We start from the raw sequence: 56,653 nt of genomic DNA on the forward strand, positions 1-56,653 counted from the left end.
GGAGGGGGCGCCGCGGCAGCCGCGGCGCCCCCTCCGGCTCTTCGCCGGGCGTGCCCGGTCAGTCGACCTCGGCCACCGCCTCGGAGAACTGCGCCTTGTACAGCCGCGCGTACGCGCCGTCGACGGCGATCAGCTCGTCGTGCGTGCCCTGTTCGACGATCGAGCCGTTCTCCATCACCAGGATCACGTCGGCGTCCCGGATGGTGGAGAGCCGGTGGGCGATCACGAAGCTGGTGCGGCCGGTGCGCAGCCGGGCCATGGCGCGCTGGATCAGTACCTCGGTGCGGGTGTCGACCGAGCTGGTCGCCTCGTCCAGGACGAGGATCGACGGCTGCGCGAGGAACGCCCGGGCGATGGTGATGAGCTGCTTCTCGCCGGCGCTGACGCCGGTGCCCTCGTCGTCGATCCGGGTGTCGTAGCCGTCCGGCAGGGTGCGGACGAAGCGGTCGACGTGCGCGGCCTTGGCCGCCTCGACGACCTGCTCGCGGGTGGCGCCGTCGGCGCCGTACGCGATGTTCTCGGCGATGGTGCCGCCGAACAGCCAGGTGTCCTGGAGGACCATGCCGATGCCGGAGCGCAGGTCCTCGCGGGACATGGCGGCGATGTCCACCCCGTCGAGGGTGATCCGGCCGCCGCTGACCTCGTAGAACCGCATCAGCAGGTTGACCATGGTGGTCTTGCCGGCGCCGGTGGGGCCGACGATGGCGACGGTCTGCCCCGGTTCGACCTTGAGCGAGAGGTCCTCGATGAGGGGCTTGCCGGGGTCGTAGCGGAAGGAGACGTCCTGGAAGGCGACCCGGCCGCGGACGGCGTCGGGGCGTTCCGGCATGGCCGGCTCGGGGGTCTGCTCGGGCGCGTCCAGCAGTTCGAAGACGCGTTCGGCGGAGGCGACGCCGGACTGCACGAGGTTGGCCATGCTGGCGACCTGGGTGAGCGGCTGGCTGAACTGCCGCGAGTACTGGATGAAGGCCTGCACGTCGCCGATGGACAGCGCGCCGCTGGCCACCCGGAGCCCGCCGACCACGGCGACCAGCACGTACTGGAGGTTGCCGATCAGCATCATCGAGGGCTGGATGATCCCGGAGATGAACTGGGCCCGGAAGCTGGACTCGAAGAGCGAATCGTTGTGCTCGCGGAAGGTCTCGGCGGACTCCTTCTGCCGGCCGAAGACCTTGACCAGGGCGTGCCCGGTGTACATCTCCTCGATGTGCGCGTTCAGCTGGCCGGTGGACTTCCACTGCTGGACGAACTGCGGCTGTGCCCGCTTGCCGACCTTGGTCGCCACGACCACCGAGAGCGGCACCGAGACCAGCGCGATCACGGCGAGCAGCGGCGAGATCCAGAACATCATGGCCAGCACGCCGACCACGGTGAGCAGCGAGTTCACCACCTGGCCCATGGTCTGCTGCATGGACTGGCCGATGTTGTCGATATCGTTGGTGACCCGGCTGAGCACCTCGCCGCGCGGCTGCTTGTCGAAGTAGCTGAGCGGCAGCCGGGCGAGCTTGGCCTCGACGTCCTGGCGCAGCCGGTAGCCGGCCCGCTGGATGGCGGTGGTGGCCAGCCGGCCCTGGACGATGCCGAAGACGGCGGAGGCGACGTAGATCGCCAGCACCCAGAGCAGCACCGCGCCGATCGCCCCGAAGTCCATCGTCTGGCCGGGGGTGAAGTCGATCGAGGAGAGGAGGTCGGCGACGCTGCCGTCGCCGCCGGCGCGCAGGCCGTCGACGACCTGCTCCTTGGAGGTGCCGGCCGGGAACTTGCCGCCGACCACGCCGGCGAAGATCAGGTCGGTGGCGTTGCCGAGGATCTTGGGGCCGGTGACGGCGCAGCCGATGCTGAGCACGCCGAGCGTGAGGACGCCGGAGAGCAGGGCGCGTTCCGGGCGCAGCAGCTTGAGGACGCGCTTGCCGGAGCCCTTGAAGTCCATCGACTTCTCGGCGCCCTGGCCGCCCATGAACCGGCCGGGGCCGGCCGGGCCGCGGCGGGCGGCGGCGGACTGCGAGTCGCTGCGCGGCTCGCCGGGGTTCGCCGCGGCGGGGCCCGGGTCCTGTTGCTCCGGGCTCTTCGTCAGCGGCGTCTTCTTCTGCGGGGTGGTCACGCCGCCTCCTGCTCGGTGAGCTGGGAGAGCACGATCTCCCGGTACGTCGGGTTTCCGGCCATCAGCTCGCCGTGGGTGCCGCTGCCGACGACGGCGCCCTCGTCCAGGACGATGATCCGGTCGGCGTCGCGGATGGTGGAGACGCGCTGGGCGACGATCAGCACGGTGGCGTCGGAGGTCTCCCGGGCGAGCGCCTTGCGGAGCCTGGCGTCGGTGGCGTAGTCGAGTGCCGAGAAGGAGTCGTCGAACAGGTAGATGCCGGGCTTGCGGACCAGGGCGCGGGCGATCGCGAGGCGCTGGCGCTGGCCGCCGGAGAGGTTGCTGCCGCCCTGGGCGATGGGCGCGTCCAGGCCTTCGGGGAGGCGTTCGACGAACTCCCTGGCCTGGGCGACGCCGAGGGCGTGCCAGAGCTCCTCGTCCGTGGCGTCGGGCCGACCGTAGCGCAGATTGCTGGCGACGGTGCCGGTGAACAGGTAGGGCTTCTGCGGGACGAGGCCGACGGTCTCGGCGATGGCCTCGGGGGCGAGGTCGCGCACGTTGACGCCGTCCAGCAGGACCTGACCGGCGGTGGAGTCGAAGAGCCGGGGGACGAGGCCGAGCAGGGTGGACTTGCCGCTGCCGGTGGAGCCGATGACGGCGGTGGTCTCGCCGGGGCGGGCGGTGATGTCGATGCCGCGCAGCACGGAGGCCTCGGCGCCCGGGTAGCGGAACTCGACGTCGCGCAGCTCCAGGTTGCCGCGGGCCAGCACCTCGGTGACCGGGGCGGACGGCGGGACGACGCTGGAGCGGGTGTCCAGCACCTCCTGGATGCGCTCGGCGCAGACCTCGGCGCGCGGCACCATCATGAACATGAAGGTGGCCATCATGACGCTCATCAGGATCTGCATCAGGTAGGACAGGAAGGCCGTCAGTGCGCCGATCTCCATGCCGCCGCTGTCGATCCGGTAGGCGCCGAACCAGAGCACGGCGATGCTGGAGACGTTCACGACCAGCATCACGAGGGGGAACATCAGCGACATCAACCGGCCGACCCGGAGCGAGACGTCGGTCAGCTCCCCGTTGGCGCCGGCGAACCGGGCCTGCTCGTGGTCGTCCTTGACGAAGGCACGGATGACCCGGATGCCGGTGATCTGCTCGCGCAGGACCCGGTTCACGGTGTCGATCTTCGTCTGCATGCTGCGGAACTTCGGGCGCAGCGAGCGGACCAGCAGGACGACGATGGTGCCGAGCACCGGGACGACGGCGAGCAGCAGCGCGGAGAGCGGGACGTCCTGGTTGAGCGCCATGATGATGCCGCCGACGCACATGATCGGCGCGGCGACCATCAGCGTGAAGGACATCAGGACCAGCATCTGGACCTGCTGGACGTCGTTGGTGGTGCGGGTGATCAGCGAGGGGGCGCCGAACTGGCCGAGTTCGCGGGCGGAGAAGCTCTGCACCCGGTCGAAGACGGCGGCCCGGACGTCCCGGCCGACGGCCATCGCGGTGCGCGCGCTGTAGTAGACGGCGCCGATCGAGCAGAGCGCCTGGACCACGGTGACGGCGATCATCACGCCGCCCAGCTGCAGGATGGTGCCGGTGTCACCCTTCACCACGCCGTCGTCGATGATGTCGGCGTTGAGTGTGGGCAGGTACAGCAGGGCGAGCGTCGAGACCAGCTGGAGCAGTACCAGCAAGGTGATCGGTTGGGAGTAGGGGCGCAGGTAGGCCCTGAGCAGTCTGATCAGCACTGGCACACTCTTGTCGTCGGCGGTGGGATTCGCATCCCAATTCTCGTTCTTTGGTGGACTCGTACAGGCGATTCTGGGTACGCCGCCCGGATGTTTGTCCAGTCCTTTGCCCGGCGTTGCGGCGGGCCGGTTGCGGGGTGCTCCGGCGGGCTGCACCCGGCACCCGGAGGTGTGCCAGGCTGCCCCGCCCTCTTACGGAATGACCGGTTTCCCCCTAGGCTGCTGGTTGCCCCCTTGTTACTCGCCGGTACCCGTCCGGTCGGCCGGGGGACCGGCGACCGCCCCCACGGGAGCCGCGACAATCCCTCAGACGGCCACCCGCCCCCGGAGGTCCTCGTTGAGTTCCGCGCAGTCCCTGATCGACTCCGGCCGTGCCGACATCGTTGCCGCGCGTCCCGCCTCCGTCGCCCACCTGTTCCAGGAGCGGGTCGCCGCCACCCCGGCCGGTGAGGCGTACCGCTTTCCCGTCCCGGTGGACGAGCACGCGGCGGACAGCGCCCCCGGCGCCGAGCAGTGGCGCTCGCTGACCTGGGCGCAGACCGCCACCCGGGTGTACGCGGTGGCCGCAGGCCTGCTGTCGCTGGGCATCCAGCCCGAGGACCGGGTCGCGCTGGCCTCCTCCACCCGGCTGGAGTGGGTCATCGCCGACCTCGGCAACATGTGCGCGGGCGCGGCCACCACCGCGGTCTACCCGAGCACCAACGCCGACGAGACGGCGTTCATCCTCTCCGACTCCGGCTCCAGGGCCCTGTTCGCCGAGAACGCCGCCCAGCTCGCCAAGGCCGTCGCCGAGGCCGACCGGCTGCCCGAGCTGCGCACCGTCGTCCTCTTCGACGCGCCCGCCGAGGCCCCCGAGACCGGCGGGCTGAACGTGCTCACCCTGGCCGAGCTGGAGCAGCTCGGCGCCGAGTACCTGGTGCAGCACCCGGACGCCGTCGAGAAGACCATCGCCGCGCTCGACAAGGAGCAGCTGGCCACCCTCATCTACACCTCCGGCACGACCGGGCGCCCCAAGGGCGTGCGTCTGGTGCACGACTGCTGGGCGTACGAGGGACGGGCCCAGGAGGCCAGCGGGCTGCTGGCCGCCGACGACGTGCAGTTCATGTGGCTGCCGCTGTCGCACGTCTTCGGCAAGACGCTGATCTCGGGCCAGATCGCCACCGGCCACGTGATGGCCGTGGACGGCAGGGTCGACCGGATCATCCACAACCTGCCGGTCATCCGGCCGACCGTCATGGCCTCGGCGCCGCGCATCTTCGAGAAGGTCTACAACGGCATCGCCGGCAAGGCCCGGGCCGAGGGCGGCGCCAAGTACAAGATCTTCATGTGGGCGGCGCAGACCGCCCGGGAGTACGCCCGGGTCGTCCAGGAGAACCGGATCGCCACCGGTGTCGGCAGCGCCCCGCTGGGCCTGCGGCTGCAGCACGCGCTCGCCGACAGGCTGGTGTTCGCCAAGATCCGGGCCGCCTTCGGCGGGCGGCTGCGCGGCGCGGTCTCCGGCAGTGCCGCGCTCGCCCCCGAGATCGGCTACTTCTTCGTCGGCGCCGGGGTGCCGATCCTGGAGGGCTACGGCCTGAGCGAGACCAGCGCCGGCTCGTCCGTCAACCGTGCGGAGGACGTCCGGGTCGGCACGGTCGGCCGTCCGCTGCCCGGCACCGAGGTCCGGATCGCCGAGGACGGCGAGATCCTGCTGCGCGGCCCGGGCATCATGCGCGGCTACCACAACCTGCCGGAGAAGACCGCCGAGGTGCTGGAGGCCGACGGCTGGTTCCACACCGAGGACATCGGCGAACTGTCCGCGGACGGCTTCCTGCGGATCACCGACCGCAAGAAGGACATGTTCAAGACCTCCGGCGGCAAGTACGTCGCGCCCAGCGAGGTCGAGGGCAAGTTCAAGGCGGTCTGCCCGTTCGTCAGCAACATCCTGGTGATCGGCAACGGCCGCAACTTCTGCACCGCGCTGATCGGCCTGGACGAGACGGTGATCATGCCGTGGGCCGCCGAGCACGGCCTGGCCGGCAAGTCCTACGCCGAGGTGGTCGCCGACCCGCAGGTGCACAAGCTGATCGACGGCTTCGTGCAGCGGCTCAACTCCGGCCTCCAGCGCTGGCAGACGATCAAGAAGTTCACCCTGCTCCCGCGGGACCTGGACATCGAGCACGGCGAGCTCACCCCGAGTCTGAAGATCAAGCGCCCGGTGGTCGAGCGGACGTACGCCGACGCCGTCACCGAGATGTACGCGGGCGCCAACGAGGCCTGACCGGCTCCCCGCCCCCTACGGCCCCGGGCCGCCCGCCCGTTTCGGGCAGGCCCGGGCCGTACGGGACACTGGGGTCATGCCCTCCGCACTCCCCGACGGCGAACCCGTGCCGTCCGACGGTTCCCTGCCCGCACACGCCCTCGCCGGGCTCGGGTCGCGGCCGTTCGGCTTCTACCTGCACGTGCCGTACTGCGCGAGCCGCTGCGGCTACTGCGACTTCAACACCTACACCGCCACCGAGCTGCGGTCCTCCGGGGCCGTCGCCTCCCAGGAGACGTACGCCGACAACGTCGTCGCGGAGATCCGGCTGGCCCGCAGGGTGCTGGGCGACGCCGACCTGCCCGTCCGGACGGTCTTCCTCGGCGGCGGCACGCCCACCCTGCTGCCCGCCCGCGACCTCGTGAAGATGCTCGCCGCCATCCGCGACGAGTTCGGGCTCGCCGAGGGCGCCGAGGTCACCACCGAGGCCAACCCCGAGTCCGTCGACCCGGCCTACCTCGCCGAGCTGCGCGCGGGCGGCTACAACCGGGTCTCCTTCGGCATGCAGAGCGCCCGCCCGCACGTGCTCCGGCTGCTCGACCGCCACCACACCCCCGGCCGCCCCGAGGCCTGCGTCGCCGAAGCCCGCGCGGCGGGCTTCGAGCACGTCAACCTGGACCTCATCTACGGCACCCCCGGCGAGTCCGACGACGACTGGCGGGCCTCCCTGGACGCCGCCATCGGCGCCGGCCCCGACCACGTCTCGGCCTACTCGCTGATCGTCGAGGACGGCACCAAGCTGGCCGCCCGGGTCAAGCGCGGCGAGCTCCCGATGATCGACGACGACGTGCACGCCGACCGCTACCTGATCGCCGAGCAGGCGCTCGCCGCCGCCGGCTACTCCTGGTACGAGGTCTCCAACTGGGCCACCACCCCGGAGGGCCGCTGCCGCCACAACGAGCTGTACTGGACCGGCGCCGACTGGTGGGGCGCCGGCCCCGGCGCACACAGCCACGTCGGCGGCGTCCGCTGGTGGAACGCCAAGCACCCCGCCGCCTACGCCCGCTCCCTCGCCGAGCAGCGCACCCCCGCCCAGGGCCGCGAACTGCTCACCGACGAGGACCGCCGGGTCGAGCGCATCCTCCTCGAACTCCGCCTCGCCGAGGGCATCCCGCTCGGCCTGCTCACCGGCACCGGCCTCAAGGCCGCCGCCCGCCACCACGAGGACGGACTCCTCGCCGCCGGGCCGTACGCCGCCGGCCGCGCCGTGCTGACCCTGCAGGGCCGTCTGCTGGCCGACGCGGTCGTCCGCGACCTGGTGGACTGACGTCCGCCGACGCGGTCCCGGCCGTCGCCCCGCCGTTCCGGACCGACGCCCGAACGCTCAGTCCGGCAGCGTCACGAAGTCGATCAGCTCCTCGACCTTCGCCAGCAGTGCCGGCTCCAGGTCCCGGTAGGAATCCACCGAGGCGAGGATGCGCTTCCAGGCGGCGGGGGTGTCCACCGGCCAGCCGAGGCGGCGGCAGATGCCCTCCTTCCACTCCTCCTCGTACGGCACGTCCGGCCAGCCGGGGATGCCGACGCTGGACGGCTTCACGGCCTGCCAGACGTCGATGTAGGGGTGGCCGACGACCAGGACGGCGTCGCCGGTGACCCGGGCGGCGATGCGGTGCTCCTTGGTGCCGGGGAGCAGGTGGTCGACCAGGACGCCGAGGCGCCGGCCCGGGCCGGGGGCGAAGTCGGCGACGACCGCGGGCAGGTCGTCGATGCCCTCCAGGTACTCGACCACCACGCCCTCGATCCGCAGGTCGTCGCCCCAGACCCGCTCGACCAGCTCGGCGTCGTGCCGGCCCTCGACGTAGATCCGGGACTCCCGGGCCACCCGGGCGCGGGCGCCGGGGACGGCCACCGACCCGGAGGCGGTCCGGCCGGGGGTGCGCGCGGGCGCCGGGCCGGCGGGGCGGACCAGGGTGACCGTCCGGCCCTCCAGCAGGAAGCCGCGCGGCACCAGGGGGAAGACCCGGTGCCTGCCGAAGCGGTCCTCCAGGGTGACGGTGAAGCCCTCGGCGGTCTTCTCGCAGCGCACCACCGCCCCGCAGAAGCCGGTCGCCGCCTCCTCCACCACGAGGTCGCGCTCGGCGGGCACCTCCGGGGCGGGCTGCTGCTTCTTCCACGGCGGGGTCAGGTCGGGTCCGTACTGGCGGCTGCGCATTCCCCGGAGTCTAGGAGGCGTCAGCCCGTGAACGGTGAGCCGACCGCCGGGACACCCGCGATCCGTGCCCGCAGGGCGACGGCGCGTCCGGGGCGGTGGTCCTCAGGGGCGTCCGGGACGTGGCCGGTGGGGGCGGCGGCCGGCGGATTCCGGCCGGCCGGGGTCACAGACCCGGCGCGCCCCAGACCGGGAACCAGCGGGTGAGGTCCTTCTCCAGCCGCAGGTCGTTCCCGAGCATGGCGTTGACCTGCAGCTCCAGCGGGCTGTTCCGCTTCTCCCCGCCGCCCGGCACCGGCGCGAACGGGTAGAAGGTGCCGCGCTTGTACAGGTAGACCAGCGCCAGCGGCTGCCCCTCGGCGTCGCGGAAGGCGACCAGCGAGCAGAGCAGCTGCGGCCCGAAGCCGTTCGCCTCCAGCTCGCTGTTGACCGCGTGCAGGTCGTTGACCAGCTCCGGCAGCTCCTCGGGCGTGTGCCGGGCGAGCAGCCAGGAGTACCCGTACGCGTCCTTGGAGGCCTCCACCGGGACGCCGCCGCGTTCGGTGTCGGCGTCCAGCAGCGCCCGTACCTGCCGCTCGACCTCGCCGAACGCCCCGCCCTCGACGGAGGCGAAGCAGACCGACCCGACGCCGGTGGGCCGGAAGCCGGAGGCCGCCTCCAGGGTCAGCGCGGCGGACGGTACGCCGAACAGCTGGTCGAGGTCGGGCCTGACCGGCTTGGTGCGGCCGAACAGCGTGTCCAGGAATCCCACGGCGGTCCCTTCCGGAGGTGGTCCGGCTCGCCGGAGCGGCCCGGCGGCCGGAGGCGGTTCAGCGGCCGAGCTGGGCCGAGATCTTCGCCAGCTGCGCCAGCCGCTGCTCCAGCGACGGGTGGGTGGAGAGCAGCTGCGAGGCGGCGTCCCGGGCGCTCAGCGCCGGGGCGAAGTAGAAGGCGTTGTACGCCTGCGCCTGGCGCAGGTCCTTGGTCGGGATCGCGGCGATCTGGCCGGTCACCTTGGTCAGTGCCGAGGCGAGCGCGCTGGGCCGGCCGGTGAGCTGGGCGGCCGCCCGGTCGGCGGCCAGCTCCCGGTAGCGGGAGAGCAGCCGGGTCAGCAGGAAGCTGATCGCGTAGACCACGACCGAGACCAGCGGGATGACCAGCGCGGCGATCGCGGCGTTGGAGTCGTTGCTGTTCCGGGCGCCGCCCATGAAGCCGCCGTACATCGCGATCCGGGTCATCGCCCCGGCCAGCACCCCGAGGAACCCGGCGATGGTCATCACCGCGACGTCCCGGTGGGCGACGTGCGACAGCTCGTGCGCGAGCACGCCCTCCAGCTCCTCCGGATCCAGCCGCCGCAGCAGCCCGGTGGTGACGCAGACCACGGCGTTCTGGGGGTTGCGGCCGGTCGCGAAGGCGTTCGGCATGTCGTTGTCGGCGACCGCCACCCGGGGTTTGGGCATGTCGGCGAGTGCGCAGAGCCGGTCGACGGTGCCGTGCAGCTGGGGGTACTGCTCCGGGGTGACCCGGCGGGCGCCCATCGCCCGTTCGGTGATCTTGTCGCTGAACCAGAACTGCGCGACGAACAGCCCGCCCGAGATCAGCACGATCAGCGGCCAGGCCCCGCGCAGCAGTGCGATCAGCAGACCGGTGAAACCGACGTACAACAGCCCGATCACGAACATCGTCCCGACCATCCGGCCGGTCAGGCCGCGGTCCGGTGCGAAGCGGGTGTGCTGGCCCGAGGTCGACATCTCTGCTCCTCTGTTCGCCGTCCGCTATCGATGCTGCCACCCGGACGGGCGCGGGGCATCACCCGCGCGCCGCGGACTGCAAGCAGGATCACTGTGGCCGGGCCGTTCCTGCCGTCGGACCCGGGCCTTACACTGGCAGGTACGGTTCTGGCACTCGTGTGTTCAGAGTGCCAAAGCCGGGGCCCGCCAGTGGGGTCCGCAGCGAGACACACGGACACATGTCACATCGGACAACGTGCGAAGACGGAGGTGCGTGCCCCATGGCCGGTGAGGTCCGCCAGCTCGACGACCGCAAGCTCGCGGTCCTTCGCGCCATCGTCCAGGACTACGTGGGCACCGAGGAGCCGGTCGGTTCCAAGGCTCTCGTGGAGCGGCACAGCCTGGGCGTGTCCCCGGCCACCGTCCGCAACGACATGGCGGCGCTGGAGGAGGACGGCTACATCCACCAGCCGCACACCAGCGCCGGGCGGATCCCCACCGACAAGGGGTACCGCCTGTTCGTCGACCGGCTGGCCGAGGTCAAGCCGATGAGCGCGCCCGAGCGGCGGGCGATCCGGCACTTCCTGGACGGCGCGGTCGACCTGGACGACGTGGTCGCCCGGACGGTCCGGCTGCTCGCCCAGCTCACCCGGCAGGTCGCGGTGGTCCAGTACCCCTCGCTCTCCCGGTCCACCGTGCGCCACATCGAACTGGTGGCGCTGGCCCCGGCCAAGGTGATGCTCGTCCTGATCACCAACACCGGCCGGGTCGAGCAGCGGCTCGTGGACTGCCCGGGCACGGTCGGCGAGACCGTCCTGGCGGACCTGCGCGCCAAGATCAACACCAGGGCCGTCGGGCAGCGCCTGCCCGAGGTCCCGGAGCTGCTGGACGAGCTGCCGTCCCAGTTCGAGGCGGCCGACCGGCCGGCCGTCACCACCGTCCTGGCGACGCTCTTCGAGGCGCTCGCCGAGCAGAACGAGGAGCGGATCATGCTGGCCGGCACGGCCAACCTGACCCGCTTCGGGCACGACTTCCCGCTCACCATCCAGCCGGTGCTGGAGGCGCTGGAGGAGCAGGTCGTCCTGCTCCGCCTCCTGGGTGAGACGGCCGACGCCGGGATGACGGTCCGGATCGGCCGGGAGAACGCGTACGAAGGGCTCAATTCCACCTCGATCGTCTCCGTGGGCTACGGTTCGGGCGACGAGAGCGTGGCCAAGCTGGGTGTGATCGGTCCGACCCGGATGGACTACCCGGGCACAATGGGGGCGGTGCGAGCGGTGGCACGGTACGTGGGCCAGATCCTGGCCGAGTCGTAGGAACGGCCACCATCGGACATCCGATGGTGGTACCAGTCGCAAGCACTTCAACAGGCGGAACAAGCGGAGCATTTGGTGGCCACGGACTACTACGCGGTACTCGGCGTCCGACGGGATGCGGGGCAGGACGAGATCAAGAAGGCGTTCCGGCGCCTGGCACGCGAACTGCACCCGGACGTCAACCCGGACCCGAAGACGCAGGAGCGGTTCAAGGAGATCAACGCCGCCTACGAGGTGCTCTCCGATCCGCAGAAGCGTCAGGTCTACGACCTCGGCGGCGACCCCCTGTCGCCCAACGGCGGCGGTGCGGGCGGCTTCGGCGCGGGCGCGGCGGGCTTCGGCTTCTCCGACATCATGGACGCCTTCTTCGGCGCCGCCTCCGGCCAGCGCGGCCCGCGCTCCCGGACCAGGCGCGGCCAGGACGCCATGATCCGGCTGGAGATCACCCTGGAGGAGGCCGCCTTCGGCACCACCAAGGAACTCCAGGTCGACACGGCCGTCACCTGCACCACCTGCAGCGGCGAGGGCGCGGCCCCCGGTACCTCCGCGCAGACCTGTGACATGTGCCGCGGCAAGGGCGAGGTCTCCCAGGTCACCCGGTCCTTCCTGGGCCAGGTCATGACCTCCCGCCCCTGCCCGCAGTGCCAGGGCTTCGGCACCGTCGTGCCGACCCCGTGCCCGGAGTGCGCCGGCGACGGCCGCGTCCGCGCCCGCCGCACGCTGACCGTCAAGATCCCGGCCGGTGTCGACAACGGCACCCGGATCCAGCTGGCCGGCGAGGGCGAGGTCGGCCCCGGCGGAGGCCCCGCCGGCGACCTCTACGTCGAGATCGCCGAGACCAGCCACACGGTGTTCCAGCGGCGCGGCGACGACCTGCACTGCACCGTCACCATCCCGATGACGGCCGCCTCGCTCGGCACCCAGGTGCCGCTGCAGACTCTGGACGGGCTGGAGGAGGTCGACATCCGGCCCGGCACCCAGTCGGGCCAGTCGATCCCGCTGCACGGCCGCGGCATCACCCACCTGCGCGGCGGCGGCCGGGGCGACCTGATAGTGCATGTCGAGGTGCAGACGCCCACCAAGCTCGACGCCGAGCAGGAGGAGCTGCTGCGCCGCCTCGCGGTGCTGCGCGGCGAGGAACGGCCCTCGGGCCAGTTCGCGCCGGGCCAGCAGGGGCTGTTCTCCCGCCTGAAGGACGCCTTCAACGGCCGCTGACCGCACCGGCGCCCGGTGACCCGGACGGGGTCACCGGGCGCCGTCGTTCCACCGCACAGAGACCTCAGGGAACCCCCATGACCGCGCCCGTGTTCGTCGTCGAGACCACGCAGCTCGCCACCGCCGCCCCCGGCGCGGTGGTCCGGCTGGACGGTCCGGAGGGGCGGCACGCCGCCGCCGTGAAGCGGCTGGAGCCCGGCGAGGCGGTGACCCTCGCGGACGGGCTGGGCCTCGGCGTGGACGGCACGGTGGCGGCGGTGCACGGCAAGGACGCCGTCGACGTGACGGTGGCCGCCGTCCGGCGGGAGCCCGAGCCGTCGCCGCGGATCGTCGTCGTCCAGGCGCTGCCCAAGGGCGACCGCGGCGAGCTGGCCGTGGAGACCATGACCGAGGTCGGCGTGGACGTGGTGATCCCCTGGGCCGCCTCGCGCTGCATCACCCAGTGGAAGGGCGAGCGCGGCGCCAAGGCGCTCGCCAAGTGGCGGGCCACCGCCCGCGAGGCGGGCAAGCAGTCCCGCCGGCTGCGCTTCCCCGAGGTCCGCGAGCCGGTGACCACCCGGCAGCTGGCGCCCGTCCTGGCCGGTGCCGCGCTCGCCGCGGTGCTGCACGAGGAGGGCGCCGAGCCGCTGGCCGGTGCCGCCCTGCCGACGGGCGGGGACATCGTGCTGGTGGTCGGCCCCGAGGGCGGGGTCTCCCCGGACGAGCTGGCCGCCTTCGCCGAGGCCGGCGCCAGGCCGTACCGGCTCGGCCCGTCGGTGCTGCGCACCTCGACGGCGGGCGTGGCCGCCGGCGCCCTGCTGCTGGGCCGCACCGGCCGCTGGAGCTGAGCCGCCGGGCGCCGGGGCGCCCGCCCACGGGCCCGGCGGCGTGGAGGGGTGTCCCCCACACGGGTCGGCTGTTGCGGAAAACCCGGGTGCATCGTGTGCGGACCTGCCTAGGCTGACCGTGTGAGCGAATCTCCGAGCACCCCTGCCGGCGCCTACCTGCGCCACCCGCATCTGCACGGTGACCTGGTCACCTTCGTGGCCGAGAACGACGTCTGGCTCGCCCCGCTGGACGGCGGCCGGGCCTGGCGGCTGACGGCCGATCACGTCCCGGTCCGAAGGCCGCGGTTCTCCCCGGACGGGCGGTACATCGCCTTCACCTCCACCCGGGACGGCGCGCCCGAGGTGCACCTCGCGCCGGTGGACGGCGGCCCGTCCCGGCGGTTGACGTACTGGGGCAGCGACCAGACCCAGGTGCAGGGCTGGACGGCCGACGGCCGCCCGATCGCCACCACCACCGCCGGTCAGGCCACCCTGCGCCGCACCTGGGCGCACGCCGTGCCGCTGGACGGCGGCGAGCCGGTCCGGCTGCCGTACGGGCCGGTCGGGGGCCTGGCGTTCGAGCCGGACGGCACGGGGGCGTCCCCGGCCGGAGGCGGGGGGAGGGTGCTGCTGGTCTCAGCGAACAACCGGGACCCGGCCTGGTGGAAGCGGTACCGGGGCGGCCAGGCCGGCAAGCTCTGGATCGGCCGCGACGAGTTCGTCCGCGTCCACGAGGAGCTGGACGGACAGCTCGACTCCCCGCTCTGGGTCGGCGTGCCGGGCGCGTCCAGGATCGCCTTCCTCTCGGACCACGAGGGCGTCGGCGAGCTGTACTCCAGCCTCCCGGACGGCACCGACCTGCGCCGTCACACCACCTCCCCGGAGGGCTTCTACGCCCGCAACGCCGCCACCGACGGCACCCGGGTGGTCTGGCACCGGGCCGGTGACCTCTGGCTGCTGGACAACCTGGACGGCCCGGACAGTCCGGACGGCACGGGCGGGCCCGACGGCGCCGGGCCGCGCCGGCTGGACGTCCGGCTGGCGGGGCCGCGGGCCGGGCGACGGCCGCGCCCGGTCCCGGCCGCGCACTGGCTGGAGAGCGCCGCGCCCGACCGCACCGGCCGGGCCGGCGCCGTCGTGGTCCGCGGCACCGTGCACTGGCTGACCCACCGGGAGGGCCCCGCCCGGGTGCTGGACGAGACGCCCGGCGTGCGCGGCCGGCTGGCCCGGGTGGTGCCGGGCGAGGACGGCGGGCAGGGCGTGCTCTGGGTGACCGACGCCGAGGGCGACGACGCGCTGGAGTACGCGCCGGCCGTGCTGGGCGCCGAGCGCCGCCGGCTGGCCGCCGGGCAGCTCGGCCGGGTCCGCGCCCTGGTGGTCTCGCCGGACGGCAAGCAGGCGGCGGTCGGCTCGCACGACGGCCGGGTGCTGCTGGTCACGCTCGCCGACGGTGTCGTGCACGAGCTGGCCCTCAGCACGGACGGCGAGGTCAGCGGGCTGACGTTCAGCCCGGACTCGGCCTGGCTGGCCTGGTCGCAGCCGGCGGCGGGCCTGGGCGCCTTCTCGTTGCGGCAGATCGCGCTGGCCAACCTGGCCACCCGGACGGTCGGCGAGGTCACCCCGGCACGGTTCTTCGACAGCTCGCCGGCGTTCACCGCCGACGGCAAGCACCTGGCGTTCCTCTCGGTGCGCAACTTCGACCCGGTCTACGACTCGCACGTCTTCGACCTGTCGTTCCCCAACGGCTGCCGCCCCTACCTGGTCACGCTGGCCGCCGACACGCCGTCCCCGTTCGGGCCGCAGCGGGCCGGTCGCCCGGTCGGCGGCGAGGAGGACGAGCCGAGGGGAAAGAAGGCGGACGGCGAGGAGGGCACCGCCGACGCTCCGCCGGCCACCCGGGTCGACCTGGACGGCATCGCCGACCGGATCATCCCCTTCCCGGTCGAGGGCGGCCGGTTCGGCTCGCTGAAGGCGGCCAAGGACGGCGTGCTCTGGACGAGGATCCCGCTGATCGGCGAACTCGGCGACGAGGCGGCCTCGCTGGAGGACGAGCGACCGCGCCCGGCGCTGGAGCGGTTCGACTTCCGCAAGCGCCGCGCCGAGCAACTGGTCGACGGCCTGGACGGGTTCGCGGTCAGCGGCGACGGCTCCCGGCTGGCCGTCCTGGACGAGGGCGAGCTGCGGATCGTCCCCGCCGACCACAAGGCGGCCGGTGAGGACGACGAGATCGACGTCGACCTCGCCCGGCTGCGGGTCACCGTCGACCCGGAGGCCGAGTGGCGGCAGATGTACGACGAGAACGGCCGCCTGATGCGCGACAACTTCTGGCGCCCGGACCTCGCCGGTGTCGACTGGGCCGGCGTGCTGGCGCGCTACCGGCCGCTGGTGGAGCGGCTCGGCTCCAAGGACGACCTGGTGGACCTCCTCTGGGAGGTGCACGGCGAGCTGGGCACCTCGCACGCCTACGTCATCGCGCACGGCGTCCACACCGAGGCGGCCCGCCGCCAGGGGAAGCTCGGCGCCGACCTGGTCAAGGACGGCGACGTCTGGCGGATCGCCCGGATCCTGCCCGGAGAGTCCTCCGACCCGCGGGCCCGCTCGCCGCTGGCCGCGCCGGGCGCCGCGGTCCGACCGGGCGACGCGATCCTCGCCGTCAACGGCCGCCCGGTCGACCCGGTCACCGGCCCGGCGCCGCTGCTGGCCGGCACCGCCGGGCAGCCGGTCGAGCTGACCGTGGCCGGCAAGGACGGCACCGACCAGCGCCACCCGGTGGTCGTCCCGCTCGCCGACGACGAGCCGCTGCGCTACCACGACTGGGTGGCCGGCCGCCGGTCCGCCGTCCGCGAGCTGTCCGGCGGCCGGCTCGGCTACCTGCACGTCCCCGACATGCAGGTGGCCGGCTGGGCACAGATCCACCGCGACCTGCGGTCGGAGATGGCCAAGGAGGGCGTGATCGTCGACATCCGGGAGAACCGCGGCGGCCACACCTCGCAGCTGGTGATCGAGAAGCTGGCCCGCCGGATCGTCGGCTGGGACGTCGCCCGGGACATCGCCAGCCCGGTGCCGTACCCCGCGGACGCCCCGCGCGGGCCGGTGGTGGCGCTGGCCGACGAGTACTCCGGCTCGGACGGCGACATCGTCAACGCCGCGATCCAGGCACTGAAGATCGGCCCGGTGGTCGGCACCCGGACGTGGGGCGGGGTGATCGGCATCGACAGCCGGTACAGCCTGGTCGACGGCACCCTGGTCACCCAGCCCAAGTACGCCTTCTGGCTGGAGGGCTACGGCTGGGGCGTGGAGAACCACGGCGTCGACCCGGACGTCGAGGTGCCGATCGCGCCGCACCAGCACGCGGCCGGGGAGGACCCGCAGCTCGCCGAGGGCGTCCGGATCGCCCTGGCCGCGCTGGCCGGGAGCCCGGCCAGGACGGCGCCTCCGCTGCCCTGGGCGTAGCGGCCGGAGGCCGCGCGCAGCGCTGCGGAGTGGGAGGCCGTCCGGACGGCATCCCACTCCGGGGCTGGGTAGGATGCGGGGCTGTTCTTGATCAAGTCCGATCGTCGGCCGATCGACAGCTCACGGGGGAGCACATGGCACAGGGCTATCCGCAGCCGCAGTACGGCGGGCAACAGCCGTACGGGCAACAGCAGTACGGGCAGCAGCCGGGGTACGGGCAGCCGCCGTACGGCCAGCCACAGCCGTACGGGCAGCAGCCGGGGTACGGCCAGCAGCAGTACGGGCAGCAATCGCCATACGGCCAGCAGCCGCAGCAGTACGGGCAGCCGCAGCAGTACGGCCGGCCGCCGGCCCACGGGAACCCCTACGGCGGGCAGCCCCAAGGGCAGCAGCACCCCTACGCCGGGCGCGTGCCCAGGCCGAAGGAGGCGAGCGGCTTCCGGCGCTTCCCCGCCATCGTCATCGACTGCCTGCTCGCGGTCGTCCTGGGCTTCGTCGCGGCCAAGGCCGCCGGCGGCCCGAAGACCGTCCACACCGGTGCCTACCTCGGCGCCCTGCTCGGCGTCGGCTTCGGCGTCTCCTACGTCAACCAGGTGCTGCTCGCCCGGCTCACCGGCTTCAGCGTGGGCAAGGGGGTCATGGCCCTCCGGGTGATCCGCAAGAAGGACGTCAGCCGGCCGCACACCTGGCGGCTCACCAAACGCTGGATGATCGGCTTCGTCATCCTCGCGATCTCGCTGCTCACCGAGGACTTCGAGGACGAGGGCGAGGTCCTCGCGGTCCGCGTGGTCCGCTGGAAGCACCTGCGCGAGTACCAGCAGGCGACCGGCCGGCTCGGCTAGCATGCGGCCGTACGCCCCGACCGACACCGTGCGACACGACACCGTGAGACACCGCGAGGAGACCCCGATGGCCGGCGAGCCGCAGCCCGACTGCCTGTTCTGCAAGATCGTGGCCGGCGAGATCCCGGCCACCGTGGTGCGCAAGACCGAGCGCATCCTCGCCTTCCGGGACATCGCCCCGAAGGCCCCGACCCACGTCCTGGTCATCCCGCACGTCCACTACCCGAACGCCGCCGAACTGGCCGCCGCCGAGCCGCAGATCGCCGGCGAGCTGCTGGCCGAGGCCGGCCGGGTCGCCGAGGACGAGGGCATCAAGGACTACCGGCTGATCTTCAACACCGGCGCCGGCGCGGGCCAGACCGTCTTCCACGCCCACGTCCACGTGCTCGGCGGGATCCCGATGACCGAGCGCATGGTCTGACCGGCGTGTCCCAGCGCGAACTCGTCGTCCTCGGCACCGCCAGCCAGGTGCCGACCCGGCACCGCAACCACAACGGTTACCTGCTGCGCTGGGACGGCGAGGGCCTGCTGTTCGACCCCGGCGAGGGCACCCAGCGGCAGATGCTGCACGCCGGGGTCTCCGCCACCCAGATCACCCGGATCGCCGTCACGCACTTCCACGGAGACCACAGCCTGGGGCTCGCCGGGGTGATCCAGCGGATCAACCTGGACCGCGTCCCGCAGCCGGTGGACGTCTACTTCCCGGCGTCCGGGGAGGTCTACTTCGAGCGGCTGCGGTACGCCACCGCCTACCACGAGACGGCCGTGCTGCGCCCCCGCCCGATCGAGGAGCGCGGCCCGCTGCCCGTCCCCGGTGCCCGTTTCGCGCTGGACGCCGTCCGGCTCTCGCACCCGGTCGAGTCCTTCGGCTACCGGCTCACCGAGCCGGACGGCCGCCGGCTGGTGCCCGAGCGCCTCGCCGCCCTCGGCATCGCCGGGCCGGACGTCGGCCGCCTCCAGCACCGGGGCGCGATCGAGGTGGACGGCGTGCGCGTCACCCTGGACCAGGTCAGCGAGCCCCGGCTCGGCCAGAAGTTCGCCTTCGTGATGGACACCCGGCTCTGCGAGGGCGTCCACGAACTCGCCGAGGGCGCCGACCTGCTGGTCATCGAGTCGACGTTCACCGACGCCGACGTCCGGCTCGCCGAGGACCACGGTCACCTGACCGCCGGCCAGGCCGCCAAGGTCGCCGCCGAGGCCGGCGCGCAGACCCTGGTGCTGACCCACTTCTCGCAGCGCTACCCGGACCTCGGCCAGCACCTCGCCGACGCCCGCAAGCACTTCGACGGCACCATCGTGCTCGCCGAGGACCTCGCCAGGGTGCCCGTCCCGCCCCGGCGCCGGCCGTGACCGGACGGGGCGGAGCCGTGGGCGGCCCGTGAACGGTGCGGAAAACCGCTCGCGCCGCCCCGCGATCTGCCGGAGCATCGTCGGGTGCGGCCCCGCCGCCCGCCGCAGCGATCACGTGCGCGGCGTACCCTGGTGCCCCGGAGAGACCGAGCGGCCCACGAGACACGGATGGGATGAGGCAGGCCCAGCGCCGACCTATGAGTGACACATCGCAGACCCGTACGAACGGACAGTCGCGCCCCGAACCGGCGGACGACGGCCGCACCAGCGCCCGGATCGTCATCCCCGAGAAGCACCCGATGGTCACCCTGCTCGGCACCGCGGACTCGCTGCTCCGGGTGATCGAGCGGGGCTTCCCCGCCGCCGACATCCACGTCCGCGGCAACGAGGTGACCGCCACCGGAGAGCGCGCCGAGGTCACCCTCGTCCAGCAGCTCTTCAACGAGATGATGCTGGTGCTGCGCACCGGCCAACCCCTGACGGAGGACTCCGTGGAGCGCTCCATCGCCATGCTCCGGAGCGCCGTGGACGACCCGGACAGCCCGGCGCCGTCCCAGGTGTTCACCGCGAACATCCTGTCCAACCGGGGCCGCACCATCCGCCCCAAGACCCTCAACCAGCAGCGCTACGTCGACGCGATCGACAAGCACACGATCGTCTTCGGCCTCGGCCCGGCCGGTACCGGCAAGACCTACCTCGCGATGGCCAAGGCCGTCCAGGCCCTCCAGGCCAAGGAGGTCAACCGGATCATCCTGACCCGCCCGGCCGTCGAGGCGGGGGAGCGGCTGGGCTTCCTGCCCGGCACCCTCTACGAGAAGATCGACCCGTACCTGCGCCCGCTCTACGACGCGCTGCACGACATGATGGACCCGGACTCCATCCCGCGCCTGATGGCGGCCGGCACCATCGAGGTCGCGCCGCTCGCCTACATGCGCGGCCGCACCCTCAACGACGCCTTCATCATCCTGGACGAGGCCCAGAACACCTCGCCCGAGCAGATGAAGATGTTCCTCACCCGCCTCGGCTTCAACTCCCGGGTGGTCGTCACCGGCGACACCAGCCAGATCGACCTCCCGGGCGGCACCCGCAGCGGTCTCAAGGTCGTCCAGGAGATCCTGGCCGACGTGCCCGACATCCACTTCTCCGTCCTCACCAGCACCGACGTGGTCCGCCACAAGCTGGTCGGCCGGATCGTGGACGCGTACGAGCGCTGGGACGCCCTCCAGGAGGCCGGGGAGAGCGCACCACGGCCCTCCCGCAAGTCCGGCGAGCGGCGCCCCGGCAAGCCGGCCGCACCGCGCGCACCCCGTCAGTCCCATCGCACCGAAAGCTGAGTAACCAGCCCGTCATGTCGATCGACATCGCCAACGAGTCCGGTTGGGACGCCGATGAGGAAGCCATCCTCGACGTCGCCCGCTACGCACTGGACAAGATGCGGATCCACCCGCAGTCCGAACTGTCCGTGATCCTGGTGGACGGTGCGGCGATGGAGGAGCTGCACATCCAGTGGATGGACCTCCCGGGCCCCACCGACGTGATGTCCTTCCCCATGGACGAGCTGCGCCCCGGCAAGGAGGGCGAGGAGCTGCCGCAGGGCCTGCTCGGCGACATCGTGCTCTGCCCCGAGGTCGCGGAGCAGCAGGGCAAGGCGGCCCCGTCCCAGCACTCGATGGACGAGGAGCTGCAGCTGCTCACCGTCCACGGCGTGCTGCACGTGCTCGGCTACGACCACGAGGAGCCGGACGAGGAGGAGGAGATGTTCGGCCTCCAGAAGGCGATCCTCGACGGCTGGCGGGCCGGCCGCGGCCTCGGCGGCATCTCGCCGGCCCCCACCACCCACTGAGCGCGGAGCCCGACCCCTGTGAGTGGTGAGAGTACGAGCTTCATCCTGGGTGCCGTGCTGCTGGTCGTCCTCGGCTGGCTGGCCGCGTGCGCCGAGGCGGGCATCTCCCGGGTCTCCCGGTTCCGTGCGGAGGAGGCGGTCCGGGCCGGGCGGCGCGGCTCGGCCCGGCTGCTGACGCTGGCCTCCGACCCGATCCGCTACCTCAACCTGGCGACCCTGATCCGGGTGGCCAGCGAGATGGCGGCGGCCGTCCTGGTCACCGTGGTCTGCGTGCGGAACCTGGAGACCACCTGGCAGGCCGTGCTGCTGGCGTTCGGCGTGATGGTGCTGGTCTCCTTCGTGGCGGTCGGCGTCTCGCCGCGCACGATCGGCCGCCAGCACCCGCTGACCACCGCCACCGCGGCCTCCTTCGTGCTGCTGCCGCTGGCCGGCGTGCTCGGCCCGATCCCGCGGCTGCTGATCCTGCTCGGCAACGCGCTGACCCCCGGCAAGGGCTACCGCGAGGGGCCGTTCGCCTCCGAGGCGGAGCTGCGCGCCCTGGTCGACCTCGCCGAGAAGAACGACGTGATCGAGGACGAGGAGCGCCGGATGGTGCACTCCGTCTTCGAGCTGGGCGACACCATCGTCCGCGAGGTGATGGTGCCGCGCACCGACCTCGTGATGATCGAGCGGCACAAGACCGTCCGTCAGGCGCTCACCCTGGCGCTGCGTTCCGGTTTCTCGCGCATCCCGGTGGTGGGCGACAACGAGGACGACGTGGTCGGCATCATCTACCTCAAGGACCTCGTCCGCCGCACCCACATCAACCGGGAGGCGGAGTCCGAGGAGGTCGGGAACGTGATGCGGCCGGCCGTCTTCGTCCCGGACTCCAAGCCGGCCGGCGACCTGCTGCGCGAGATGCAGCAGCGCCGCTCGCACGTCGCGATCGTGATCGACGAGTACGGCGGCACCGCCGGGCTGGTCACCATCGAGGACGTCCTGGAGGAGATCGTCGGGGAGATCACCGACGAGTACGACCGGGAGATCGCGCCGGTCGAGGACCTCGGCGACGGCTCGTACCGGATCACCGCCCGGCTGCTGGTCGAGGACCTCGGCGAGCTGTTCGGCATCGAGCTGGAGGACGAGGACGTCGAGACCGTCGGCGGTCTGCTCGCCAAGCACCTCGGCCGGGTGCCGATCCCGGGCTCGGCCTGCGAGATCCCGCTGCCGGAGGACGCCGCCACCGACCTGACCGCGATCCGCCTCACCGCGGAGAGCTCGGCCGGGCGCCGCAACCGGATCGGCTCGATGGTGGCCCTCCCGGTCCGCCGGGCGTCCCTGGCGGACGCGGAGACCGGCGAATAGGCCGGCGAGTAGCGTCCGGGCTCCGGCCGAACGACCATGGGTACATGAGTCATCTACTGCGTGCGGAGTACGGCCCGCAGGGTCGGTCGGCCGGGGCGAAGTCCTGGCACGTCGTCCGGGCCGCCGAACCCGCGACGGCCCTCTGCGGCCGCACCATGGACACCGACGCCGAGACCCGGGCGGAGGAGGAGTGGGGCACCGGGCTGCGCTGCTGCCAGCAGTGCGGCTCGCTGTACATGCACGAGGTGCCCCACATGCAGGGGAGCCATCCCTACAGCTGACCGGCCCGGCCGTGCGCCGCTCCGTGGGCGGAGCAGCGTGGGTGGAGGCCGTCTGACGTCCCATGGTGGAGGTCACCATGAAGCTGCAAGACGAACTGCCCGTCGACCACAAACTCCTCATGGTCTGGCGGATCGGAGCGGGGCTCGGCGGAGTCTTCCTGATCGTGTTCGGGATCCTCGGACTGCTGGACCACCCGGGTTTCCTGTCCACCCACGGCGACCACATCGCCGGGCTCTCGACCAACGGGGCGCTGAGCATCCTCTCCATCGTGGTGGGCGCCATCCTGGTCGGCGGGGCCGTCATCGGGGGGAACTTCGCCTCCAACCTGAACATGGTGGTCGGCGGGCTCTTCGTGCTCTCCGGCTTCTACGGCCTGGCGGTGCTCGGCCGGCCGGAAGCGAACATCCTCAACTTCCGGATGTCCAACGTGATCTTCGCGTTCATCTTCGGCATGGTCGTGGTGACCTTCGGCATGTACGGCCGGGTCAGCAGCCACCTGCCGCACGACAACCCGTACTGGCGACAGCGGTCGGCGGACGAGGAGCCGATGCCGTCCGGTCCCAAGACCTTCGTCAAGGTGATGCGGCCCGGGCCGCCGAACCCGATCGGCCACTGAGCCCGGCCCGCCCCGTGGCCTGGCCCCGGGCCTATGCTCGGCGGCATGAGTGACATCGTCGAGCTCGACCCCGAAGACAAGAAGATCATCACCCTGGCCCGCTCCGCCCGCGCCCGCAACGGCGTCGCGGAGGGGGCCGCGGTGCGTGACGAGACCGGGCGCACCTACGTGGCCGGGACGGTCGCGCTGGAGTCGCTGCGGCTCAGCGCGCTGCAGACGGCGGTGGCGATGGCGGTGGCCAGCGGTGCGAGGTCGCTGGAGGCGGCGGCCGTGGTGAGCGAGGCCGGCGAGCCGGCCGAGGCCGACCTGGCCGCGGTGCGGGACCTCGGCGGGGCCGGGACGCCGGTGCTGCTGGCCGGGCCGGACGGGGCCCTGAAGGTGGCGGCCGAGGCCCGCTGAGCGGTACGGCGTGCCGAGCGGCCCGGCCCGCCGGGCGGTACGGCGTTCGGAGCGCCCGGGGCGGAAACCCCGGGCGCTCCGCCGTGCGTGATGCCGCCTGCGATGCCGTGTGGGATGCCGCCTGGGAAACAGCCCTCGATACCGCCCTCGGCGCCGGCTCCGATACGCCTTCGATGCCGTCTGCGTTCGGCAGATAATCTCACCGGGAGTGGGTTGCGGTGAGGGGGCTGGGGAGATGGGGCCGTACGCGTTCTTCGCGGGGCTGCTGCTGGGCGTGATGGGCATGGGCAAGTGGCAGGAGACCGGCTCGCCGTTCTGGCTCTGGGGTTCGGTGGCCTTCCTGCTGCTGGTGCTGATCATGGGATTGGCCTCGCTCGGCGGCGGCGACAAGGGCTGATCGGACGCCGTTCGGACGGCCGCGTCCGTCGCGCTCCCGGTGATCAGGGAGAATGGAGCGCATGAGTGCCCCTTCCTCCTCGTACCGCTCCGGCTTCGCGTGCTTCGTCGGCCGGCCCAACGCGGGCAAGTCGACCCTGACCAACGCCCTGGTGGGGACGAAGGTCGCGATCACCTCCGACCGTCCGCAGACCACCCGGCACACCGTGCGCGGCATCGTGCACCGCCCCGACGCCCAGCTCGTCCTGGTCGACACCCCCGGTCTGCACAAGCCGCGCACCCTGCTCGGCGAGCGTCTCAACGACCTGGTCCGCTCCACCTGGGCCGAGGTCGACGTGATCGGCTTCTGCCTGCCCGCCGACCAGAAGCTCGGCCCCGGCGACAAGTTCATCGCCAAGGAACTCGCCGAGATCAAGAAGACCCCCAAGGTGGCCATCGTCACCAAGACCGACCTGGTCGACTCCAAGCGGCTGGCCGAGCAGCTGATCGCCATCCATCAGCTGGGCGTCGAGCTGGGCATCGAGTGGGCCGAGATCATCCCGGTCTCGGCCGTCGGCGACAAGCAGGTGGACCTGGTCGCCGAGCTGATCACCAAGCTGCTCCCGGAGGGCATGCCGCTCTACCCGGACGGTGACCTCACCGACGAGCCCGAGCAGATCATGGTCGCCGAGCTGATCCGCGAGGCGGCGCTGGAGGGCGTCCGGGACGAGCTGCCGCACTCGCTGGCCGTGGTGGTCGAGGAGATGATCCCGCGCGAGGGCCGCCCCGCGGACCGTCCGCTGCTGGACATCCACGCCAACGTCTACATCGAGCGGCAGAGCCAGAAGGCGATCGTGATCGGCGCCAAGGGCTCCCGGCTCAAGCACGTCGGGACCACCGCCCGCAAGCACATCGAGGCGCTGCTCGGCACGCCGGTCTACCTGGACCTGCACGTCAAGGTGGCCAAGGACTGGCAGCGGGACCCGAAGCAGCTGCGCAAGCTGGGCTTCTGACCTGCCCGGACCACGGCACAGGGCCCGCCCGGACGTCTCCGGGCGGGCCTTCGCCGTCCGGTCGGGACCTTCCGTCGGGCCCGGGCCCCCGCACCCCGGCCCGAGGGCCTACGCACCCTCGCGCAGCACCAGCGAGACCAGCTCCCGTTGCGAGTCGGTGAGCTTGGGGTCGGCGCAGTGCACCGTCCGGCCGTCGACCGTGATCTCGTAGTGGAATCCGTCCGGCACCCCGTACGAGGGCGACCGCAGCCCGCCCGCGACGGCTTCGCGGGCGAGCGCGTGCACGTGCGGGGCGTCCGTCCGCTCGGTGGTGTCGAGCTCCGCGTGGAGGGCGCGCCCCGCAAGGCCGCCGGTCCGGGTCACCTGGATACGCATGGTGTCCATGGTGCTACGCAGGGATGGTTGTTTGCCGGGCTTTTTCCGGACCTTGACCTTTGCGGTCTCAAGCCCGGCTCAAGCCCGGCTCAACGTCGGCTCAACGGGCTCAGGCGGTGCTGATGCCGACCTTCGCCCAGGCCGCCGTCACCGTGTCGGCCACCGAGGGCTCGGGGTAGCGGGCCTTGGCGGCCGCCACGGTGGCCCGGGCGAAGGCGGTGAAGCCGGCGTCGGACGGCAGCCGCCGGCCGGTCAGCGTGTCGTACCAGATCCGCCCGGCCCGTTCCCAGGCCGGCCCGCCGAGCGCGGTGGCCAACAGGTAGAACGCGTGGTTGGGGATGCCGGAGTTGATGTGCACGCCGCCGTTGTCCTGGGCGGTTCGCACGTAGTCGCGCAGGTGGGCCGGCTGCGGGTCCTTGCCGAGCCGGGGGTCGTCGTACGCGGTGCCGGGCGCCTTCATCGAGCGCAGCGCCACGCCCTGCACCCCGGGGGCGAGCAGCCCGGCGCCGATCAGCCAGTCCGCGTCGGCGGCGTCCTGGTGGAGCGCGTACTGCTTGACCAGCGAGCCGAAGACGTCGGAGACGGACTCGTTGAGCGCTCCGGACTGCCCGCTGTACTCCAGGCCCGCGGTGAACTGCGTGACGCCGTGGGTGAGTTCGTGGCCGATGACGTCGATGCAGGCGGTGAAGTCGCCGAACACCTCGCCGTCGCCGTCCCCGAAGACCATCCGCCGGCCGTCCCAGAAGGCGTTGTCGTAGTGCAGGCCGTAGTGCACGGTGGCGTCCAGGCGCAGGCCCTGGTCGTCGATCGAGCGGCGCCCGTACGCGTCGGCGAAGAGCTCGAAGGTGGCGCCGAGGCCGTCGTAGGCGTGGTTGACGGACTCGTCCTGGACTGGGCTCTGGCCCTCGCTGCGGACGGTGCGGCCGGGCAGTCGTTCGGTGTGGCCGGCGTCCCCGATCACCCGGTCCAGGCGGCCGGTGGCGGGTGGGGCGGGGACGGCGGTGAGGCGGGCCGTGCGGTGCACGGCATCCAGGGCGAGGGAGCGGGCGGCGGGCTCGTGACCGTCCTCGGCGAGGCGGTCCAGGACGTAGGGCGGAACGATCGCGCAGAGCGCCGGTTCAGCGGTCATGTGGCCAAGAGTGAGGCAAGCATGACGTGTTGTCACCGGCGCGGACGGAAGTCGCTCCGTCTCAAGGGGTGGAATGTCCGCCCGGCTCACTTCGGGGGCGCGCGGTCCTCGGTTACGCTGGACGACATCATGCGCAACGGGCTGCTTCTTCTTAGCTGCCGCGTCGAGGGCCTGTAGTCCACCAGGGCCGGCTCCCTCGCCGCGGGGACTGTGCTGTGCGCGTAGTAATCCTGCGGCCCAACGAGGGGCCGCGAGCGGCAGCAGGCCGGCCAGTCGGGTGTCCACCTCACCCCGACACGCCCCGCATCACAGGAAGCCGAGAGTCACCTCCATGACCGAGCAGAGCTCCGCCGCGTCCATCCCCGCCGGTCGCGCGTTCGTCGACCGTCCGACCCCGATCACCGCCGCGACCGTGCGCCAGCAGCCCGCGGGCATGCGGCACGGGCGCTACCTGCCGTTCGGCACCGTCGACCTGCCGGACCGCACCTGGCCGTCGCAGGTGATCACCAAGGCGCCGCGCTGGCTCTCCACCGACCTGCGGGACGGCAACCAGGCGCTGATCGACCCGATGTCCCCGGCCCGCAAGCGCAAGATGTTCGACCTGCTGGTGACGATGGGCTACAAGGAGATCGAGGTCGGCTTCCCCTCCTCCGGTGCCACCGACCACGCCTTCGTACGCTCGCTGATCGAGGAGGGGGCGATCCCGGAGGACGTCACCATCTCGGTGCTGACGCAGGCCCGCGAGGAGCTGATCGAGAAGACCGTCGAGTCGCTGGTCGGCGCCCCGCGCGCCACCGTCCACCTGTACAACGCGACGGCGCCGCTGTTCCGCCGGGTGGTGTTCCGCAACGACCGGGCGGCCACCCGGGCGATCGCCACCGAGGGCACCCGGCTGGTGATGGAGTACGCGGAGAAGCTGCTGGGCGATGACACCGTCTTCGGCTACCAGTACTCGCCGGAGATCTTCGTCGACACCGAGCTGGACTTCGCGCTGGAGGTCTGTGAGGCGGTGATGGACGTCTGGGAGCCGGGCGAGGGGCGCGAGATCATCCTGAACCTGCCGGCCACCATCGAGCGGGCGACCCCGAACGTCCAGGCGGACCAGTTCGAGTGGATGTCCCGCAACCTGTCGCGCCGCGAGCACGTCTGCCTGTCGGTGCACCCGCACAACGACCGCGGCACCGCCGTCGCCTCCGCCGAGCTGGCCTACATGGCCGGCGCCGACCGGATCGAGGGCTGCCTGTTCGGCCAGGGCGAGCGGACCGGCAACGTCGACCTGGTCACCCTGGGCATGAACCTGTTCTCGCAGGGCATCGACCCGCAGATCGACTTCTCCGACATCGACGAGGTCCGCCGCACCGCCGAGTACTGCAACCAGATGGAGGTGCACCCGCGCCACCCGTACGCCGGCGACCTGGTGTACACCTCCTTCTCCGGGTCGCACCAGGACGCGATCAAGAAGGGCTTCGACGCCCTGGAGGCCGACGCCAAGGCGGCCGGCGTGCCGGTGGAGGAGCACACCTGGGGCGTGCCGTACCTGCCGATCGACCCGAAGGACGTCGGCCGGACGTACGAGGCGGTCATCCGGGTCAACAGCCAGTCCGGCAAGGGCGGCGTCGCGTACGTCCTGAAGAACGACCACAAGCTGGACCTGCCGCGCCGGATGCAGATCGAGTTCTCCCGGATCATCCAGGCCAAGACCGACGCCGAGGGCGGCGAGGTCACCCCGGCCGCGATCTGGGCGGTCTTCCAGGACGAGTACCTGCCCACCACCGACAACCCGTGGGGCCGGATCTCGCTGGCCGGTTCGCGCAGCCTGACCACCGAGGACGGCCGGGACGCGCTGACCGCCGAGGCCGTGGTCGACGGGGTGCCGGTCACCCTGGCCGGTACCGGCAACGGCCCCGTCTCCGCCTTCGCCGACGCGCTGGCCCGGATCGGCGTGGACGTCCGGGTCCTGGACTACGCCGAGCACGCGCTGAGCGAGGGCGGCGACGCCCAGGCGGCCGCGTACGTCGAGTGCGCCGTCGACGGCAAGGTGCTGTGGGGCGTCGGCATCGACGGCAACACCGTGCTGGCCTCGCTGAAGGCGATGATCAGCGCCGTCAACCGCGTGCAGCGCGGGTAGTTCGTACGAGTGGTAGCTGCCGGGCCGTCCTCCGGGGCGGCCCGGCCGCCTTTCCGGCGGCCCCGGGCGGGGGAGGGCGTACACACTGTGGCCTGCGCCACATTTTTTCGGGTCCCGGGCCGTTCGAGGTACTGACACGTGCCGGTAACCATGGCAACATCGACGCACCGGAAAGCCGGGTCGGTGGGACGGCCTCGGTGTCCGGTCGCGTGACCTGCCCATTGTTGTGCAGGCCGCCTGCCATGTCTGGGGAGTGGCGCCGTGACAGGGTTGTGGGGTGTCCGCCCGCGGTGGCGGACTGACGTTCTCGGTGACTTCTTCTGCCCGGGCTGTGGCGGGGACCGCAACTGCCGCCGGCAGCACGGCCGGCGGTGGCTGCGGTTGCTCGGTACCCCGGTGCTGCCGCTCGGCCCGGTCCTCGGCAGCGTGCAGTGCACCACCTGCCACGGCCGGTACGGGGTGGAGAGCCTGGAACAGCCCACCTGCGTCCGCCTCGGCGCGATGCTGCGCGACGCCCAGTACACGGTGGCGCTCGCCCTGCTGGCGGCCGGCGGCACCGCGCACCGGGCGGCCCGCGAGGCGGCCTGCGCGGCCGTCCGGGAGGCCGGCTTCGAGGACTGCGGCGAGGCCCAGGTGCTGGCGGCGCTGGCCGCGCTCTCCGGGCTCGGCGGGGAGCTCTACGACGCCCACGAAGTGGTGGCGCCTCCCGGCCGGAGGCTGGGGGAGGCCGGAGGCCTGGCCGTGGAGCTGCACGCGGTGCTCGAACCGCTCGCCCCGCACCTCGCCCACCAGGGGCGGGAGCGGCTGCTGCTCCAGGGCGCGGCGATCGCCCTCGCCGACGGGCGCTACCTGCCGCAGGAGCGCGAGGCGCTGGCCGCGGTCGGGCGCTGTCTGGACCTTCCGCAGGCCACGGTCGGGGTGCTGCTGGAAGCGGCGACCCGCGCCTCGCACTAGGCTCCGGCCTCCGCCTTCCGTCCCCCCAGCAGGACTCCGCAGACCCCCACAAACCGGGCCCGACCCGCCCCCGGCCGTCGGCCGGGCGGTTCCCCCACTCCCGGGCCCGCCGTGACCCGCACCCTCCGGGCACCTCCCCCACGGGCCCCGGTGCGGGCCACACGGCTGCCGCCGTTCCTGCGCGACAATGGTGGGATGTCCACACTGTTCGACGCCCGACCGCCCGTCGCAGGCCGCGAGGGCGCCGCATGAGCCTGTTCCGGGACGACGGCGTGGTGCTCCGGGCGCAGAAGCTCGGCGAGGCCGACCGGATCATCACCCTGCTCACCCGCCAGCACGGCAAGGTGCGTGCGGTGGCGCGCGGGGTGCGCAAGACGAAGTCGAAGTTCGGCGCCCGGCTGGAGCCGTTCTCGCACGTGGACGTGCAGTTCTTCAGCCGCGGGAGCGACCTGGTCGGCCGCGGCCTGCCGCTCTGCACCCAGGTGGAGACGATCGCCCCCTACGGCGGCTCCATCGTGACCGACTACGGCCGCTACACCGCCGGGACGGCCATGCTGGAGACGGCGGAACGGTTCGCCGAGAACGAGGGCGAGCCGGCCGTCCAGCAGTACCTGCTGCTGGTCGGCGGCCTGCGCACGCTGGCCGCCGGGCTGCACGAGTCGCACCTGGTGCTGGACGCCTTCCTGCTCCGCTCGCTCGCGGTGAACGGGTACGGCGCGAGCTTCACCGACTGCGCCAAGTGCGGGCTGGAGGGCCCGAACCGGTTCTTCTCGCTCCAGGCGGGTGGCGTGCTCTGCGGGGACTGCCGAGTGCCCGGATGTGCCGTACCCTCCCCTGAGACACTGGTACTGCTCGGGGCGCTGCTGTCAGGGGACTGGCAGACGGCCGACACCTGCGAGCCGAGGTACTGGCGGGAGGGCAGCGGCCTGGTCGCGGCCTATCTGCAGTGGCACCTGGAGCGGGGCATCCGCTCGATGAGATACGTGGAGAAGTGAGCACATGGCAGCGCGACGGCTCTTCGGCGGCGGCGACGGCAGCTGGGGGTCCCCCCGGCCGAAGGCCGGGGGCGAGTACCTCCCCCCGACCCCGCACCCCAGTGGCGCCGAGCCGCCGAAGATCCCCGGTGAGCTGGTCCCCGGCCACGTCGCGATCGTGATGGACGGCAACGGCCGCTGGGCCAAGGAGCGCGGGCTGCCGCGCACCGAGGGCCACAAGGTCGGCGAGTCCGTGGTGCTGGACGTCCTCAAGGGCGCGATCGAGCTCGGCGTGAAGAACATCTCGCTGTACGCGTTCTCCACCGAGAACTGGAAGCGCTCGCCCGACGAGGTGAAGTTCCTGATGAACTTCAACCGGGACGTCATCCGCCGCCGCCGCGACGAGATGGACGCGATGGGCGTGCGGATCCGCTGGGCCGGCCGGATGCCCAGGCTCTGGAAGAGCGTCGTCCAGGAGCTCCAGGTCGCCGAGGAGCAGACCAAGGAGAACGACGCCGTCACGCTCTACATGTGCGTCAACTACGGTGGCCGGGCCGAGATCGCGGACGCCACGGCGGCCATCGCGGCCGATGTCGCGGCCGGGAAGCTGGACCCGAAGAAGGTCAACGAGAAGACCATCGCCAAGTACCTGTACCACCCGGACATGCCGGACGTGGACCTCTTCCTGCGCCCGAGCGGCGAGCAGCGGACGTCCAACTTCCTGCTCTGGCAGTCCGCGTACGCCGAGTTCGTGTTCCAGGACGTGCTCTGGCCGGACTTCGACCGCCGGGACCTCTGGCGGGCCTGCGAGCAGTTCGCGATGCGCGACCGGCGCTTCGGCGGGGCGATCCCGAATGAGGTGGCCCCGGACCTGCCGGCGCAGCGCTGATCGCACGCCCGCGCACGCGTGTCCCCGGGGGCGGACGCGTCCGGGCGCACACCGAAGGGCCCGTGGGAGTCCCACGGGCCCTTCGGCGTACGGAGATCAGGCCTTCTTGGCGCACTCCGCGCACGTGCCGAAGATCTCCAGGGTGTGCGCGATGTCGCTGAAGCCGTGCTCGGCGGCGACCGAGTTGGCCCAGCGTTCGACGGCCGGCCCCTCGACCTCGACGGTGGCGCCGCAGTGCCGGCAGACCAGGTGGTGGTGGTGCCCGCTGCTGCAGCGGCGGTAGACCGCCTCGCCGTCGGCGGTGCGCAGCACGTCCACCTCGCCCGCGTCGGCGAGCGACTGCAGGGTGCGGTAGACCGTGGTCAGGCCCACCGAGTCACCCCGGTGCTTGAGCATGTCGTGGAGCTCCTGCGCGCTGCGGAAGTCCTCGATCTCGTCCAGGGCCGCCGAGACGGCGGCACGCTGCCGGGTCGAGCGGGCGCGCGGCGACGGGCCTGCGGTGGTCACCGTGGGTCCTCCTGGGGGTGTGGGCGTCTCGCACCTCATTGTGCCAGCCCCGCTCTCCGCTCCGGTGTGGTCGCGTCGGTCGGGCCCTGTCCGGGCAGTTGGACGTCGCAGACCTGCGGTCCGGAGTCGGCCGCCGACCGGTGCCGGCGGCGGGCCAGCGGCGCGGCGATCGCGCTGAAGACCGCGAACACGGCGATGGCGAGCAGCACGATGGCCGGACCGGAGGGGACGTCCAGCTGGTAGGAGCCGGTGACGCCGGCCAGGGCGACCACCACGCCGAGGCCGATCGAGGCGGCCTGGGTGGCGGCGAAGGAGCGGGTGAGCTGCTGGGCGGCCACCACCGGGACCACCATCAGCGCGCTGACCAGCAGCAGGCCGACCACCCGCATGGCGACGGTGACGGTGACCGCGGCCATCACGGCGAGCAGCAGGTTGAGCAGGCGCACCGGCAGGCCGGTGACCCGGGCGAAGTCCTCGTCCTGGCAGATCGCGAAGAGCTGGCGGCGCAGGCCGACGGTGACGGCGATCACCACGGCGCCGAGGGCCGCGATGGTGGCGAGGTCGGCGGGGGCGACGGTCAGGATGGAGCCCCACAGGTAGGACTCCAGGGAGCCGGCGCCCGCCTGGGCGGACTTGGAGACCAGGAGCTTGCCGCAGGCCATGCCGCCGTAGAAGAGCATCGCGAGGGCGATGTCGCCGCGCTGGTTGCCGCGCGAGCGGACCAGCTCCATGGTGACGGCGCCGAGCACGCAGACCAGCACGGCCATCCAGACCGGGCTGGTGTCGAAGATGAAACCGAGGCCGACGCCGGTCATCGCGACGTGGCCCATGCCGTCACCCATCAGCGCCTGGCGCCGCTGGACCAGGTAGATGCCGACGGCGGGCGCGGTGATGCCGACCAGCACGGCGGCGAGCAGCGCCCGCTGCATGAAGTCGTAGCTGAGCATCTCGGTCATGCCAGCAGTCCCTGGGTGTGGTGGAGGTCCGCGTGCGGGTGGACGTGGTCGTGGCCGGGGAGTGCGTGCAGCCCGGTGTTGGGGACGGGCGGGCCGTCGTGGGCGACGCAGCCGTCGCGGAGCACCACGGCGCGGTCGATCAGCGGCTCCAGCGGCCCGAGTTCGTGCAGCACCAGCAGGACGGCGGCGCCGCGTGCGACCTCGGAGCGCAGGGTGTCGGCGAGCACCTGCTGGCTGGCGGCGTCCACGCCGGCCATCGGCTCGTCCATGATCAGCAGGTCGGGGGAGCCGACCAGGGCGCGGGCGATCAGCACCCGCTGCTGCTGGCCGCCGGAGAGGTCGGCGACGCCGTCCCCGGCCCGGTCCAGCATGCCGACGGCGGCGAGCGCGCGGTCCACCGCCTCGCGGTCCCTGCGGCGGAACGGCAGCAGCCCGTGCTGCGGCAGCCGTCCGGTGGAGACCACCTCGCGGACGGTGGCCGGGACGCCGGAGGCGGCGGTGGTGCGCTGCGGGACGTACCCGATCCGGTGCCAGGCGCGGAACTTGGCGGACGGCGTGCCGAACAGCTCCAGGCCGCCCCGGTCCAGCGGGACGGCGCCGATCACGGCCTTGACGGTGGTGGACTTGCCGGAGCCGTTGGCGCCGAGCAGCGCGACGACCTCGCCGGGCTCCACGGTGAGGTCGACGCCGCGCAGCACCGGCCGGCCGCCGCGCGAGGCGACGGCGTTGCGGAGGCGGACGGCCGGGGGTGTCGGGTGGGTCATGGGTGCTGTCGTCCCGTCAGCTGGTGGTCGCGCCGAGGGCGGCCCGGAGGTTGGCGAGGTTCCGCTTCATCACCGTCAGGTAGTCGTCCTTGGAGGGGTCCTTGACGCCCTCCAGCGGGTCCAGGACGGCGGTCTTGAGGCCGAGGTCCTTGGCGACGGTCTCGGCGAGCTTGGGGCTGACCAGGGTCTCGAAGAAGACCGTGGTGGCGCCGTTGTCCTTGGCGGCCTTCTGGACCTCGGCGAGGCGGGCCGGGGTGGGCTCGGACTCCGGGTCGACGCCGTTGATGGCGACCTGGGTGAGGCCGTAGTGCTCGGCGAGGTAGCCGAAGGCGGCGTGGCTGGTGACGAACGTCCTGCTGCCGGCGTCCTTCAGGCCGTCCCGGAACTCCTGGTCCAGGGCGGTGAGCCGGCCGACCAGCTCGTCGGTGTTCTTCCGGTAGTCGGCCGCGTGCGCCGGGTCGGCCTCGGCGAACCCGGCGCCGACGCTCTTGGCGACCGCCGCGTACCGGGTCGGGTCGAGCCAGATGTGCGGGTCGCCGGCGGCCTCGGCGTGGTCGTGACCGTCGCCCTCGGAGTGGCCCTCGTCGAGGTGGTGGTCGACCAGCGGGCTGGCGGCGGTGGCGTCGATCACGTGCTTGGCGCCGGAGCCCGCGACGGCCTTGTCCACGGTGGGCTGGAGGCCCTTGAGGTAGACGACGGCGCCGGCCTTCCGGAGGCTCCCGACCTGCTTGGCGGTGAGCTCCAGGTCGTGCGGCTCGACGCCGGCCGCGGTGAGGTCGGTGACCTTGACGTGCTCCCCGCCGATCTGCGAGGCGAGGTACTCCATCGGGTAGAAGGAGGCGACGACGTCCAGCTTGCCGCCGGTGCCCTTGGCGCTGCTGTCCCCGCCGCAGGCGGTCAGGAGCAGGGTGCCCGAGAGGACGGTCGCGGTCAGGGCTATGGCGGTGCGTGCGGGTCGTCGGATCATCATGACAACCATTCTCAGGTTAGATGGAAATGATTGTCAAATCACTCGGACGGGTGAACAGGGGGTGGCGATGAGTGGGAGAGGACGGGGCATTCCGATGGGCGGGGGAGGGCGGGCAATACCGATTTGAACCTCGTACCCGTATGGCCGGTAACCTGAGGTATTCGGGTACGCGCAACCAGCCGTGCCCTGACCGTGCCGTCGTACTGAAGAGAGCACTGTGGCCGCCGACAAGATCGACACGATCGTCAGCCTGAGCAAGCGCCGTGGCTTCGTCTACCCCTGCAGCGAGATCTACGGCGGCACTCGTGCCGCCTGGGACTACGGGCCGCTGGGTGTCGAGCTGAAGGAGAACATCAAGCGCCAGTGGTGGCGTGCGATGGTCCAGGCCCGCGAGGACGTCGTCGGCCTCGACTCGTCGGTGATCCTGGCCCGCGAGGTCTGGGAGGCCTCCGGCCACGTCGCCACCTTCAACGACCCGCTGACCGAGTGCCTCTCCTGCCACAAGCGCCACCGGGCCGACCACCTGGAGGAGAAGTACGAGGCCAAGCACGGCTTCCCGCCGCCGAACGGCCTCAAGGACATCAACTGCCCCGACTGCGGCACCAAGGGCTCCTTCACCGAGCCCCGTGAGTTCTCGGGCATGCTGAAGACCCACCTCGGCGTCACCGAGGAGGCCGGTGGCCTGGCCTACCTGCGCCCGGAGACGGCGCAGGGCATCTTCACCAACTTCAAGGCCGTCCAGACGACCTCGCGCAAGAAGCCGCCGTTCGGCATCGCCCAGACCGGCAAGAGCTTCCGCAACGAGATCACCCCCGGCAACTTCATCTTCCGCACCCGCGAGTTCGAGCAGATGGAGATGGAGTTCTTCGTCAAGCCGGGCGAGGACGAGCAGTGGCACGACTACTGGCTCCAGCAGCGCTGGGACTGGTACGTCGACCTCGGCCTGCGGACCGAGAACATGCGCTTCTTCGAGCACCCGAAGGAGAAGCTCTCCCACTACGCCAAGCGCACGGTGGACATCGAGTACCGCTTCAACTTCGGCGGCCAGGAGTTCTCCGAGCTCGAAGGCGTCGCCAACCGCACCGACTACGACCTCACGGTGCACAGCGAGGCCTCCGGCCAGGACCTCAAGTACTTCGACCAGGAGTCCGGCGAGCGGTACTTCCCGTACGTCATCGAGCCGGCGGCGGGCCTCAACCGCGCCATGCTGGCCTTCCTGATCGACGCCTACTTCGAGGACGAGGCGCCCAACGCCAAGGGCGTCATGGAGAAGCGCGTCGGCATGCGGCTCGACCCGCGCCTGGCCCCGGTCAAGGTCGCCGTGCTGCCGCTCTCGCGCAACGCCGACCTCTCGCCGAAGGCCCGCGGCCTCGCCGCCGACCTGCGCACCGCGTGGAACGTCGAGTTCGACGACGCCGGCGCGATCGGCAAGCGCTACCGCCGTCAGGACGAGATCGGCACGCCGTTCTGCGTCACCGTCGACTTCGACACCCTCGAGGACAACGCGGTGACCGTGCGCGACCGCGACACCATGTCGCAGGAGCGGGTCTCGCTGGACCAGGTGAAGTCGTACCTGGCCGCGCGGCTGATCGGCTGCTGACGCCGGTCCGACGGGGAGCCCCCGTCCGCCTTCGGGCGGGCGGGGGCTCCCTGCTGTCCACTGCCGGCCGGCGGCCGCCTACCGGCGTCCCCAGCGGGAGCGCGCCGGGGCGGTCGTGGTCGGCAGGCCGGCCGTACGGAGGGCGGCGAGGGTGGTGCGGTGACGTCCCTCCTCCTCGGTCAGGACGGCAAGCAGCGCGGCGTACAGCTCCCGGTGCGCCTCCAGGGCGGCGGCGAGCCGGACCAGCTCGGCCGGCGGGCGCAGCGCCGCCAGCTCGTGCAGCAGGACGGCGGGCAGTGGTGCGGGGAGGGTGGTGGCCAGCGCGGTGAGGTCGGCGGTGGGCCGGCCCGCGGCCTGGCGCAGCAGCGTCCGGGCGTCTCCGGAACGGCCGTCCCGCTCCAGCGCGGTGGCGAGCGAGGCCAGCTCGGCGGCCGGCGCGGAACCCCACTCCCACAGCAGGGTGGCGGCGTCCGCGTGCTGCCCGGCCCGCTCCAGCGCCGCCAGCAGGGCGGGCAGGGTGGCGGCCGGGTAGTTCCAGAGGGCGTGGAACAGCTCGGCGGCCTCCGCGGCCAGGCCCGCCTGCCGCAGCTCGGCGAGGGTGCCGGCGGCCTGTGCGGGGGTGCTCTGCGCCGCCTCGCGGGCCAGCCGGACGGAGGCGCCGGGCGGGCCGCTCCTGGCGAGCAGGCCCGCCAGGTGGGCGGTGTCGGGCGGCAGGAGGAGGGCGGCCGCCTCGTTCAGCAGCGCGGTGCTCTCGTGGGTGGCGCCCTGGCGGTGCAGGGTGGTGACCCGCTCGGCGAGGGCGGCGAGTTCGGCGGGGGAGCGGCGGCGGGCCTGGGGCGCCTCGGGGGCCTGGGAGGCCCGGGGCGCCGGCGGAGGTGGTGGGGGCGCCGGGGGTGCGGCCGCGGTGTCCGCAGGCCGGAGCCGGGGCTGGGAGGTGGACCGGGGTTGGGCCCTGGCCAGGGGCCTGGGGTTGCCGAAGCGGGCCCCGGTGGCGGCGGGCGCCGGGGGAGCAGGTTGTGGCACTGCGGGGGCGGGCGCATCCTCGTACGCGCCGTCCGCGAACCGGGCCCCGGTGGGCTGACGGGGGATCGGGCCGCTCTGCCGCGGGGCCGGCTGGCGCAGCCGGTCCTCCAACGCGGTGAGCTGATCGCTCAGTTCGAGGCAGCGCGCGCCGAGGCCCTCGCGCAGCGTCCGTGCCTGGGCCAGCTGCCGTAACAGCTCCCCGTCCGGGCGCTGCCGCTCCGGCAGGGAGCGGACGGACTCCATGAGCCGGCGTTCGCGCTGGTTGGCGTACTGCTTCGCCCGCAGTAACTCGTCCAGCTCCGCGCTGAGTTCCAGAGCGTCCTGCTCGCTCTCGCCGGCCCGCTGAGCTGTGGGTTGTTCTGTGTTCCGTATTCGCATGATCGCCGCACCCTGTCCATCTAGACCCTGACTGCGAGTCATCCTGGCGTCGGTATACGGCAACTGCGTTACGAAAGTGCATCCAATGGTTTGCGAATGGTGTCCAGGAGCACACAGACGGCGACGGTGGCGAGCAGTGCGGCGGTCGCCGCCTGGAGCAGGGCCGCCTCGTAGTACGCGGACACGGACCAGTGCACGGCCGCCCAGCCTGCGGCGATGCCCGCCACGGCAGGCAGTGCCAGCCGGATCGCGAAGCGGGCGGTGGCGGCGATGAGCACCACGGCACCGGCTGCTGCGGCGAGTTGGGGCGTGCCGAAGCTCCCGGCGTACCGGACGGCGAGTGCGGGGGCGAGAAAGAGCACGAGCCCGGCGCGCAGGGCGCCCGCGAGCGCCGTTGTGCGCGGGCCGGCGGGCTGGGCCGGCCGTGGTGCGAGGCGGGTGACCACGAGGCGCGTGACCGTGAGGACGGTGAGCGCGGCGAGGGCCGTGGGGAGGCGGTCGCCGAGGCGGGCGAGGTTGTAGAGCAGTGCGGTGTCGTAGAGGGTGAGCATCAGGGCGCCGTACGCCCAGAGTTCGAGGGCGAAGAGGAGGAGGCGGGGTGCGGTGACGTGCCGTCCTTCGGCCTCCTTCTCCCGTGCGGCCAGCCTGGCCAGCAGGACCGGGGTGACGAGGGCCGAGACCGCGCGGACGAGGAGGTCGTCGGTCGTGTACGGGTTGCGCAGGTCCCACTCGACGGCGCAGAACGCGACGGTGTACGACGAGGCGGCGAGCGGGACCAGCGGTGAGAGGAACACCCTTCGGTACAGCGATCCGTCCAGCCGGCGCAGCACGGCGGCGAACGTCAGGAGCACGAGCGGCAGTTCGAGGAACGCCTGGACGCGGAGGACGGACGGCGCGAGCACCGCCGGTGCGGGAGTGTGCGCGGCGAGGCCGTCGACGACCGGATTGCCGCGGGGCACGGCGAACCAGCCGGGCGGCAGGTACCGCGCGATGAAGGACGGGTCGCCGCCGTGCACCCGCTGGACGTAGACGGCGAAGGCGAGCTGGTTGAGGAGGATCAGCGCCACGACGACCGCGAGCACGGCGTCCGGCCCGAACCCCCCGCGCCCCGGCCGCCGCTCCCGCTCCGACGCCCGTGGCGCGACGGCCAGGGCCGCGACCGTCGACACCGCCACCGTGCCGTCCAGGACGGGGGCGATGGTGCTCACTTCGCCAGCCTGGTGCGGGCTTCCATCAGCGCGAAGCCCAGCAGGTTCTCCCCGCGCCAGTCGGCCGGCCGCTGCGCGCGGTCGTCGTCGGCGGCGAGCCCGATGCCCCAGAGCCGGTCCACCGGGCTGGCCTCGACGAGGACGCGCTGCTGCGTGCCGAGGAGGTAGGCGCCCAGGGCCTCGTCCTGCCCGAACTTGGCGACGTTGCCCCGGACGACGAGCTCGAACCGCCCTGCTGTCCAGGTGGGTTCGTCGAAGCCCTTGACCAGCCGGCCGAGCTTCTTCGCCTCGGCGGGCGTGCGCGCGGCCAGGATGCGCGGCACGATCGCGTCGTCCCCGAACATCCGGGCCTTCCCGGCCATCATCCAGTGCTCGGCGCTGGTGTACGTCACCCCGTCGACGGTGAACGCGGATGGCCACCACTGGCTGAGCGACCCCGGCCCGGCCGACCCGTCCCGCTGCGGCCGGTGCCCCCAGAACATCAGCCACTTCGGCTGCGCGCCGGAGGCGATCGATGCCACCAGCTCGGCCCGGTTGCGGGCGTCGAGAGGGTCCCCCGTGTACGTGTCGCTCATATCGTCATACTGACACAAAGGGTCGTGGGGGCGCCAACGCTTTGATGCGCGCTTGCGGTGCGGAGCGTGCGATCGGGATCATCGCCACATGTTCGAGCTTCTCCCCGGCGTGGGCCTCCGGCTCCCGGGCCGCGCGGGCACGCTCCGCCTCGGTGCGGACGAGCGCACCGCCCAGTGGGCCGTCGCCACCGTCGCGGACGTGCGCGCGGGGTGGGTCTGCGGTGCCGGCTGGTCCTTCACCGCGCGCTACCAGGGGCTGGAGCTCGACGCCCTCGGCGACGTCGTGGACCGCTACGGCCGGTACCGGGACACCCCCGGCCTGGGCGGCATCAGCCTCACCCGCGACCCGGCCACCGGGGCCGGCCCGTCGGCCTGCCCGGTGGTCCTCCACGGCATCGACCTCTTCGGCCACCCGCGCCGCGAGGTCCTCGACGCCCTCGGCGACGGCCTTCCCCCGACCGTCCGCCTCCACGGAGACGGCGAGTACCTCAGCGCCGCCCGGCTCGACGCGGAACGGGTACCGGCCACCTGAACCGGTACGCCCCTCCCGCCGTGGCTCCCCCGCTCCGGCGGCTCCGGCTCAGGCCGGTTCAGGCTCCGGCTCGGGCCGTCCGACGGCCGACCGGCCCGGGGGTGAATCCTTTGGCGATGCCCGTGCCTCCTATACATGTCTCCGACGAACGTCGGGACGGATCTGGAGGTTGTCGTGATCGTCGGTATCGCTGTCGCCGTCACCGTGGTGCTCCTGTGCACGTGCAGTGTCGTCGTGCTGCGCAGGCGGGGGCGGGGCCGTGGCTGAGTCCACCGCCTGGCCGGGCGAGCGGTTGGTCGTCGCCGCGCAGCGCGGTGACGTCGACTCGATCGCCGCACTGGTGTCGGGCGCGCACCCGCATGTGCAGCGGTTCGCCCGCTCGTTGTGCGCGTCGCCGGAGGACGCCGAGGACGCGGCGCAGGAGGCACTGATCATCCTGTACCGCAAGATCGGGATGCTGCGCGCCTCCGGTGCCCTGGCGTCGTGGATGTTCCGCATCGTGCGCAACGAGTGCCTGCGCCGCGCGCGCACGCTGCTGCGCGAGCACCCGCCGGCGGGCGACGACGCCGGGCCGTCGGCCGAGGACGAGGCGCTGCAGCGTCTGGAGGCCGGGCGGGTGGCGGCGGCGATCGCGGCCCTCCCGGCGGACCAGCGCCGCGTCCTGGTGATGCGGGACGTGCAGGGCCTCGGCGGGCGGATGGTCGCCGATGCGCTGGGCCTCAGCAGCGCCGCGATGAAGTCGCGGCTGCACCGCGCCCGCGCGACCGTCCGGCAGACGCTGCGGGACAGAACCGATCCGGCTTTCGGAGGCAGAGATGACTGACCGTCCCGACTTCTCCAGCACTTCCCTGCCCCGGCACCTGGCGCGTGGCGCGGTCGGATTCGGCGCGCTGGCCGGCTCGTTCGCGCTCGTTCCGCTGGCCGGGCCGGTCTCCCTGCTGCTCCTGCCGGTCGGCGTGCTCGCCCTGCGCGGGTGCCCGATGTGCTGGGCGGTCGGGCTGGCGCAGACCGTCTCGCGGGGCCGTCTGAAGCGCTCCTGCACGTCGGACGGCCGGTGCCGGCTCTCCGTCGGCGGGCCCGGCTGAAACGGCGTCGCGCCGGTCCGCACAAGGATGCGGGCGGGCGCGACGCCGTTCGTGCCGGTGTGACCCGGGCCGTCCGCGGCCGTCAGCCGATGGAGCGGGGGAGACGGGTGGTCAGGTAGAGGACGGTGAAGGAGCCCAGGAGCTGGATGCCGAGGCAGAGGGCCAGGGCACGGTCCATGCCCAGCGTCGGGGCGAGGGCCAGGTAGAGGGTGCCCAGGGTGGCGACGCCGAGGGCGAGGCTGGACTGCTGGCCGGTGGCGAGGACGCCGCTGCCCACGCCCGCCCGGTCGGCGGGGACCTTGGAGAGGACGACGCGGAACAGCGGGGTGCCGATCAGGCCCTGGCCGATGCCGGCGAGGGCGACGCCGGGCGCCATCCGGAGCGGGGAGAAGTGGGCCCAGTCGGCGAGGACGGTGAGGGCCAGGGTGGCGAGGCCGATCGCCTGGACGACGGCGCCGGCGGTGAGGACGCGGCTGCCGAAGCGGCCGATCAGGCGGGGGCCGGAGAGCGAGGCGGCGAAGTAGCCGACGGCCATCGGGACGAGTGCCCAGCCGGCCGCGACCGGGCCGAGGTGGAGGCCCTGCTGGAGGGCGACGGCGATCACGAACATGAAGCCGCCGAAGCCGCCGAAGTAGGGCAGGGCGATGCCGAGGCCGCGCCGCATCTCGGGGATCCGCAGCAGGGTGGGCGGCACCAGCGGGGTGTCGCCGCGGCGCTCGGCGCGCAGCTCGACGACACCGAACGCGACGGCGAACACCGGGAAGAGCGCGAGCAGCAGCCAGGACCAGAGCGGCCAGCCGGCGGCGCGGCCCTCCATCAGCGGGACGAGCAGGGCGAGCAGCGTGGCGGTGAGCAGCAGCGTGCCGGGGACGTCCACGCGGGCGGCCCGCTCGGCGCGGCTCTCGGGGACGTACCGGACGGCGAGGGCGAGGGCGAGCAGGGCGAACGGGACGTTCAGCAGGAAGACGGAGCGCCAGCCGGTGCCGAAGAGGTCCGCGGCGACCAGCATCCCGCCGAGCACCTGCCCGATGACCACCGAGATGCCGCCGACCGCGCCGTAGACGGAGAGCGCCTGGCCGCGCCGGGCGCCGTGGGTGGCGGCGGTGATGGTGCCGAGCACCTGGGGGATGAGCAGGGCGGCCGAGGCACCCTGGGCGGCGCGGGCGGCGACCAGGGTCCAGGCGCCGGGGGCGAGCCCGCAGGCGAGCGAGGTCAGGGCGAAGGCGGCGGCGCCGACGACGAACAGCCGGCGGCGGCCGAAGATGTCGCCCAGCCGGCCGCCGAGGACGAGCAGGACGGCGAAGGCGATGCCGTATCCGGCGGCGACCAGCTCCAGGACGGCGGGGCCGGCGGCCAGGTCGTGGTCGATGGTGGGCAGGGCGACGTTGACGATGAAGAAGTCGAGCATCGGCAGGAACGCCCCGAGCAGGACGGTGACCAGCCCGGCGGTGCCGAGCGAGGCGGTGCCCTGGACCGCGACGCCGGGGGTGGTGGCGGCGGGCCGGGCGGTTGCGGCGACGGTGGTCTTGGCGACGGTGGTCTTGGCGACGGTGGTCTTGGCGACGGCGAGTTGTGGGGTCACGGGTCATACGATCCGCCACCCGACAACCTGGTACCAGAGTGTGGTTATCCAGGTATAAGAAGTACCTGGCAACAGGCTTCCGGGTGCCGCATGCTGGGTGCATGAGCCTCACCACCACGCCCGCCACAGCGTCCCGCGCGACCGGCCGCGGAGGCCTTTCCCCCGACGGGGCCCGGCGGCACGAGCTGGCCGCCTTCCTGCGCAGCCGCCGCGAGCGGATCGCGCCCGAGCAGGTGGGCCTGCCGATGACCGGACGCCGCCGGACGCCGGGGCTGCGCCGGGAGGAGGTGGCGCAGCTCGCCGCGGTCGGGGTGACCTGGTACACGTGGCTCGAGCAGGGCCGGGACATCCAGGTCTCCGCCCAGGTGCTGGACGCGGTCGCCCGCGCCCTCCGGCTCGACCCGGCCGAGCGGGCCCACCTGTTCGCGCTGGCGGCGGCGGACGATCCGTCACCGGTGGTGGAGTGTCTGACGGTGACCCCGGCGATCCGGTTGCTCCTGGAGCAGATGTCGCCGATGCCGGCCGCGGTGATCAACGCCCGGTACGACGTGCTGGCGTACAACCCCTCGTACACCCATATCGTCGGGAACCTCGACGAACTGCCCTTCGAGGACCGGAACCTGATGTGGATGGCGTTCACGCCGTCGCGCTTCCGGGAGGTGCTGGTCGACCACGAGGACGGGCGTGAGGGGATGGTGGCCAGGTTCCGTTCGGGGATGGCCGACCACACGGCCGAACCGGCGTGGAAGGCGCTGCTCGCCCGGCTGCGCAAGGCCTCGCCGGACTTCGAGGCGGCCTGGCAGCGGCACGACGTGATGAAGCCGGGCAACGGGCTCAAGCGGTTCCTCGTCCCCGGTATCGGGCTGCTGCACTGCGACTACACGAGCCTCTGGCTCGGGCCGCGTCCCAGCACCCGCCTGGTCGCTTACACGCCCAGGGACGAGGAGACCCGTGAGCGGATGGAGCTGATGGCGCGGGGGCTGCCGGGCGGGCGGTAGCCGGTCAGGCGCGCGCTGCCCGGCGGCCGAGCGCCAGGCAGAGGGCGGCGAGCGGCAGTTCGACGCAGCCGGCCATCACCACGGCGGCGAGCAGCGGCAGGCCGGTGCCGGCGGTGCCGATGTCGGCGAGGGCGTCGCCGGCGAGCAGCAGCGCCACCGCGCAGGCGGGCCGGATCGCGGCCGGGCTGCGGCGCCGCAGCAACGCGTCGAGCGAGACCAGGGCGGCGAGTTCGAGCAGGTCGAGGACGACCCACGAGGTCTCGTGGCTGACGGCCAGCACCGCCAGCCAGGGAAGCAGCACGAGGGCCGCGAAAGCGGGCACCCGCTCGGTCCACGCGGGCAGCGCCGGGGCGGCAGGGCGGGTGGGGGAGCACGGCAGCGCCCCCAGAACGGCGGTGCTCATCGCTGACCCCCGGCCGTGCCGACCGGCACACCCCGCCGACTGCCGCGGACCCGCGCCAGCGGCTGCCGCTCGCGGCCGCCCGCATGCTCCACCAGCACCCCGCCGAACCGCCCCCGCGCCCAGGCGAGCCAGAACTCCCCGGCCACCGTGACGACTTCGGGCACCTCGACGGCCCGGCCGCCGGCTCGCCGCAGCCACCCGCCGGTGAACCGCACGGCGGGCGCCGCACCGCCCTGCGGCAGCCGCCCCCAGGCCAGCCCGTACCGCCCCCGCGCACCGGGGACGGCGCAGCGCCGGGCGCCGCGCAGCAGCTGCGGGGTGAGCCGGGCCGCGACCAGGACGTCCAGCAGCTCGCCGTGCTCGTACACCTCCAGTGCCGCGCGCCCCCGCGTCGCCCGGACGCTGCGCACCGCCCACGGCCCGCGCGGCCCGGCGGGCCCGGCCGGGTCGGACGGACCGACCGGCAGCGGACCTTCGGCGTCGGCCGCGCCGGTACCCGGGCCGGGCCGCCCGTGGGGCGGCGTGGCGGAGTGCGATGCAGTGCTCGTCATGCCGTCAAGACTTCCGCGCACCACCCCCCGGCGTCGGTAGTGCGCCGCCCCGAATCGGGGGTGTACCTGGGTACACCCCCGCTCTCCAGCTCCCTTCATGGCGTCAGTCGATCTTCGGGCTCTACGCTGTCGGCCATGCCCTCCACCCCGCTGCGCCGTGCGCTCGCCAGGAGCGCCGAGCGGCCGCCGTGGTCGGCCGCCGCCTGGCGCGACACCCGCTTCATAGCCGCCGGCATCCCGCTGGCCGTGCCGATCTGGCTGGCCTGTCTCACCCCGAAGGCCTTCCTGCCGGTCACCGCCCTGGTGCTGCTCTGCCTGCGGCTGCTGACGGCGGCCCAGCGCGGCCGTCTGCGCATCCTGCGCGGGGTCGAGGTGCCGGTGCTGCTGCAGTCCGCGGACACCCCGGCGGGCCTGCTGACCAGGCTGCGCACCGGGGTGAGCTGGCGTCAGGTCGGCTACCACCTGCTGGCCGGCCCGCTGTTGGCGCTGGGCGCGCTGGGGGCGCTGTACGCGTGGGGCGCGGGCCTGGTCATGGCGACCGTGTACGGCTGGGTCTGGCTGATGCCGCCGGGCAACCCGCTGCGGTCGCAGTGGGCCGGGGAGAACGCCCTGTACACCGTGAGCGGTGTGCTGCTGCTGGCCGTGACGCCGTGGGTGGTGGCCCTGCTGGCCAGGCTGGAGGAGCTCGCGGCCCACCGGCTGCTCGGCCCGGGCCGGACGGAGACGCTGGAGCGCCGGGTCGAGGAGATCACCGAGAGCCGGGCGGGCCTGGTCGACGCCGTCGACGCCGAGCGCCGCCGGATCGAGCGCGATCTGCACGACGGCGCCCAGCAGCGGCTCACGTCGCTGGCGATGAACCTGGGTCTGGCCCGGCGCACCTTCAAGGACGTGGCCCCCGAGGTCATGCAGGTGATCGTGGACGCGCACGAGGAGGCCCAGGCCGCCATCGACGAACTGCGCGACCTGGTCCGCGGCCTGCACCCGGCCGTCCTGGAGGACCGCGGCCTGGACGCGGCGCTGTCCGGCATCGCCGCCCGCGCCCCGCTGCCGGTCCGGCTGGACGTCGCCCTGGTCGAGCCGATCGCCCCGACCGTCGAGGCGGTCGCGTACTTCACCGTCTCCGAGGCGCTGACCAACGTCGCCAAGCACGCCCGCGCCACCCGGGTCGACCTCTCGGTGCGGACGGTCGGCGGCCGGCTGCTCCTGGTCGTCAGCGACGACGGTGTCGGCGGCGCGGACGCCTCGCGCGGCACCGGTCTGACCGGCCTGCGCAAGCGCGCCGCCTCGGTCGACGGCTCGCTGTCCGTTCTCAGCCCCCTCGGGGGTCCCACCACCATCACCGTGGAGTTGCCGTGCGTGCTGTGATCGCCGAGGACTCGGTCCTGCTCAGGGTCGGTCTGGTCAAGGTCCTGGAGGCGGTGGGCTTCGAGGTGGCCGCCGCCGTGGGGGACGCCGAGGAGCTGCTCGCCGCGGTGGAGGAGCACCGGCCGGGGGTGGTGGTGGCGGACGTCCGGATGCCGCCCGGCTTCACGGACGAGGGCGTCCGGGCGGCGCTGATGATCCGCCGGCAGTGGCCCGAGGTGGCGGTGCTGCTGCTCTCCCAGTACGTCGAGGAGCGGTACGCGGCCGACCTGCTGGCCACCAACACCAGCGGGGTGGGCTATCTGCTCAAGCAGCGGGTGGCCAATGTGGACGACTTCGTGGACGCCTTGCAGCGGGTCGCCGAGGGCGGCACCGCGCTGGACCCGGAGGTGGTCGCCCAGCTGCTGGTCCGCCGCCACCGGGACCCGCTGGAGAAGCTGACCCCGCGCGAGCGGGACGTGCTGGGACTGATGGCGGAGGGCCGCTCGAACGCGGCGATCGCCGCCGCCCTGGTGGTCAGCGACAGCGCGGTGGCCAAGCACATCAACTCGATCTTCACCAAGCTCGACCTGCCGCCCGCCGACGCCAGCCACCGCCGGGTGCTTGCGGTGCTGCGGTTCCTGGAGGTCGGGTAGCGGTGGCGGAGGACCGGACGGCGATCCGCGGGCACCGTGCCTGGCGGATCACCGGGACGTCGGTGGTGGCGCTGGCCGTCGTGTGCGGCGGCGCGCAGACCTGGGGTCTGGTGGTGCAGCAGCAGCGGACGTCCGACCGCTCGTACCCGGTCGCGGCGACCAGGGTGCACCTGGACACCGGCTCCGCGGCGGTGCGGATCAGGCCGGGGCAGCCCGGCCGGGTGCTGGTGACCGAGCATCTGGACTGGACGGTGCGCAGCCCCAGGGTCGAGACCGTCTTCGAGGGTGACGTGTTCAACGTCAGGATGCGCTGCAACCAGGTGGTGCCGGTGGTGGACCTCGGCTGCGGTGCCGTGATCGAGCTGGAGGTGCCGCCGACGGCCGCGGTGGACGGCGGGGGCTCCTCCGGGAGCATCGACATCAATGGCCTGAGCGGGGACGTCCGGGTGGCGGCCACCTCGGGGGCGGTCCGGCTGAGCGGGCTCTCCGGGCAGGTGTACGCGCGGACGACGTCCGGGGAGGTGCGGGCCACCGGCCTCGACTCCGCCCGGGTCGAGGTGCACGCCACCTCCGGCGCGGTCGACCTGGGCTTCGCGCGCCCGCCGCACGCGGTGGCGGTCGGGGTGACCTCGGGCGAGGTGTCGCTGGCCCTGCCGCAGGGCTCGGGCTACCGCTTCGGCGTCGACCGCGGGTCGGGCAACGGCCACATCGATCCGCGGCTGTCCAACCCCGCCAGCCCGGACACCGTGCAGGTCACGTCCACCTCCGGGGCGCTGAGCGTGAACCCCGTCGAGGGCTGAGCGGACGGGCCGGGCGGACGGCCGAAGGGCCGATCCGCGGGTGGGGGACAATGAAGAGTCCCGAATCCCCGTCCCCGAGGTCAGCCGCGCATGACAGTCACGCCCGCACCCACCGCGACCGCCGCCGAGTTCGCGCCGCTGACCATCGGCCCGATGCAGGTGTGGCCGCCCGTCGTGCTGGCACCGATGGCCGGCATCACCAACGCGCCGTTCCGCACGCTCTGCCGTGAGCAGAGCGGCGGCAAGGGCCTGTACGTCTCCGAGATGATCACCACCCGGGCCCTGGTCGAGCGCAACGCCAAGACGATGCAGCTGATCAGGTTCGACGCGAGCGAGAAGCCGCGTTCGATCCAGCTCTACGGGGTGGACCCGGTGACCGTCGGCAAGGCGGCCCGGATGATCGCCGACGAGAACCTGGCCGACCACATCGACCTCAACTTCGGCTGCCCCGTCCCCAAGGTCACCCGCAAGGGCGGCGGCTCGGCGCTGCCGTACAAGCGCAACCTGCTGCGCGAGATCCTCCGCGAGGCCGTCGCCAATGCCGGGGACCTCCCGGTGACCATGAAGATGCGCAAGGGCATCGACGACGACCACCTCACCTTCCTGGACGCCGGCCGGATCGGCGCGGAGGAGGGCGTCTCCGCGATCGCCCTGCACGGCCGCACCGCGGCCCAGCACTACGGCGGCACCGCGGACTGGTCGGCGATCGCCCGGCTGCGCGAATCCGTCCCGGCGCACATCCCGGTGCTCGGCAACGGGGACATCTGGTCGGCGGACGACGCGGTGCGGATGATGCGCGAGACCGGCTGCGACGGTGTGGTGGTCGGCCGCGGCTGCCTGGGCCGGCCGTGGCTGTTCAAGGACCTGGTGGCGATCTTCGAGGGCGAGACGGACTACGCCCGCCCGAGCTTCGCCGACGTGGCGCGGGCCATGGTGCGCCACGCGCAGCTGCTCGGCGAGTGGCTGGGGGACGAGGCGCGCGGCGTGATCGACTTCCGCAAGCACGTGGCCTGGTACACCAAGGGCTTCTCGGTCGGCTCCGAGCTGCGGGTGCGGCTGGCCAACTCCTCCTCGCTGGCCGGCCTGGCCGAAACCCTCGCCCAGGTGGAGCAGTCCCAGCTCTGGCCGGCCGGCGCGGACGGCCCTCGCGGGCGCACCAGCGGCAACAACCGGGTGGTTCTCCCGGAAGGCTGGTTGGACGATCCGTACGACTGTGCTCTGCCCAGTGCGGACGCCGAATCGGACACCTCCGGCGGATGATCTGTCCTTAGTGGCGAAAACACCCCTTGACCGGTGATTGCCACCGCGTCCCAGCCCTCTTGTCCTATCTGGCCAAGAGGGCTCCTTTTTGGTGCATCATTGTCACGGAAACAGGCGGACGTCCGCACGTAGTGCGACGATCGGCGGAGGAGGACTACGCCCGACCCGCGAGATGCGCTCGTGACGCTTGCCACATACGGTGGCGACTGACGGTCACTCAGGGGACGAAATGGCCACATCGGCGGTGAATCGCTTCCCGAAGGGGAGTGGCACGGATCGGCCGGTCCGGGTGCAGGAAATCAAGTCGGGGCAACACGGTGGACCGCCGACCGCTACCCTCCGTCCCGTTCGTGTGATCTTCCGGTTTCCTTGCCTTCAAGAGTTGAAGGCAAGCTCGCGTCATCCGGACGATTTCACCAACAGAGGTGAACGCCTTTATGTGCATTCGATCTGCCGGGTTACCGCCGAGTACTGGCCTCGTACGGCCTATTGGCGGCGCAAAAGCGCCTTCGAAATGGGTATGTTCTCCGGCGTCAGGCCAACCGTGTGCGAGGAGACCGACCCGTGCCGTCGCAGCAGAAGTTTGTTTACTCCTTCACCGAAGGAAACAAGGACCTCAAGGATCTTCTTGGCGGCAAGGGCGCGAACCTGGCCGAGATGACCAACCTGGGTCTCCCCGTCCCTCCGGGGTTCACCATCACCACCGAGGCCTGCAAGGTCTTCCTGGAGACCGGCAGCGAGCCGGCCTCCCTGCACGAGGAGATCAGCGCCCACCTGGACGCGCTCGAGCAGGAGATGGGCAAGAAGCTCGGCCAGGCCGACAACCCGCTCCTGGTCTCGGTCCGCTCCGGGGCCAAGTTCTCCATGCCCGGCATGATGGACACCGTCCTGAACATCGGCCTCTCCGACGCCTCGGTGGTCGGCCTGGTCGCGCAGTCTGGCAACGAGCGTTTCGCCTGGGACTCCTACCGCCGCCTGGTCCAGATGTTCGGCAAGACCGTGCTGGGCGTCGACGGCGAGCTGTTCGAGGAGGCCCTGGACGAGGCCAAGCACGCCAAGGGCACCACCAACGACCTGGACCTGGACGCTTCCGACCTCCGGGAACTGGTCGAGGTGTTCAAGGGCATCGTCGAGCGCGAGACCGGCCGGGCCTTCCCGCAGGACCCGCGCGAGCAGATGGACCTCGCCGTCCACGCCGTCTTCCACTCCTGGAACGGCGACCGGGCGCGGCTCTACCGCCGTCAGGAGCGCATCCCGAACGACCTGGGCACGGCGGTCAACGTCTGCTCCATGGTCTTCGGCAACCTCGGCGAGGACTCCGGCACCGGTGTCGCCTTCACGCGTGACCCCTCCACGGGCGCCGTCGGCGTCTACGGCGACTACCTCTCCAACGCCCAGGGCGAGGACGTCGTCGCCGGCATCCGCAACACCCTGCCGCTCGCCGACCTGGAGCAGCTCGACAAGAAGTCGTACGACGAGCTGATGGCGATCATGCAGAAGCTCGAGAACCACTACCGCGACCTCTGTGACATCGAGTTCACCATCGAGCGCGGCAAGCTCTGGATGCTCCAGACCCGCGTGGGCAAGCGCACCGCCGCCGCGGCCTTCCGGATCGCCGTCCAGCTGGTCGACCAGGGCCTGATCGACCTGGACGAGGCCCTGATGCGGGTCACCGGTGGCCAGCTCTCGCAGCTGATGTTCCCGCGGTTCGCCCCCGACGCCACCTCCAAGCAGATCGCCTGGGGCCTCGCCGCCTCGCCCGGCGCCGCGATCGGCAAGATCGTCTTCGACTCCTACACCGCGGTGAAGTGGTCCCGCTCCGGCGAGAAGGTCATCCTGGTCCGCCGCGAGACCAACCCGGACGACCTGGACGGCATGATCGCCGCCGAGGGCATCCTCACCTCGCGCGGTGGCAAGACCTCGCACGCCGCCGTCGTCGCCCGCGGCATGGGCAAGACCTGTGTCTGCGGTGCCGAGGAGCTCGAGGTCGACACCAAGCGCCGCCGGATGACCACCTCCGACGGCCTGGTGCTGGAGGAGGGGGACGTCGTCTCCATCGACGGCGCCACCGGCAAGGTCTACCTCGGCGAGGTACCCGTGCTGCCGTCCCCGGTGGTCGAGTACTTCGAGGGCACCCTGCACGCCGGCGCCGACGTCCAGGGCGGCCTCGTCCAGGCCGTGCACCGGTTGATGTCGCACGCCGACGGCCGCCGCCGGCTCGCCGTGCGGGCCAACGCCGACAACGCCGAGGACGGCGGGCGCGCCCGCCGCTACGGCGCCCAGGGCATCGGCCTCTGCCGCACCGAGCACATGTTCCTCGGCGAGGAGCGCCGCAAGGAGGTCGAGCACCTGATCCTGGCGGACAACGACAAGGACCGCGAGCTCGCGCTCTCCACCCTGCTGCCGCTGCAGAAGGGCGACTTCCTGGAGCTCTTCCAGGCGATGGACGGGCTGCCGGTCACCGTCCGCCTGCTCGACCCGCCGCTGCACGAGTTCCTGCCCGACATCACCGAGCTGTCGGTGCGCGTCGCCCTCGCCGAGGCCCGCAAGGACCCGAACGAGAACGACCTGCGCCTGCTCCAGGCGGTGCACAAGCTGCACGAGCAGAACCCGATGCTCGGCCTGCGCGGCGTCCGCCTCGGCCTGGTCATCCCCGGCCTGTTCGGCATGCAGGTCCGCGCCATCGCCGAGGCCGCCGCCGAGCGCAAGCTGGCCGGCGGGGACCCGCGTCCCGAGGTGATGATCCCGCTGGTCGGCACCGTCCAGGAGCTGGAGCTGGTCCGCGACGAGTGCGAGCGCGTGCTCGCCGAGGTCGCCCAGTCCACCGGCGTGCAGCTGGACATCAAGCTCGGCACCATGATCGAGCTGCCGCGCGCCGCCGTGACGGCCGGCCAGATCGCCGAGGCCGCCGAGTTCTTCTCCTTCGGCACCAACGACCTCACCCAGACCGTCTGGGGCTTCTCCCGGGACGACGTGGAGGCCTCGTTCTTCACGGCCTACCTGGAGAAGGGCATCTTCGGGGTCTCCCCGTTCGAGACGATCGACCGCGACGGCGTCGGCTCGCTCGTCAAGCACGCCGTCGAGGCCGGCCGGGCCACCCGCCCCGACCTCAAGCTCGGCGTCTGCGGCGAGCACGGCGGCGACCCGGAGTCGGTGCACTTCTTCCACGAGGTGGGGCTGGACTACGTCTCCTGCTCCCCCTTCCGGATCCCGGTGGCGCGCCTTGAGGCCGGCCGCGCCGCCATCGAGACCGCGGGCAGCGACTCGCGCTGAGGCGGGTAGGCGCCCTCCTCGCCAGGCATCGGCGAGGAGGGCCCGTCCGACCACGGCGCGGTCCCGTCGCTGACCGCATCCCTCCCGCTCGGGAGGGCGTACACCGGAGCTCGGCGCAGGAGAACCGGCGTACGTAACGCAGCCGGGGCGGGAACGGACAACGGCGTCCGTTCCCGCCCCGGCCGCTTCTTTCGTGGCGCCCTTCCCGCGGCGCCGGGTGGCCGTGGCCACGCGTGTGGCCGCCCGGCCGCGGCCGGGCCTGATGCCAAGCTGGAGCGCATGACCAGCAAGAACCGCCTGTTCGTCCTCGTGGCCGCCCTGATCTGCGCGATCGCCGCCGCGGGCGGGTGCGCGCTCTCGGGCAACGGGACGAGCCACCCGAAGGCGGCCGCCTCCACGAGCCCGGCCTCCGTCGCGAGCCCGGCCGCGCCCAAGCCTTCGGCACCCCGGCCGTCCGCCCCGGCATCGTCCGCCCCGGCATCGTCCGCCCCGGCATCGTCCGCACCCGGGCCGTCGTCACCGGCCGCCACCTGGGTGCCCACCGACCCCGCGCTCGCCGACGTCTGCCGCACCAAGCTGCCCAGCCAGGCCCGCGACACCCTCGGCCTGATCGCCAAGGGCGGCCCGTACCCGTACCGCTCCGACGGCATCGTCTTCGAGAACCGCGAGAACCGCCTCCCGCGCAAGGGCTCCGGCTACTACCACGAGTTCACCGTCGTCACCCCCGGCTCAGGCGACCGCGGCACCCGACGCGTCGTCACGGGCGACGCCGGCGAGCAGTACTGGACGGCCGACCACTACGGCACCTTCCAGGAGATCGACGCGCGCTGCTGAGAGCCCTGTCGGGCTGAGGGTTTCCGGTGCGGCTGTCCTGCCGAACCGGGGAGCCCCGCCGAACCGGGAGCCGTGCCGAACAGGGAGGCCTTCGGTGTCGGAAGTCCTGCGGTTTTGAGAGTACTTTCCAAGTTGGAATGTAGATGCCATAGTGGAACCGGCGAGAGCGCGGTGCCCTCGCGCAGACTCCAGGGGGACTCCATGAGCAGTGCCGAACCCGTCCGGTCCGACGACCTTCCCGCCGCCGAGGCGCTGCGCCTCGCCCTGCGGGCCCAGGCGGCCGCCCAGGCGCCGCGCTCCCTGCCCGCGTGGTTCGGCCCGGCCTTCGCGGTCTCCTTCGCGCTCTACGGGACGGGAGTCGGCCAGGCTGCCCACGCGCACCTGGCCTGGCTGAGCATCGTGCTGGCCGTGGCCTTCGCCGCGCTGACCGGCTGCCTGGTCGCGGTCACCGCCCGCAGTGGCGGCATCGTGCACCGGCTGGAGCCCGTCTTCGGGCATCTGGTCCGCCGGGCGTTCCTGCAGCTGGTCGGGGCGGCGCTGGCAGCGGCGGGGCTCGCCTTCGCGCTCGGCGGCGACGCCCGCTGGGTGGGCGCGGCGGTGGGGATCACGGCCGGCGCGGTGTTCTGGGCGACGGCGGTGTGGCTGAACGCCCGCATCCGGCGCGAGCTCGGGGCGCGCTGATGCCCGCCGCGCTCGACCCGCTGCTCCAGCATCCGACCAGGCTCACCGTCCTCGCCTTCCTGAGCGCCTGCGCGGAGGCCGAGTTCGGCGCCGTCCGGGACCACTGCGAGGTCTCCGACTCGGTGCTCAGCAAGGCCGCGGCCGCGCTGGAGGAGGCAGGCTACGTGGCGGTGAAGAAGGGCTACGTCGGCAAGCGCCCGCGGACCTGGCTCGCCGCCACCAAGGCCGGGCGTGCGGCCCTGGCCGGCCATCTCGCCGAACTCCAGCGCCTGGTGGCCGCCGCGGCGGCCGCCGGAGCCGAACACGAGGGCCGGTAGGGGGAGTTCGCCGGCCCGTCGCCTACCGCCTGCCGCCTTTCGCCTGCCGATGGCGTTGGCTTCGGCGCCCGGCAGGCTGCTCGGCCGGGGGCCTGCCCGCCGCTTCACCGACGGGTAACGGTGTTGACGCGGCGCCGGTCGGGCGCTGTGCTGGGGCACGATGACGACCCTTCACACCGGCCCCGCGCTCGACGCGCTCAACGGCCTCTCCGTCGGCGACGCCCTCGGCGCCCAGTTCTTCGTACCCGACACCGCCGCGGCCCACTTCGCCGCCCGTACCGCGCCGCCCGGCCCCTGGCCGTGGACCGACGACACCGAGATGGCCTGCTCGGTGTACGCGGCACGGACCGAGCGAGGCGCGATCGACACCTTCGACCTCACCCACTCCTTCGCCCGCCGGCACGACTTCGACCGCGGCTACGGCCCGGCCGCCAACCGGATGCTCCGGCTGATCCGCGAGGGCGGCGATGCCAGGGCGCTGGCCGCCGAACTCTTCGACGGCCAGGGCTCGTACGGCAACGGCGCCGCGATGCGGGTGGCGCCGCTGGGCGCGCTGTACGCGGACGATCCGGCCGGGGTGGTGCTGCCCGCCGCAGACACCGCGATGACCACCCACACCCATCCGCAGGCCGTCGACGGCACGATCGCCGTCGCGGTGGCCGCCGCGTACGCGGTCCGGGCCCGGACCGGGACCATGACGCCGGACACCTTCCTGACGGCGGTCGCCGCGCTCACCCCGCGCGGTGCCGTGCGCGACGGCCTGACCGAGGCGATCGGCCTGCTTGCCGAGCCGGACCTGAAGGTCGCCGCCGAGGTGCTCGGCAACGGCAGCCGGACCAGCGCCGCCGACACCGTCCCCTTCGCGCTCTGGTGCGCGGCCCGCCGGCTCACCGACTACCCGGCGGCGGTCTGGGAGGCGATCGGCGCGGGCGGGGACATGGACACCGTCGCCGCCATCACCGGCGGCGTGGTCGCCGCCCACACCGGCACGGTCGGCATTCCGGCCGCCTGGACGGCCGCCCGCGAGCCGCTCCCCGCGTGGGCCTTCCCCGTGCCGGGCGGCGTGGCCCCCGCACCGGTGGACCGGACCCACCTGAAGCCGCTCCTGCTGCCGCGCCGGTGCCCGGTGCCGGACGTGGTCTGGACCGACGAGCAGTGGCGGCGGATCAGGGCCGGACTGCGCCCCGGGGGGACGGCGCAGATGTGGGAGTCCTACACCACCGAGGGCGTCCTGCACCTGCACCGGAGTCGGACCGGTTCCGCGGTCTGGGACGTCCGGGTGGCTCCGGTGCCGCGCGGCGGCTGGCGGCCCGTTTCTGCGCTGGTCGAGGCGCACCCCGGCCGGTACGAGGGTCGCCCCGACGCCGGGCAGCTGGCGACGGTCCTCGCCCTGGCCGCCGAGGGCTACTCGCACTGAGCCCGCGCCGGACGGCGGCCGCCCGTGGGGCCGCCGCCACCGGTGAACGAACGGCCCGCCGGGAGGTGCCGCCGGCCCGTGGCCCTCAGGCCGTGATCAGCTGCCCGGCGCCGCCGCCGTGTCTAAGGCACTCCTGGTTGATCGCCCGGTCCGGGGCGCTCGGCGAGGTGGCGGCGGCGATCCGGAGCTCGATGATGTCCCGTACGGCGGGCCATTCGGAGTCGAGGATCGAGTAGAACGCGGTGGAGCGCACCACCCCGTCCAGCCCGCGCGAGTGCGCCCGGCGGACGCCCTCGGAGGTGGCGCCGAGCCGCTCGATGGCCGCCCGGGAGCGCATGTTGCGGGCGTCCGCGCGCATCGAGATCCGCTGCACGCCCCACTCCTCGAAGGCGTACCGGAGCATCAGCAGCTTCGCCTCGGTGTTGATGCCGGTGCCCTGTGCGCGCGGCGAGAGCCAGGTGTTGCCGATCTCGGCGGCGTCCGGGACGGCCGTGGCGGGGTCGCCGAACGGCACGCCGGGCACCGGCGGCCAGACGACCGGGCCCTGCCAGTAGTCGAGTTCCAGGAACCGGGTGGAGCCGACGACCCGGCCGTCGGCGACGCTCACCGTCGCGAACGGCAGCGACCGGCCCGCGGCCTGGTCGGCAAGGGCGCGCGCGATGTAGTCGCGGGCCGCTTCCAGGCCGTGCGGGACGGGCGTGAAGGCGTAGGTCGTACGGTCCTCGGCGCCGGCCTTGGCGATGGCCTCGGCGTGGTGCGCGGCGAGGGGCTCCAGCCGCACGGTGCGGCCGGTGAGGATGACAGGTACGGGCACGGAACCTTCGGTCCTTCATCGGTCGGAGGGTGCGTCCCGTGCCGGGGTGCGGCGCGGGCTGCGGGGACTTCGCCCCGGCTCCGGAGACCGCCCGTCCATGCCCGTGCACGCCGGAGGCCGGTCGAGCGGGGTGGGGGCGGCGGCCCGGAGGCGGGCAGCGCGGTGCCGGAACGGACACGGGTCGACGGACCGGTCCGGCGGGATGAGCGAGGGGACAGTGTGCGTCCGCGAGATGGCCGAGGAGGAAACGAGAGCGCGAAGGGAAGCAGGCGGCCAGATGAAGGCAAGATGCGTCGTGGGTGGCTGGCCGAACACCGGGCCGGGTCGTGATCGACGGCGTTACGGACGACGTGACGACGACGCGACGATGCGAGGCAGCGAGAGGACGATACCCGCCAGAAGGCGGTGCGTCACTTCGCAGCACACGAATGGGCGCGCCGGTCTGCCGCGGACGCCTCCGGAAGGGCCTGTGGACGCCCGTGACCAGCGCTTTTCCATCCGGGTGCGATCATGGTCGGGACGGCACTCCGGCGAGCCGCGGAGGGCACTCCGGCGGGCCGCCGGGCGTTCACCGGTGCAGTGGCGGTCCGAGGCCGGGCCAGGGCGGGAATTCCGGCGGGGCCCGGCACGCTGCAGACGAGGAGAAGCCGGTACGAGTCGACGAGTAGAGAACGGGGTTGGGTGCGCGGTGCGTGATCCCCAGGCGCTGTACGAGCTGGATCAGCAGGGCGTGGCCGCCGTGGCCGCGGCGAACGCCGCGTTGGCCGATACCGGCGCCGGTTTGGTGCTGCTCCACCACTTCGAGGGCTTCATGGATGCCGGTGAGGCCGGCGGCCA

Annotated in this window: 54 protein-coding genes (1 of these 54 only partly in view); 36 read left to right on the forward strand and 18 right to left on the reverse strand. The window is 72.8% G+C overall.

Annotation, left to right across the window (positions count from 1 at the left end):
• Positions 1–58: 58 nt before the first annotated feature.
• Positions 59–1,957, reverse strand: a complete 1,899-nt coding sequence (locus tag ACZ5WK_RS20315) for an ABC transporter ATP-binding protein (protein WP_465548807.1) — start codon at positions 1,955–1,957, stop codon at positions 59–61.
• A 140-nt stretch (positions 1,958–2,097) separates the two neighbouring features.
• Positions 2,098–3,831: an ABC transporter ATP-binding protein gene (locus tag ACZ5WK_RS20320; RefSeq protein WP_465548751.1), complete on the reverse strand. Its 1,734-nt coding sequence runs from the start codon at positions 3,829–3,831 to the stop codon at positions 2,098–2,100.
• A 337-nt stretch (positions 3,832–4,168) separates the two neighbouring features.
• On the opposite strand from ACZ5WK_RS20320, the gene ACZ5WK_RS20325 reads away from it, so the two are divergent.
• Together ACZ5WK_RS20325 and hemW are read left to right on the forward strand one after the other, a co-directional pair.
• Positions 4,169–6,091 carry an AMP-dependent synthetase/ligase gene (locus ACZ5WK_RS20325; RefSeq protein WP_465548752.1) on the forward strand — a complete coding sequence of 641 codons (1,923 nt, stop codon included), beginning with the start codon at positions 4,169–4,171 and terminating at the stop codon, positions 6,089–6,091.
• Positions 6,092–6,167: 76 nt separating this feature from the next.
• Positions 6,168–7,397 (forward strand): radical SAM family heme chaperone HemW, encoded by a 1,230-nt coding sequence (hemW, locus tag ACZ5WK_RS20330; RefSeq protein WP_465548753.1) that lies wholly within the window; start codon positions 6,168–6,170, stop codon positions 7,395–7,397.
• Positions 7,398–7,454: 57 nt separating this feature from the next.
• Here the strand turns inward: hemW and ACZ5WK_RS20335 are convergent, their stop codons facing one another.
• The 3 genes from ACZ5WK_RS20335 to htpX form a co-directional block, all read right to left on the reverse strand.
• A complete protein-coding gene (locus tag ACZ5WK_RS20335) occupies positions 7,455–8,282 on the reverse strand; it encodes a DUF3097 domain-containing protein (RefSeq protein WP_465548754.1) in 828 nt (275 codons plus the stop codon).
• Between the two features lie 163 nt (positions 8,283–8,445).
• Entirely contained in the window at positions 8,446–9,030 is a 585-nt protein-coding gene (pspAB, locus tag ACZ5WK_RS20340) for a PspA-associated protein PspAB (RefSeq protein ID WP_396323215.1), read from the reverse strand.
• Between the two features lie 58 nt (positions 9,031–9,088).
• Positions 9,089–10,009: a zinc metalloprotease HtpX gene (gene htpX / locus ACZ5WK_RS20345; RefSeq protein WP_465548755.1), complete on the reverse strand. Its 921-nt coding sequence runs from the start codon at positions 10,007–10,009 to the stop codon at positions 9,089–9,091.
• Between the two features lie 260 nt (positions 10,010–10,269).
• On the opposite strand from htpX, the gene hrcA reads away from it, so the two are divergent.
• The 15 genes from hrcA (at position 10,270) to era (ending at position 24,842) form a co-directional block, all read left to right on the forward strand.
• Positions 10,270–11,304, forward strand: coding sequence for a heat-inducible transcriptional repressor HrcA (hrcA, locus tag ACZ5WK_RS20350; protein ID WP_465548756.1), 1,035 nt, complete (start codon positions 10,270–10,272; stop codon positions 11,302–11,304).
• Positions 11,305–11,379: 75 nt separating this feature from the next.
• The gene (gene dnaJ / locus ACZ5WK_RS20355; protein ID WP_396323218.1) at positions 11,380–12,519 is read left to right on the forward strand and encodes a molecular chaperone DnaJ; all 1,140 of its coding nucleotides are present in this window, start codon (positions 11,380–11,382) and stop codon (positions 12,517–12,519) included.
• A 77-nt stretch (positions 12,520–12,596) separates the two neighbouring features.
• Positions 12,597–13,346, forward strand: coding sequence for a 16S rRNA (uracil(1498)-N(3))-methyltransferase (locus tag ACZ5WK_RS20360; RefSeq protein WP_465548757.1), 750 nt, complete (start codon positions 12,597–12,599; stop codon positions 13,344–13,346).
• A gap of 120 nt (positions 13,347–13,466) precedes the next feature.
• A complete protein-coding gene (locus ACZ5WK_RS20365; protein WP_465548758.1) occupies positions 13,467–16,778 on the forward strand; it encodes a S41 family peptidase in 3,312 nt (1,103 codons plus the stop codon).
• A 134-nt stretch (positions 16,779–16,912) separates the two neighbouring features.
• Entirely contained in the window at positions 16,913–17,620 is a 708-nt protein-coding gene (locus ACZ5WK_RS20370) for an RDD family protein (RefSeq protein WP_465548759.1), read from the forward strand.
• 67 nt (positions 17,621–17,687) lie between these two features.
• Positions 17,688–18,041, forward strand: a complete 354-nt coding sequence (locus ACZ5WK_RS20375) for a histidine triad nucleotide-binding protein (protein ID WP_396323222.1) — start codon at positions 17,688–17,690, stop codon at positions 18,039–18,041.
• 5 nt (positions 18,042–18,046) lie between these two features.
• Positions 18,047–18,970 carry a ribonuclease Z gene (locus tag ACZ5WK_RS20380; RefSeq protein WP_396323223.1) on the forward strand — a complete coding sequence of 308 codons (924 nt, stop codon included), beginning with the start codon at positions 18,047–18,049 and terminating at the stop codon, positions 18,968–18,970.
• 197 nt (positions 18,971–19,167) lie between these two features.
• Complete coding sequence (locus tag ACZ5WK_RS20385) at positions 19,168–20,304, forward strand: PhoH family protein (RefSeq protein WP_465548760.1); 1,137 nt, start codon at positions 19,168–19,170, stop codon at positions 20,302–20,304.
• Positions 20,305–20,318: 14 nt separating this feature from the next.
• Entirely contained in the window at positions 20,319–20,813 is a 495-nt protein-coding gene (ybeY, locus tag ACZ5WK_RS20390; RefSeq protein ID WP_396323225.1) for an rRNA maturation RNase YbeY, read from the forward strand.
• Between the two features lie 18 nt (positions 20,814–20,831).
• Complete coding sequence (locus ACZ5WK_RS20395; protein WP_396323226.1) at positions 20,832–22,157, forward strand: hemolysin family protein; 1,326 nt, start codon at positions 20,832–20,834, stop codon at positions 22,155–22,157.
• A gap of 44 nt (positions 22,158–22,201) precedes the next feature.
• On the forward strand, positions 22,202–22,438 hold the full coding sequence (locus ACZ5WK_RS20400; protein ID WP_396323227.1) for a hypothetical protein: 237 nt from the start codon (positions 22,202–22,204) through the stop codon (positions 22,436–22,438).
• Between the two features lie 77 nt (positions 22,439–22,515).
• Entirely contained in the window at positions 22,516–23,055 is a 540-nt protein-coding gene (locus ACZ5WK_RS20405; protein ID WP_465548761.1) for a DUF4383 domain-containing protein, read from the forward strand.
• Between the two features lie 45 nt (positions 23,056–23,100).
• A complete protein-coding gene (locus tag ACZ5WK_RS20410; RefSeq protein WP_329487578.1) occupies positions 23,101–23,454 on the forward strand; it encodes a cytidine deaminase in 354 nt (117 codons plus the stop codon).
• 235 nt (positions 23,455–23,689) lie between these two features.
• The gene (locus ACZ5WK_RS20415; protein WP_153882821.1) at positions 23,690–23,851 is read left to right on the forward strand and encodes a hypothetical protein; all 162 of its coding nucleotides are present in this window, start codon (positions 23,690–23,692) and stop codon (positions 23,849–23,851) included.
• 61 nt (positions 23,852–23,912) lie between these two features.
• Positions 23,913–24,842: a GTPase Era gene (era, locus tag ACZ5WK_RS20420; RefSeq protein ID WP_148645217.1), complete on the forward strand. Its 930-nt coding sequence runs from the start codon at positions 23,913–23,915 to the stop codon at positions 24,840–24,842.
• Positions 24,843–24,950: 108 nt separating this feature from the next.
• On the opposite strand, the gene ACZ5WK_RS20425 is transcribed toward era, so the two are convergent.
• Positions 24,951–25,217, reverse strand: coding sequence for a protealysin inhibitor emfourin (locus tag ACZ5WK_RS20425; protein ID WP_396323231.1), 267 nt, complete (start codon positions 25,215–25,217; stop codon positions 24,951–24,953).
• Positions 25,218–25,326: 109 nt separating this feature from the next.
• Positions 25,327–26,346 (reverse strand): M4 family metallopeptidase, encoded by a 1,020-nt coding sequence (locus ACZ5WK_RS20430; protein ID WP_465548762.1) that lies wholly within the window; start codon positions 26,344–26,346, stop codon positions 25,327–25,329.
• A 331-nt stretch (positions 26,347–26,677) separates the two neighbouring features.
• Here ACZ5WK_RS20430 and leuA point away from each other — a divergent pair, with 331 nt between their 5' ends.
• The 4 genes from leuA to ACZ5WK_RS20450 all read left to right on the forward strand — a co-directional run bounded on the left by leuA (position 26,678) and on the right by ACZ5WK_RS20450 (position 31,291).
• Positions 26,678–28,474, forward strand: a complete 1,797-nt coding sequence (gene leuA, locus ACZ5WK_RS20435; RefSeq protein WP_465548763.1) for a 2-isopropylmalate synthase — start codon at positions 26,678–26,680, stop codon at positions 28,472–28,474.
• A 261-nt stretch (positions 28,475–28,735) separates the two neighbouring features.
• Positions 28,736–29,428 carry a TerB family tellurite resistance protein gene (locus ACZ5WK_RS20440; RefSeq protein ID WP_465548764.1) on the forward strand — a complete coding sequence of 231 codons (693 nt, stop codon included), beginning with the start codon at positions 28,736–28,738 and terminating at the stop codon, positions 29,426–29,428.
• 248 nt (positions 29,429–29,676) lie between these two features.
• Positions 29,677–30,423: a DNA repair protein RecO gene (recO, locus tag ACZ5WK_RS20445; protein WP_396323235.1), complete on the forward strand. Its 747-nt coding sequence runs from the start codon at positions 29,677–29,679 to the stop codon at positions 30,421–30,423.
• Between the two features lie 4 nt (positions 30,424–30,427).
• Positions 30,428–31,291: an isoprenyl transferase gene (locus ACZ5WK_RS20450; protein ID WP_465548765.1), complete on the forward strand. Its 864-nt coding sequence runs from the start codon at positions 30,428–30,430 to the stop codon at positions 31,289–31,291.
• 96 nt (positions 31,292–31,387) lie between these two features.
• Here ACZ5WK_RS20450 and ACZ5WK_RS20455 read toward each other — a convergent pair whose 3' ends face one another.
• From ACZ5WK_RS20455 to ACZ5WK_RS20470, 4 genes are read right to left on the reverse strand one after another with little or no spacing between them, the layout of a single operon-like run.
• Entirely contained in the window at positions 31,388–31,798 is a 411-nt protein-coding gene (locus ACZ5WK_RS20455) for a Fur family transcriptional regulator (RefSeq protein WP_329487566.1), read from the reverse strand.
• Positions 31,799–31,833: 35 nt separating this feature from the next.
• Positions 31,834–32,754 carry a metal ABC transporter permease gene (locus ACZ5WK_RS20460; protein WP_465548766.1) on the reverse strand — a complete coding sequence of 307 codons (921 nt, stop codon included), beginning with the start codon at positions 32,752–32,754 and terminating at the stop codon, positions 31,834–31,836.
• Positions 32,751–33,518: a metal ABC transporter ATP-binding protein gene (locus ACZ5WK_RS20465; protein WP_465548767.1), complete on the reverse strand. Its 768-nt coding sequence runs from the start codon at positions 33,516–33,518 to the stop codon at positions 32,751–32,753. Before ACZ5WK_RS20465 ends, ACZ5WK_RS20460 begins: the two co-directional genes overlap by 4 nt.
• 16 nt (positions 33,519–33,534) lie before the next feature.
• A complete protein-coding gene (locus ACZ5WK_RS20470; protein ID WP_465548768.1) occupies positions 33,535–34,488 on the reverse strand; it encodes a metal ABC transporter substrate-binding protein in 954 nt (317 codons plus the stop codon).
• Between the two features lie 217 nt (positions 34,489–34,705).
• Between ACZ5WK_RS20470 and ACZ5WK_RS20475 the strand changes: the two genes are divergently transcribed.
• Positions 34,706–36,088, forward strand: a complete 1,383-nt coding sequence (locus ACZ5WK_RS20475; protein ID WP_396323240.1) for a glycine--tRNA ligase — start codon at positions 34,706–34,708, stop codon at positions 36,086–36,088.
• A 78-nt stretch (positions 36,089–36,166) separates the two neighbouring features.
• Here ACZ5WK_RS20475 and ACZ5WK_RS20480 read toward each other — a convergent pair whose 3' ends face one another.
• The 3 genes from ACZ5WK_RS20480 to ACZ5WK_RS20490 form a co-directional block, all read right to left on the reverse strand.
• On the reverse strand, positions 36,167–37,489 hold the full coding sequence (locus tag ACZ5WK_RS20480; protein WP_465548769.1) for a hypothetical protein: 1,323 nt from the start codon (positions 37,487–37,489) through the stop codon (positions 36,167–36,169).
• Between the two features lie 68 nt (positions 37,490–37,557).
• Positions 37,558–38,697 (reverse strand): hypothetical protein, encoded by a 1,140-nt coding sequence (locus ACZ5WK_RS20485; RefSeq protein WP_465548770.1) that lies wholly within the window; start codon positions 38,695–38,697, stop codon positions 37,558–37,560.
• Entirely contained in the window at positions 38,694–39,272 is a 579-nt protein-coding gene (locus ACZ5WK_RS20490; RefSeq protein ID WP_465548771.1) for an NADAR family protein, read from the reverse strand. Before ACZ5WK_RS20490 ends, ACZ5WK_RS20485 begins: the two co-directional genes overlap by 4 nt.
• 88 nt (positions 39,273–39,360) lie before the next feature.
• On the opposite strand from ACZ5WK_RS20490, the gene ACZ5WK_RS20495 reads away from it, so the two are divergent.
• The 3 genes from ACZ5WK_RS20495 to ACZ5WK_RS20505 all read left to right on the forward strand — a co-directional run bounded on the left by ACZ5WK_RS20495 (position 39,361) and on the right by ACZ5WK_RS20505 (position 40,889).
• Positions 39,361–39,804: a hypothetical protein gene (locus ACZ5WK_RS20495; protein WP_465548772.1), complete on the forward strand. Its 444-nt coding sequence runs from the start codon at positions 39,361–39,363 to the stop codon at positions 39,802–39,804.
• 259 nt (positions 39,805–40,063) lie between these two features.
• A complete protein-coding gene (locus ACZ5WK_RS20500) occupies positions 40,064–40,627 on the forward strand; it encodes an RNA polymerase sigma factor (protein WP_396323245.1) in 564 nt (187 codons plus the stop codon).
• Positions 40,620–40,889, forward strand: a complete 270-nt coding sequence (locus tag ACZ5WK_RS20505) for a hypothetical protein (protein ID WP_465548773.1) — start codon at positions 40,620–40,622, stop codon at positions 40,887–40,889. Before ACZ5WK_RS20500 ends, ACZ5WK_RS20505 begins: the two co-directional genes overlap by 8 nt.
• A gap of 82 nt (positions 40,890–40,971) precedes the next feature.
• On the opposite strand, the gene ACZ5WK_RS20510 is transcribed toward ACZ5WK_RS20505, so the two are convergent.
• Positions 40,972–42,471 (reverse strand): MFS transporter, encoded by a 1,500-nt coding sequence (locus ACZ5WK_RS20510; protein WP_465548774.1) that lies wholly within the window; start codon positions 42,469–42,471, stop codon positions 40,972–40,974.
• A gap of 101 nt (positions 42,472–42,572) precedes the next feature.
• Between ACZ5WK_RS20510 and ACZ5WK_RS20515 the strand changes: the two genes are divergently transcribed.
• Entirely contained in the window at positions 42,573–43,469 is an 897-nt protein-coding gene (locus tag ACZ5WK_RS20515; protein ID WP_465548775.1) for a helix-turn-helix transcriptional regulator, read from the forward strand.
• A gap of 4 nt (positions 43,470–43,473) precedes the next feature.
• On the opposite strand, the gene ACZ5WK_RS20520 is transcribed toward ACZ5WK_RS20515, so the two are convergent.
• Positions 43,474–43,872, reverse strand: coding sequence for a hypothetical protein (locus ACZ5WK_RS20520; protein WP_465548776.1), 399 nt, complete (start codon positions 43,870–43,872; stop codon positions 43,474–43,476).
• Positions 43,869–44,423, reverse strand: coding sequence for a hypothetical protein (locus ACZ5WK_RS20525; RefSeq protein WP_465548777.1), 555 nt, complete (start codon positions 44,421–44,423; stop codon positions 43,869–43,871). Before ACZ5WK_RS20525 ends, ACZ5WK_RS20520 begins: the two co-directional genes overlap by 4 nt.
• 135 nt (positions 44,424–44,558) lie before the next feature.
• On the opposite strand from ACZ5WK_RS20525, the gene ACZ5WK_RS20530 reads away from it, so the two are divergent.
• The 9 genes from ACZ5WK_RS20530 (at position 44,559) to ACZ5WK_RS20570 (ending at position 55,002) form a co-directional block, all read left to right on the forward strand.
• The gene (locus ACZ5WK_RS20530) at positions 44,559–45,788 is read left to right on the forward strand and encodes a sensor histidine kinase (RefSeq protein WP_465548778.1); all 1,230 of its coding nucleotides are present in this window, start codon (positions 44,559–44,561) and stop codon (positions 45,786–45,788) included.
• On the forward strand, positions 45,776–46,420 hold the full coding sequence (locus ACZ5WK_RS20535; RefSeq protein WP_148645238.1) for a response regulator: 645 nt from the start codon (positions 45,776–45,778) through the stop codon (positions 46,418–46,420). The genes ACZ5WK_RS20530 and ACZ5WK_RS20535 overlap by 13 nt, the downstream gene beginning before the upstream one ends.
• A gap of 2 nt (positions 46,421–46,422) precedes the next feature.
• Positions 46,423–47,220, forward strand: a complete 798-nt coding sequence (locus ACZ5WK_RS20540; RefSeq protein WP_465548779.1) for a DUF4097 family beta strand repeat-containing protein — start codon at positions 46,423–46,425, stop codon at positions 47,218–47,220.
• A 90-nt stretch (positions 47,221–47,310) separates the two neighbouring features.
• Entirely contained in the window at positions 47,311–48,480 is a 1,170-nt protein-coding gene (dusB, locus tag ACZ5WK_RS20545) for a tRNA dihydrouridine synthase DusB (RefSeq protein WP_465548780.1), read from the forward strand.
• A gap of 564 nt (positions 48,481–49,044) precedes the next feature.
• Positions 49,045–51,753: a pyruvate, phosphate dikinase gene (ppdK, locus tag ACZ5WK_RS20550; RefSeq protein ID WP_396323255.1), complete on the forward strand. Its 2,709-nt coding sequence runs from the start codon at positions 49,045–49,047 to the stop codon at positions 51,751–51,753.
• Between the two features lie 279 nt (positions 51,754–52,032).
• Positions 52,033–52,587, forward strand: a complete 555-nt coding sequence (locus ACZ5WK_RS20555; RefSeq protein WP_465548781.1) for a ribonuclease — start codon at positions 52,033–52,035, stop codon at positions 52,585–52,587.
• Between the two features lie 201 nt (positions 52,588–52,788).
• Positions 52,789–53,268, forward strand: coding sequence for a hypothetical protein (locus ACZ5WK_RS20560; RefSeq protein ID WP_465548782.1), 480 nt, complete (start codon positions 52,789–52,791; stop codon positions 53,266–53,268).
• A complete protein-coding gene (locus tag ACZ5WK_RS20565; protein ID WP_465548783.1) occupies positions 53,268–53,585 on the forward strand; it encodes a transcriptional regulator in 318 nt (105 codons plus the stop codon). Before ACZ5WK_RS20560 ends, ACZ5WK_RS20565 begins: the two co-directional genes overlap by 1 nt.
• 160 nt (positions 53,586–53,745) lie before the next feature.
• Complete coding sequence (locus tag ACZ5WK_RS20570; RefSeq protein ID WP_465548784.1) at positions 53,746–55,002, forward strand: ADP-ribosylglycohydrolase family protein; 1,257 nt, start codon at positions 53,746–53,748, stop codon at positions 55,000–55,002.
• Between the two features lie 85 nt (positions 55,003–55,087).
• Here ACZ5WK_RS20570 and ACZ5WK_RS20575 read toward each other — a convergent pair whose 3' ends face one another.
• Complete coding sequence (locus ACZ5WK_RS20575; RefSeq protein WP_465548785.1) at positions 55,088–55,816, reverse strand: GNAT family N-acetyltransferase; 729 nt, start codon at positions 55,814–55,816, stop codon at positions 55,088–55,090.
• 688 nt (positions 55,817–56,504) lie between these two features.
• On the opposite strand from ACZ5WK_RS20575, the gene ACZ5WK_RS20580 reads away from it, so the two are divergent.
• Positions 56,505–56,653, forward strand: the start of a protein-coding gene (locus tag ACZ5WK_RS20580) for a PAC2 family protein (RefSeq protein WP_465548786.1). It continues 796 nt past the right edge of the window; only the first 149 of its 945 coding nucleotides appear in the window; its start codon is at positions 56,505–56,507; its stop codon lies beyond the right edge, outside the window.

The organism is Kitasatospora sp. NPDC032757 (assembly GCF_055579305.1).

Bases quoted from the DNA above. Each gene is read 5' to 3' on its own strand.
- ACZ5WK_RS20505 (WP_465548773.1), top strand. From the start codon at position 40,620: ATGACTGACCGTCCCGACTTCTCCAGCACTTCCCTGCCCCGGCACCTG.
- ACZ5WK_RS20450 (WP_465548765.1), top strand. From the start codon at position 30,428: ATGGCAGCGCGACGGCTCTTCGGCGGCGGCGACGGCAGCTGGGGGTCC.
- hrcA (WP_465548756.1), top strand. From the start codon at position 10,270: ATGGCCGGTGAGGTCCGCCAGCTCGACGACCGCAAGCTCGCGGTCCTT.
- ACZ5WK_RS20565 (WP_465548783.1), top strand. From the start codon at position 53,268: ATGCCCGCCGCGCTCGACCCGCTGCTCCAGCATCCGACCAGGCTCACC.
- ACZ5WK_RS20465 (WP_465548767.1), bottom strand. From the start codon at position 33,518: ATGACCCACCCGACACCCCCGGCCGTCCGCCTCCGCAACGCCGTCGCC.
- ACZ5WK_RS20520 (WP_465548776.1), bottom strand. From the start codon at position 43,872: ATGAGCACCGCCGTTCTGGGGGCGCTGCCGTGCTCCCCCACCCGCCCT.
- ACZ5WK_RS20570 (WP_465548784.1), top strand. From the start codon at position 53,746: ATGACGACCCTTCACACCGGCCCCGCGCTCGACGCGCTCAACGGCCTC.
- ACZ5WK_RS20490 (WP_465548771.1), bottom strand. From the start codon at position 39,272: ATGAGCGACACGTACACGGGGGACCCTCTCGACGCCCGCAACCGGGCC.
- ACZ5WK_RS20405 (WP_465548761.1), top strand. From the start codon at position 22,516: ATGAAGCTGCAAGACGAACTGCCCGTCGACCACAAACTCCTCATGGTC.
- ACZ5WK_RS20370 (WP_465548759.1), top strand. From the start codon at position 16,913: ATGGCACAGGGCTATCCGCAGCCGCAGTACGGCGGGCAACAGCCGTAC.
- recO (WP_396323235.1), top strand. From the start codon at position 29,677: ATGAGCCTGTTCCGGGACGACGGCGTGGTGCTCCGGGCGCAGAAGCTC.
- ACZ5WK_RS20400 (WP_396323227.1), top strand. From the start codon at position 22,202: ATGAGTCATCTACTGCGTGCGGAGTACGGCCCGCAGGGTCGGTCGGCC.
- era (WP_148645217.1), top strand. From the start codon at position 23,913: ATGAGTGCCCCTTCCTCCTCGTACCGCTCCGGCTTCGCGTGCTTCGTC.
- ACZ5WK_RS20480 (WP_465548769.1), bottom strand. From the start codon at position 37,489: ATGCGAATACGGAACACAGAACAACCCACAGCTCAGCGGGCCGGCGAG.
- ACZ5WK_RS20470 (WP_465548768.1), bottom strand. From the start codon at position 34,488: ATGATGATCCGACGACCCGCACGCACCGCCATAGCCCTGACCGCGACC.
- ACZ5WK_RS20315 (WP_465548807.1), bottom strand. From the start codon at position 1,957: ATGGGCGGCCAGGGCGCCGAGAAGTCGATGGACTTCAAGGGCTCCGGC.
- ybeY (WP_396323225.1), top strand. From the start codon at position 20,319: ATGTCGATCGACATCGCCAACGAGTCCGGTTGGGACGCCGATGAGGAA.
- htpX (WP_465548755.1), bottom strand. From the start codon at position 10,009: ATGTCGACCTCGGGCCAGCACACCCGCTTCGCACCGGACCGCGGCCTG.
- ACZ5WK_RS20515 (WP_465548775.1), top strand. From the start codon at position 42,573: ATGAGCCTCACCACCACGCCCGCCACAGCGTCCCGCGCGACCGGCCGC.
- ACZ5WK_RS20415 (WP_153882821.1), top strand. From the start codon at position 23,690: ATGGGGCCGTACGCGTTCTTCGCGGGGCTGCTGCTGGGCGTGATGGGC.
- ACZ5WK_RS20410 (WP_329487578.1), top strand. From the start codon at position 23,101: ATGAGTGACATCGTCGAGCTCGACCCCGAAGACAAGAAGATCATCACC.
- ACZ5WK_RS20335 (WP_465548754.1), bottom strand. From the start codon at position 8,282: ATGCGCAGCCGCCAGTACGGACCCGACCTGACCCCGCCGTGGAAGAAG.
- dusB (WP_465548780.1), top strand. From the start codon at position 47,311: ATGACAGTCACGCCCGCACCCACCGCGACCGCCGCCGAGTTCGCGCCG.
- ACZ5WK_RS20460 (WP_465548766.1), bottom strand. From the start codon at position 32,754: ATGACCGAGATGCTCAGCTACGACTTCATGCAGCGGGCGCTGCTCGCC.
- ACZ5WK_RS20525 (WP_465548777.1), bottom strand. From the start codon at position 44,423: ATGACGAGCACTGCATCGCACTCCGCCACGCCGCCCCACGGGCGGCCC.
- ACZ5WK_RS20360 (WP_465548757.1), top strand. From the start codon at position 12,597: ATGACCGCGCCCGTGTTCGTCGTCGAGACCACGCAGCTCGCCACCGCC.
- hemW (WP_465548753.1), top strand. From the start codon at position 6,168: ATGCCCTCCGCACTCCCCGACGGCGAACCCGTGCCGTCCGACGGTTCC.
- ACZ5WK_RS20555 (WP_465548781.1), top strand. From the start codon at position 52,033: ATGACCAGCAAGAACCGCCTGTTCGTCCTCGTGGCCGCCCTGATCTGC.
- ACZ5WK_RS20430 (WP_465548762.1), bottom strand. From the start codon at position 26,346: ATGACCGCTGAACCGGCGCTCTGCGCGATCGTTCCGCCCTACGTCCTG.
- ACZ5WK_RS20425 (WP_396323231.1), bottom strand. From the start codon at position 25,217: ATGCGTATCCAGGTGACCCGGACCGGCGGCCTTGCGGGGCGCGCCCTC.
- ACZ5WK_RS20530 (WP_465548778.1), top strand. From the start codon at position 44,559: ATGCCCTCCACCCCGCTGCGCCGTGCGCTCGCCAGGAGCGCCGAGCGG.
- ACZ5WK_RS20495 (WP_465548772.1), top strand. From the start codon at position 39,361: ATGTTCGAGCTTCTCCCCGGCGTGGGCCTCCGGCTCCCGGGCCGCGCG.
- ACZ5WK_RS20385 (WP_465548760.1), top strand. From the start codon at position 19,168: ATGAGTGACACATCGCAGACCCGTACGAACGGACAGTCGCGCCCCGAA.
- ACZ5WK_RS20560 (WP_465548782.1), top strand. From the start codon at position 52,789: ATGAGCAGTGCCGAACCCGTCCGGTCCGACGACCTTCCCGCCGCCGAG.
- leuA (WP_465548763.1), top strand. From the start codon at position 26,678: ATGACCGAGCAGAGCTCCGCCGCGTCCATCCCCGCCGGTCGCGCGTTC.
- ACZ5WK_RS20375 (WP_396323222.1), top strand. From the start codon at position 17,688: ATGGCCGGCGAGCCGCAGCCCGACTGCCTGTTCTGCAAGATCGTGGCC.